61 protein-coding genes and 1 riboswitch (1 of these 62 running past the window's edge) are annotated in these 57671 nt (G+C 28.5%); of the genes, 1 reads left to right on the top strand and 60 read right to left on the bottom strand.

The features are described from left to right. The 20 genes from BM027_RS05785 to flgB form a co-directional block, all read right to left on the bottom strand. A protein-coding gene (locus BM027_RS05785; protein WP_090089543.1) for a fused FliR family export protein/FlhB family type III secretion system protein crosses the window boundary here: on the bottom strand, positions 1-639 show its beginning. Its footprint begins 1203 nt before the window's first position; 639 of the gene's 1842 nt are visible here — the first part of the coding sequence; its start codon is at positions 637-639; its stop codon lies off the left edge, out of view. 14 nt (positions 640-653) lie between these two features. Further along, a complete protein-coding gene (gene fliQ / locus BM027_RS05780; RefSeq protein ID WP_090089542.1) occupies positions 654-923 on the bottom strand; it encodes a flagellar biosynthesis protein FliQ in 270 nt (89 codons plus the stop codon). 10 nt (positions 924-933) lie between these two features. Continuing rightward, positions 934-1713 (bottom strand): flagellar type III secretion system pore protein FliP, encoded by a 780-nt coding sequence (gene fliP / locus BM027_RS05775; protein WP_090089541.1) that lies wholly within the window; start codon positions 1711-1713, stop codon positions 934-936. Further along, entirely contained in the window at positions 1703-2089 is a 387-nt protein-coding gene (locus BM027_RS05770; RefSeq protein WP_090089540.1) for a flagellar biosynthetic protein FliO, read from the bottom strand. Before BM027_RS05770 ends, fliP begins: the two co-directional genes overlap by 11 nt. Positions 2090-2102: 13 nt before the next feature. Then, entirely contained in the window at positions 2103-2594 is a 492-nt protein-coding gene (locus BM027_RS05765) for a flagellar basal body-associated FliL family protein (protein WP_090089539.1), read from the bottom strand. A gap of 5 nt (positions 2595-2599) precedes the next feature. Then, the gene (locus BM027_RS05760; RefSeq protein ID WP_090089538.1) at positions 2600-3340 is read right to left on the bottom strand and encodes a flagellar motor protein MotB; all 741 of its coding nucleotides are present in this window, start codon (positions 3338-3340) and stop codon (positions 2600-2602) included. Positions 3341-3342: 2 nt separating this feature from the next. Further along, the gene (locus tag BM027_RS05755; protein WP_090089537.1) at positions 3343-4158 is read right to left on the bottom strand and encodes a motility protein A; all 816 of its coding nucleotides are present in this window, start codon (positions 4156-4158) and stop codon (positions 3343-3345) included. Between the two features lie 12 nt (positions 4159-4170). Next, positions 4171-4362, bottom strand: a complete 192-nt coding sequence (locus tag BM027_RS05750; protein ID WP_090089536.1) for a flagellar FlbD family protein — start codon at positions 4360-4362, stop codon at positions 4171-4173. Positions 4363-4676: 314 nt separating this feature from the next. Then, positions 4677-5813, bottom strand: coding sequence for a flagellar hook-basal body complex protein (locus tag BM027_RS05745; protein ID WP_090089535.1), 1137 nt, complete (start codon positions 5811-5813; stop codon positions 4677-4679). Positions 5814-5896: 83 nt separating this feature from the next. Continuing rightward, positions 5897-6301: a TIGR02530 family flagellar biosynthesis protein gene (locus BM027_RS05740; RefSeq protein ID WP_090089534.1), complete on the bottom strand. Its 405-nt coding sequence runs from the start codon at positions 6299-6301 to the stop codon at positions 5897-5899. A gap of 1 nt (position 6302) precedes the next feature. Further along, the gene (locus BM027_RS05735) at positions 6303-7205 is read right to left on the bottom strand and encodes a flagellar hook capping FlgD N-terminal domain-containing protein (protein WP_090089533.1); all 903 of its coding nucleotides are present in this window, start codon (positions 7203-7205) and stop codon (positions 6303-6305) included. Between the two features lie 12 nt (positions 7206-7217). Then, positions 7218-8594: a flagellar hook-length control protein FliK gene (locus BM027_RS05730; protein WP_242943291.1), complete on the bottom strand. Its 1377-nt coding sequence runs from the start codon at positions 8592-8594 to the stop codon at positions 7218-7220. Between the two features lie 6 nt (positions 8595-8600). Then, the gene (gene fliJ / locus BM027_RS05725; protein ID WP_090089532.1) at positions 8601-9044 is read right to left on the bottom strand and encodes a flagellar export protein FliJ; all 444 of its coding nucleotides are present in this window, start codon (positions 9042-9044) and stop codon (positions 8601-8603) included. 79 nt (positions 9045-9123) lie between these two features. Then, the gene (gene fliI / locus BM027_RS05720) at positions 9124-10431 is read right to left on the bottom strand and encodes a flagellar protein export ATPase FliI (RefSeq protein ID WP_090089531.1); all 1308 of its coding nucleotides are present in this window, start codon (positions 10429-10431) and stop codon (positions 9124-9126) included. A 16-nt stretch (positions 10432-10447) separates the two neighbouring features. Continuing rightward, the gene (locus BM027_RS05715; protein WP_090089530.1) at positions 10448-11227 is read right to left on the bottom strand and encodes a FliH/SctL family protein; all 780 of its coding nucleotides are present in this window, start codon (positions 11225-11227) and stop codon (positions 10448-10450) included. Further along, entirely contained in the window at positions 11211-12227 is a 1017-nt protein-coding gene (gene fliG / locus BM027_RS05710) for a flagellar motor switch protein FliG (RefSeq protein WP_090089529.1), read from the bottom strand. The genes BM027_RS05715 and fliG overlap by 17 nt, the downstream gene beginning before the upstream one ends. A gap of 2 nt (positions 12228-12229) precedes the next feature. After that, positions 12230-13792, bottom strand: coding sequence for a flagellar basal-body MS-ring/collar protein FliF (fliF, locus tag BM027_RS05705; RefSeq protein WP_090089528.1), 1563 nt, complete (start codon positions 13790-13792; stop codon positions 12230-12232). A gap of 25 nt (positions 13793-13817) precedes the next feature. Next, a complete protein-coding gene (gene fliE / locus BM027_RS05700) occupies positions 13818-14129 on the bottom strand; it encodes a flagellar hook-basal body complex protein FliE (RefSeq protein WP_090089527.1) in 312 nt (103 codons plus the stop codon). A gap of 13 nt (positions 14130-14142) precedes the next feature. Continuing rightward, entirely contained in the window at positions 14143-14550 is a 408-nt protein-coding gene (gene flgC, locus BM027_RS05695) for a flagellar basal body rod protein FlgC (RefSeq protein ID WP_090089526.1), read from the bottom strand. Between the two features lie 17 nt (positions 14551-14567). Beyond that, positions 14568-14969, bottom strand: a complete 402-nt coding sequence (gene flgB, locus BM027_RS05690; RefSeq protein WP_090089525.1) for a flagellar basal body rod protein FlgB — start codon at positions 14967-14969, stop codon at positions 14568-14570. A 584-nt stretch (positions 14970-15553) separates the two neighbouring features. Continuing rightward, a riboswitch (cyclic di-GMP riboswitch) is annotated at positions 15554-15636 on the bottom strand. Between the two features lie 172 nt (positions 15637-15808). Between flgB and BM027_RS05685 the strand changes: the two genes are divergently transcribed. Further along, on the top strand, positions 15809-15988 hold the full coding sequence (locus BM027_RS05685; protein ID WP_090089524.1) for a hypothetical protein: 180 nt from the start codon (positions 15809-15811) through the stop codon (positions 15986-15988). A 139-nt stretch (positions 15989-16127) separates the two neighbouring features. Here the strand turns inward: BM027_RS05685 and BM027_RS05680 are convergent, their stop codons facing one another. From BM027_RS05680 to BM027_RS05485, 40 genes are all read right to left on the bottom strand, one after another. Continuing rightward, positions 16128-16946, bottom strand: coding sequence for a flagellin (locus BM027_RS05680; protein WP_090089523.1), 819 nt, complete (start codon positions 16944-16946; stop codon positions 16128-16130). A 211-nt stretch (positions 16947-17157) separates the two neighbouring features. Then, the gene (locus BM027_RS05675; protein WP_090089522.1) at positions 17158-17505 is read right to left on the bottom strand and encodes a DUF8042 domain-containing protein; all 348 of its coding nucleotides are present in this window, start codon (positions 17503-17505) and stop codon (positions 17158-17160) included. A gap of 149 nt (positions 17506-17654) precedes the next feature. Continuing rightward, the gene (gene pseG / locus BM027_RS05670) at positions 17655-18644 is read right to left on the bottom strand and encodes a UDP-2,4-diacetamido-2,4,6-trideoxy-beta-L-altropyranose hydrolase (RefSeq protein WP_090089755.1); all 990 of its coding nucleotides are present in this window, start codon (positions 18642-18644) and stop codon (positions 17655-17657) included. 14 nt (positions 18645-18658) lie between these two features. Further along, a complete protein-coding gene (gene pseI, locus BM027_RS05665) occupies positions 18659-19711 on the bottom strand; it encodes a pseudaminic acid synthase (RefSeq protein WP_090089521.1) in 1053 nt (350 codons plus the stop codon). A gap of 191 nt (positions 19712-19902) precedes the next feature. Then, a complete protein-coding gene (locus BM027_RS05660; protein ID WP_090089520.1) occupies positions 19903-21024 on the bottom strand; it encodes a DUF2920 family protein in 1122 nt (373 codons plus the stop codon). Positions 21025-21402: 378 nt separating this feature from the next. Next, the gene (locus BM027_RS18800; RefSeq protein ID WP_090089519.1) at positions 21403-22587 is read right to left on the bottom strand and encodes a GNAT family N-acetyltransferase; all 1185 of its coding nucleotides are present in this window, start codon (positions 22585-22587) and stop codon (positions 21403-21405) included. Positions 22588-22738: 151 nt separating this feature from the next. Continuing rightward, entirely contained in the window at positions 22739-23797 is a 1059-nt protein-coding gene (gene pseB, locus BM027_RS05650) for a UDP-N-acetylglucosamine 4,6-dehydratase (inverting) (protein ID WP_090089518.1), read from the bottom strand. 122 nt (positions 23798-23919) lie between these two features. After that, positions 23920-25149 carry a flagellin lysine-N-methylase gene (fliB, locus tag BM027_RS05645; RefSeq protein ID WP_090089517.1) on the bottom strand — a complete coding sequence of 410 codons (1230 nt, stop codon included), beginning with the start codon at positions 25147-25149 and terminating at the stop codon, positions 23920-23922. Positions 25150-25212: 63 nt separating this feature from the next. After that, entirely contained in the window at positions 25213-27033 is a 1821-nt protein-coding gene (locus tag BM027_RS05640) for a motility associated factor glycosyltransferase family protein (protein ID WP_175559946.1), read from the bottom strand. A gap of 150 nt (positions 27034-27183) precedes the next feature. After that, a complete protein-coding gene (locus tag BM027_RS05635; RefSeq protein WP_090089515.1) occupies positions 27184-27996 on the bottom strand; it encodes a flagellin N-terminal helical domain-containing protein in 813 nt (270 codons plus the stop codon). A gap of 253 nt (positions 27997-28249) precedes the next feature. Continuing rightward, positions 28250-28402 (bottom strand): putative motility protein, encoded by a 153-nt coding sequence (locus tag BM027_RS18685; RefSeq protein WP_278320216.1) that lies wholly within the window; start codon positions 28400-28402, stop codon positions 28250-28252. A gap of 214 nt (positions 28403-28616) precedes the next feature. Then, positions 28617-28943 (bottom strand): flagellar protein FliT, encoded by a 327-nt coding sequence (locus BM027_RS05625; RefSeq protein ID WP_090089514.1) that lies wholly within the window; start codon positions 28941-28943, stop codon positions 28617-28619. Positions 28944-28948: 5 nt separating this feature from the next. Then, entirely contained in the window at positions 28949-30511 is a 1563-nt protein-coding gene (fliD, locus tag BM027_RS05620) for a flagellar filament capping protein FliD (RefSeq protein ID WP_090089513.1), read from the bottom strand. A gap of 16 nt (positions 30512-30527) precedes the next feature. After that, a complete protein-coding gene (gene fliS / locus BM027_RS05615) occupies positions 30528-30905 on the bottom strand; it encodes a flagellar export chaperone FliS (protein ID WP_090089512.1) in 378 nt (125 codons plus the stop codon). Positions 30906-30916: 11 nt separating this feature from the next. Then, positions 30917-31204, bottom strand: coding sequence for a hypothetical protein (locus BM027_RS05610; protein ID WP_090089511.1), 288 nt, complete (start codon positions 31202-31204; stop codon positions 30917-30919). Positions 31205-31254: 50 nt separating this feature from the next. After that, complete coding sequence (locus tag BM027_RS05605) at positions 31255-31587, bottom strand: flagellar protein FlaG (RefSeq protein ID WP_090089510.1); 333 nt, start codon at positions 31585-31587, stop codon at positions 31255-31257. Between the two features lie 235 nt (positions 31588-31822). After that, the gene (csrA, locus tag BM027_RS05600; RefSeq protein WP_090089509.1) at positions 31823-32041 is read right to left on the bottom strand and encodes a carbon storage regulator CsrA; all 219 of its coding nucleotides are present in this window, start codon (positions 32039-32041) and stop codon (positions 31823-31825) included. A 4-nt stretch (positions 32042-32045) separates the two neighbouring features. Next, on the bottom strand, positions 32046-32474 hold the full coding sequence (fliW, locus tag BM027_RS05595) for a flagellar assembly protein FliW (RefSeq protein WP_090089508.1): 429 nt from the start codon (positions 32472-32474) through the stop codon (positions 32046-32048). 12 nt (positions 32475-32486) lie between these two features. Continuing rightward, positions 32487-33758: a flagellar hook-associated protein FlgL gene (gene flgL, locus BM027_RS05590; RefSeq protein ID WP_090089507.1), complete on the bottom strand. Its 1272-nt coding sequence runs from the start codon at positions 33756-33758 to the stop codon at positions 32487-32489. Between the two features lie 77 nt (positions 33759-33835). Next, on the bottom strand, positions 33836-35638 hold the full coding sequence (gene flgK, locus BM027_RS05585; protein ID WP_090089506.1) for a flagellar hook-associated protein FlgK: 1803 nt from the start codon (positions 35636-35638) through the stop codon (positions 33836-33838). A 297-nt stretch (positions 35639-35935) separates the two neighbouring features. Continuing rightward, positions 35936-36346, bottom strand: a complete 411-nt coding sequence (gene flgN, locus BM027_RS05580) for a flagellar export chaperone FlgN (protein WP_090089505.1) — start codon at positions 36344-36346, stop codon at positions 35936-35938. Positions 36347-36349: 3 nt separating this feature from the next. Beyond that, positions 36350-36625, bottom strand: a complete 276-nt coding sequence (flgM, locus tag BM027_RS05575; protein ID WP_090089504.1) for a flagellar biosynthesis anti-sigma factor FlgM — start codon at positions 36623-36625, stop codon at positions 36350-36352. 179 nt (positions 36626-36804) lie between these two features. Then, positions 36805-37995 (bottom strand): flagellar motor switch phosphatase FliY, encoded by a 1191-nt coding sequence (fliY, locus tag BM027_RS05570; RefSeq protein ID WP_090089503.1) that lies wholly within the window; start codon positions 37993-37995, stop codon positions 36805-36807. Further along, positions 37988-38983: a flagellar motor switch protein FliM gene (gene fliM / locus BM027_RS05565; RefSeq protein ID WP_090089502.1), complete on the bottom strand. Its 996-nt coding sequence runs from the start codon at positions 38981-38983 to the stop codon at positions 37988-37990. Before fliM ends, fliY begins: the two co-directional genes overlap by 8 nt. Before the next feature lie 24 nt (positions 38984-39007). After that, positions 39008-39403 carry a chemotaxis protein CheW gene (locus tag BM027_RS05560; protein ID WP_090089501.1) on the bottom strand — a complete coding sequence of 132 codons (396 nt, stop codon included), beginning with the start codon at positions 39401-39403 and terminating at the stop codon, positions 39008-39010. A gap of 22 nt (positions 39404-39425) precedes the next feature. After that, positions 39426-39785, bottom strand: a complete 360-nt coding sequence (locus tag BM027_RS05555; protein ID WP_090089500.1) for a response regulator — start codon at positions 39783-39785, stop codon at positions 39426-39428. 18 nt (positions 39786-39803) lie between these two features. Then, the gene (locus tag BM027_RS05550) at positions 39804-40403 is read right to left on the bottom strand and encodes a chemotaxis protein CheC (RefSeq protein WP_090089499.1); all 600 of its coding nucleotides are present in this window, start codon (positions 40401-40403) and stop codon (positions 39804-39806) included. Positions 40404-40427: 24 nt separating this feature from the next. Beyond that, positions 40428-42464: a chemotaxis protein CheA gene (locus tag BM027_RS05545; protein ID WP_090089498.1), complete on the bottom strand. Its 2037-nt coding sequence runs from the start codon at positions 42462-42464 to the stop codon at positions 40428-40430. Between the two features lie 12 nt (positions 42465-42476). Further along, positions 42477-43244, bottom strand: coding sequence for a CheR family methyltransferase (locus BM027_RS05540; RefSeq protein ID WP_090089497.1), 768 nt, complete (start codon positions 43242-43244; stop codon positions 42477-42479). Between the two features lie 10 nt (positions 43245-43254). Further along, positions 43255-44364 (bottom strand): protein-glutamate methylesterase/protein-glutamine glutaminase, encoded by a 1110-nt coding sequence (locus BM027_RS05535; RefSeq protein ID WP_090089496.1) that lies wholly within the window; start codon positions 44362-44364, stop codon positions 43255-43257. 13 nt (positions 44365-44377) lie between these two features. Further along, on the bottom strand, positions 44378-44866 hold the full coding sequence (locus tag BM027_RS05530; protein ID WP_090089495.1) for a chemotaxis protein CheD: 489 nt from the start codon (positions 44864-44866) through the stop codon (positions 44378-44380). A gap of 9 nt (positions 44867-44875) precedes the next feature. Continuing rightward, positions 44876-45325 carry a chemotaxis protein CheW gene (locus BM027_RS05525; RefSeq protein ID WP_090089494.1) on the bottom strand — a complete coding sequence of 150 codons (450 nt, stop codon included), beginning with the start codon at positions 45323-45325 and terminating at the stop codon, positions 44876-44878. Between the two features lie 13 nt (positions 45326-45338). After that, positions 45339-47345: a flagellar assembly protein A gene (locus BM027_RS05520; protein ID WP_090089493.1), complete on the bottom strand. Its 2007-nt coding sequence runs from the start codon at positions 47343-47345 to the stop codon at positions 45339-45341. A gap of 110 nt (positions 47346-47455) precedes the next feature. Beyond that, positions 47456-48262, bottom strand: a complete 807-nt coding sequence (locus BM027_RS05515; RefSeq protein ID WP_423230318.1) for an aminotransferase class IV — start codon at positions 48260-48262, stop codon at positions 47456-47458. Between the two features lie 300 nt (positions 48263-48562). Continuing rightward, positions 48563-49201 (bottom strand): HAD-IB family hydrolase, encoded by a 639-nt coding sequence (locus BM027_RS05510; protein WP_090089492.1) that lies wholly within the window; start codon positions 49199-49201, stop codon positions 48563-48565. A gap of 406 nt (positions 49202-49607) precedes the next feature. Next, positions 49608-50801, bottom strand: coding sequence for a pyridoxal phosphate-dependent aminotransferase (locus tag BM027_RS05505; protein WP_090089491.1), 1194 nt, complete (start codon positions 50799-50801; stop codon positions 49608-49610). Between the two features lie 600 nt (positions 50802-51401). Next, the gene (locus BM027_RS05500; RefSeq protein WP_090089490.1) at positions 51402-51791 is read right to left on the bottom strand and encodes a DUF1292 domain-containing protein; all 390 of its coding nucleotides are present in this window, start codon (positions 51789-51791) and stop codon (positions 51402-51404) included. A gap of 398 nt (positions 51792-52189) precedes the next feature. Next, positions 52190-55699, bottom strand: a complete 3510-nt coding sequence (nifJ, locus tag BM027_RS05495) for a pyruvate:ferredoxin (flavodoxin) oxidoreductase (RefSeq protein WP_090089489.1) — start codon at positions 55697-55699, stop codon at positions 52190-52192. A gap of 106 nt (positions 55700-55805) precedes the next feature. After that, positions 55806-56231, bottom strand: a complete 426-nt coding sequence (locus BM027_RS05490; protein ID WP_090089488.1) for a flavodoxin domain-containing protein — start codon at positions 56229-56231, stop codon at positions 55806-55808. A 154-nt stretch (positions 56232-56385) separates the two neighbouring features. Beyond that, the gene (locus BM027_RS05485) at positions 56386-57459 is read right to left on the bottom strand and encodes an undecaprenyldiphospho-muramoylpentapeptide beta-N-acetylglucosaminyltransferase (RefSeq protein ID WP_090089487.1); all 1074 of its coding nucleotides are present in this window, start codon (positions 57457-57459) and stop codon (positions 56386-56388) included. Positions 57460-57671: the final 212 nt, after the last annotated feature.

Below are 57671 nucleotides of genomic sequence, written 5' to 3'. Positions count from 1 at the left end.
CCCAAATATCATAACTGGTATTGTAGGTACTGTCCTTGAAATTAACCCCAAGCATAAATCTGTTATAACAATTATCAATACCATAGGTATTGCTATTTTCACTCCTAAAACAAAATAATTACTAATAGTGTAAATAACAGCTAGCATAGTTTCTTGATAAACAATAGTTTTACCAATTGGTACTATATTAAAGCTTTCAATTAGTAATTTTATAATTATATGATGTCCATCTACAATAAAAAATATCATCATAGATATCATATACGAAAAATTTCCAAACAATGTAGACTGTGTGTGTGTCGTTGGATCTAATACAGATACCATTGCAAAACCTGCATGTATGTCCATCCAACTTCCTGAAAATTTTACTACTTCAAATATTAGATTTGTAATAATACCCAATATTATTCCTGTCATTATTTCACTCACTGCGAAAAATACCAAATGATATGTACCACTTATACCATTTATAGTTCCATAATCTACTCCGCCTAATACTCCAAAAGAAAGAATTAAGCATAAAGTTCCTTTTAAAATCTGTGGAGTTCCACTAGGAAAAAATGCATTAACTACGACAAAATATGCAGTTAATCTTAAAAATATAAAAAATAAAGCAAGAAAGTAGACTGTATCTATCAAATAATCTACCCCCCTTAACTTGTAACTTTAGTTATTAAATCAAATATTCTTGTTGTAAAAGACATAAGCGTTTGAAGCATCCAGCTACTTAATAATATTCCAACTATTGCTGATGCTATTAACTTTGGAATAAAAGTTAGTGTTTGTTCTTGAACTTGGGTGGTTGCTTGTAAAATACTTATAATTAATCCTACAATTAATATTACAATAAGTATTGGTGCTGATAACTTTACTGCAACTATTATTGTATCTTTAATTATACCATTTAGTAATGCTTGACTCATCCTTTTCACCTCACGAAAAACTCATAACTAAAGATTTTACTAATAAATACCATCCATCTACCATTACAAATAATAATAATTTAAAAGGCAATGATATCATAGACGGTGGTAACATCATCATTCCCATGGACATAAGTATACTTGCTACAACCATATCTATTACAATAAATGGCAAATATATTAAAAATCCTATTTGAAATGCTGTTTTTAATTCACTTATTGCAAATGCTGGAATTAATGTTGTAAATGGAATATTTTCTCTTGTTAATTCTTTTGTATTTGTGTTATTAATTTCAACAAATAAATCTAAATCTTTTTCTCTAGTTTGTTTTAACATAAAATCCTTTAATGGCTTTGATCCTACTTCAATAGCCTGTTCCTGAGTTATGCTCTGTTCTAAATATGGTTGAAGTGCATTAGTGTTAATTTGATTATATATAGGTTGCATAATAAATATTGTCAAAAACAATGCTAATCCTACTAAAATTTGATTTGGAATTGCCTGTTGCACTCCCATAGCAGTTTTTACAAATGAAAAAACAACAATTATTCTAGTAAAAGATGTTAGCATTATTACTATAGATGGTAACACTGAGAGGATTGTAAAAAATATCAATATTTTGATATTACTCACGTAATCTGTTGGAGTAGTTGTCCCATCTCCAATAGATAAATTTACTTTTGGCAAATTTACATTAGTTGGAGCAGCATATGCATCTATTCCACAAAATGCTATAATTCCAAAAGCTATTATTAATATTAATATTGCTTTTTTTCTATTATTTTTCATGCTTGTCTCCTTTTGCCCTTATATTATTAACTATATTTAAAAACTTATCCTTAGGATTTGAGCAAAATTTATTATAAACTTCACTTGTTTCATATAGTAATTTTTTCTTATCTTCTTCAATTATATTAATTTCTTCTTCTGATAACTCTTCTAATTTTTCCATATGAGATGATGAACTAGTCATCACATAACCTCTTTTTCCTACTTTAACAACTATAAGGCTATTTTCTTTTGTTACTTGTAATTTATCTACTATTTTCATATATTTTTTATCATTAATTTGATTAATCTTACTACCTAGTAATCTAAACATTAAAAATATTAGTCCTAAAATTATTGATAAATATATACACATTTTTATAAAATCAAATACCATTGTATTCTCCATCCTATTGAGTTAGAATACTATCAAATCTAACATCAATAATCTTAGACTTTACTAATTGTGCGTTGATTTTTTCTGCAAGTTGTTTTTTCATTTCTTTTTCATTGTTTGGATTATTTATAAAATCAACTTTTAAAGATTTTAAATAAAATAATGTTGCATCTCTTACTGCAACCTTCTTTTTTACTAATTCTTCTGCTGCATCCTTAGATGTAGCATCATATCCTACAGATATTTGTCCTTTAAAAAATCTTTTTCCACCTTCATCTGCTAAATTAACTGTAACTTCTCCAAGATCAACATAAACTGGATCTGGAACTACTTCTTTTATAACCGGCTTGGCATTGGCTTCGGCGCCTCCTTTTTGCATAAACATATAATATGTTGCTCCAAAAGTTCCCCCTCCTACAATTAATAGCAATACTATTATCAATAATACCTTTTTCATTCCACCTGATTTAACCTTTACTTCTTTCTCTTTTTCTTTATCAGCCACTATTATCACTCCTTATTATTACTCGCCTCAATTAAAATATTAACTCTTCTATTTTTCGCTTTATTTTCCTCAGAATTATTCTCTTCTACAGGCCTAAATTCACCATATCCAGCCGCACTAAATTTTAAAGGGTCTTGCTTTTTTTCTTCTACAAAATATCTTACTACTGTTACAGCTCTTTCAGTTGATAATTCCCAGTTACTTGCATATTTGGAATTACTAATAGGGACATTATCTGTATGTCCTTCTATCGTAACTAAATTAGGCAAAGATTCCATTAGGGCATTAACTTTTTCTAATATTTCCTTACTCCCTGGAATTAAATTAGCTTTTCCAGATTCAAATAAAACATTATCCTTAAGTTCCAATATAATGCCACGTCTATCGTTCTTAATATCCATTGCTCCTGTTAACTCATTTTTTTCTACGAAATCTTTTATTTCCTGATACATACTGCCTTTTCCCAAAGCTCCAGAATCAACCATACCTTGAACATCTGATTCACCACCAATTATAGGTACCTTTCCATTATACATATTATACTCTAAAAATGTGTCTCCTGATTTACCTGACATAACAGTTACAAAGGCTTGTGATATTGATTGTACTTTTTGAGCATCAACACTTGACATAGCATAAAGTAAAATAAAAAAAGTTAAAAGGAGTGTAACACAATCAGAATATGTTCCTAGCCATTCATCACCTCTTAATCCACCACTATCATCTGACTTCTTTCTTCTAGCCATATCTATGCAACTCCTGCATTGTCTTCTAAATTACTTTGTGCATAAACTTTTCTCTCTTGTGGTGATAAATATGCTATAAGCTTATCTTCAACAATTCTAGGATTAACTCCAGATTGAATTGAAAGTATTCCTTCAAGCATCATTTCTTTCATAGTACATTCTTTTTGGCTTTTAAGCATTAAATTTTGTGCTATTGGTGAGGCAAATATATTTGCTATAAGCGAACCGTAAAATGTTGTTATGAGCGCTTTGCCCATTCCTGATGCTATTGTACTTGAATCAGTAAGATTTGCAAGCATTTGTATTAATCCTATAAGGGTACCAAGCATACCAAATCCTGGAGCAAAAGCTCCCCAAGCTGAAAATATTCCCGCTCCTGATTTATGTCTAGACTCCATCTCACATATATCAAGTTCTAATATTTCTTTAATAGATTCTGGTTCTATTCCATCTACCACCATTTGTAATCCCTGTTTTAAAAAGTCATCTTCTAATTCAGCTATAGTATCTTCTAAAGATAATAAACCATCTCTTCTTGCTTTTTTAGAAAGATCAGCAAATTGTTTTATTGTTTCCATTCCTGAAGATGCTGGTTCTTTAAATGATTGAGCAAACAATTTACCTGCTTTTTTAATTTCATCTAACGGATACACAATTATTACTGCTGCAATTGATCCTCCTAGTGTTATCGCAATTGATGATAAATCCCAAAATAACTTTAAGTTACTTGCACCTGAACCTCCACTTGCCATACCATAAGTCATTAATCCCATTCCTAACACTAATCCTACAGCAGTCATAACGTCTGTCTTCTTCATTATTAATGCCTCCTATACACCATGAATAAAAATTTCTCTTTTATATTTTATAATTCTAGATCTAACTTCGTTTATACTTTCAGTAACTATGTACTTCTTGCCATTATTCAGTGTAATTATTGTCTCTGGCATCTCTTCTATTTTTTCAATATGATCGTCATTAAGTATGAAAGATTTATTATTCATTCCAGTTACTTCAATCATGAAATCCCTCCTTATCAATATAAAAATTACACTGTACAATTAACAATGTATCAAAAGATTTATCTTAGTTTCTAATAAAATATATTTTTTACCTTAGAGTAAATTTTATCATTAGTTTAGCATTATAAATTGTTATTAAAAGAGGAAGATGAGGTCATCTTCCTCTTTTAACAAAGTGATTCTAAGCTTAATATGGAGTTTTCTTAATATAAATGTTCTCTATCTCAAACTTAGAAGAACTTATCCAAGACCGTGCAGCCGTTATCTCCAACTTATATAAGTTGGAATGTTATGGATGCTATCTATGGGATAAATTATCTCATTAAGCCTGTAATTGTTTGAAGAATTTCATCTCCTGTTGTGATCATCTTAGATGATGCTTGGAAACTTCTTGTTGCTGTAATCATATCTGTAAATTGTTCTGTTAAATCTACATTAGATCCTTCTAAAGCGCCTTGAATTAAATCACCAAAGCCTTTACTATTGTCTGTTGATTTAGTATCACCTTTAATTCTTACAGGTGTTTTTATTATTTCAGGACCTGAATTAGATGAACCTTGTAATAAATTACTTCCTATTGATGTTAATCCCTCTGGATTCTTAAATGTTGCCATAGCAATTTGTCCAAGTGCTGTTCTACTACCATCGCCAAGTACAGCTGTAATAATTCCATCTGTTCCTATTGAAAAACTTTTAACTGGAATATCTATAGTTTTACTAGTATCTGGTTTTCCATCTGCGCCTAAAGGATTTCCTTTTACTGTATCTGGTATCTTTAATGTGTGTAATTGAGCTCCAATACCAACTGCTTGTAATGTCTTAGAATCAGCATCTACATAATTTGCTACTACTTTTCCATCTGCACCTTCAGTTACACTTGCACGTCCTGGTGTACCACCTGAAGCAGTTCCATCCGCAGCAACTGTTGCTCCTACATTATCTTGTAGTAAATATCCCATAATCCTATATCCACCTGCTGTTAATAGATTTCCATCTTTATCTAAAGTTAAATTACCATCTCTTGTGTATAAAATTTCATTGTTTCCTCCGCTCATTAAACTTTCATCAGCATTTATTCCTATACTACCACCTGCTCCAGCACTTCCATCTTCTTTTACATATACTTCTGGTCCTCTACTAACCATGATATATCCAGCTTTATCAACACATACATCTAAACTTCTTCCTGTTGATAGAGCATTACCTTGTCCCATTACTTTGTTAATGCTTGATAATTGTGCTCCAAGTCCTACTTGTTTAGCATTTGTACCACCTAATACTGATGTAGGTGAAGTTGCTTCTCCTGCATTTTGATAAAGCATATCTTTAAATCTTGCACTTGAAGATTTAAACCCTGTTGTACCTACATTTGCTATGTTATTACCTATAACATCTAATTTTGTTTGATTAACCTTCATTCCGCTTATTCCAGAATACATTGATCTTAACATAAACTTTCCTCCAAATCATAGTTTGTTCTAACTTACTTCCGTCGTTCAGTAAGTTGTAGGCATCCATTTAATTAGGTCCAGCCTTATAAAATTACCACACTATCTACATTCGTAAATATATTATCTTTCGCTCTCTCTTTCTCAATCGCTGTTATTAGTGTTTTATTTTCAACACTTGCAATTAAAGCAACATCTTTATATAACATAACAGTATTTTTTGAGCCCTTATCTTTTGCGATTTCAAATCCTTTTTCGATGTTTTTCATATCTTCTTTTGTAAAGTTAATCTCATTTAGTCTTAATTCTGCATGTTTAGATATTGTAAAACTTTGCTCTTTACTTATAGCATTATTTAATACATCCTTAAAACTATTTGTCTTATCTTTTGTATTAACATTTTTGTTTATACTTTTATTAGATTGTACATTCTCAATTAGTCCAAAATTTCCTACAGGATAGGTTTGTCCATTAATAATTCTATAATTCATTTTATTTTCCTAATATTGAAGTTAATGTTTTAAGGTTTTCATCAATATTCGCTAAACTATCTTTTGAACTAGTACTTCCTGTTTGAGATGTAGTTCCTGTACTTTGAGTATTAGTTGATGAATCAGTTTTAGTTGTATCGTCCACCTTAACATTCATATCTTCATCTGTTAAGTTTCCAGCTTTCATTATAGATCCATAAGGATACACCTTAATTTCTCCTGGGTTTCCATCTGCCCCTATAGTTTCAACTCTTACCTTAACTACTCCATTATCTATAAAAGCACTTTTTATAGTTCCTTTTATTATTATTGTTTTACCATCTTTATCAGTGTCAGCAATAACAACCTTATTATCTTTATCATTAGCTAGTGCTGATGCTGCCGAAAAATCCGAATTCACTAGCATATTAGAACTTGTATAATCTGGTATTCCTAAAACTGATTGCAACTTTTTAATATCAAACTTCTTATATACATTTTTTCCATTTTCATTAACCTCTACTGATAAGTAAGTACCACTTGCCTCTTTTGATACTCCTCTTACAATTCCTGTATAGGCCTTTCCATCATTATCTGGAACATCCATTGTTACCCCTTTACCAATTAATTGTTGATATGCAAAGGTAGACATTGTATCATTTAAATTATACATTTGTTCCATAGCTGCAAATTGAGCCATTTGTGTAACATATGCAGTTGAATCTTGATTAGCGCTTGGATCTAAATTAGACAATTGAGCTGATAGAATTTTTAAAAATGAATTCTTATCAAATCCACTGTTCTTTCCATTTATAATTGGAGTTCCTTTATCAGTTGTTGCTTGTGTTGTACTCTTATTACTTCTTGCTATTATACCGCTTGCATCATTTTTTCCAACAGCTGTATTTGCATCTATTACCGCCATATTTTTCACCTCCTATGCAAGAAAATCTACATTGCTATCATTAATAGCTTCCGTTTTCTCATCATCTATTTCAATTGGATTTACATTTGAAGTCTCATTATTTTGTTTATTTTTTCCTTGTTCTTGTGAAAGTTCTCTATTAAATCCTTGATCTTTAAAGAAAGTTGTATCATCCTGATAAAGCTCTATGTTTACATCTGCAATTTTAATATTTTGCTCTCCTAAAGCTTTTTTCATTTCCACTAAATTTTGAGAAAGAAGTTCGTACGTTTCCTTTGAATTAGCTTTTACACTAGCCTTCATTATTCCATTTTCTTGAACTAAACTAATTGTAAGTTCACCTAATTCTCTTGGTGTAATCTTTACTGTTAATTCTTTCATTGCATTTGTAGTCATAAACTTAATGTTTTTAATTAAGTCATCTCCAATTGTTGCTTTATTAACACTAACTTGTTCAGTAGGGCTTACAGCTTCTCCTCTAACATCTACATTTCTTGAAGCAAATAAATTAATTTTACTTAAATTACTATCTTTTTTGCTATCATCTACTAGACTATTTAAAAAATCATCTTCCTTTGATACTGCTGATGTATTTTTAGTAGTATCAGTTAATGTATCTTTAGAAGTTTGCTTACTTAATCCATCATCTTTACTTTGAGAAAAATCTTTAAATAAACTTTGGAAATTTACAACTTTTTCTTCCTTACCTTCTGTCTTACCAATGATGTCGGATATTTGTGATATTAAATCTTTAACTTTATTAGTTGATGTTTTTGTTTCAGTATCTTTCCCAATATTTGCTCCTAATTGATTTAATAAATCTTGTACTAAATTTTTAGTATCCTTATTTAATACATCACTTAAAGAATCTTGCTTTGTATTTTCAAGCATTTTGTTTATAAGATCTGCTAACTCATTATTTCCATTGCTGTTTTGTTTTAAACCCTCAACTACTGAATTTAAAACATCTGAATTTAATGATTCATTATTAACTACATTTAAATCATCTTGATTTGCCTTAGCAAGTAAATTTAATATATTATTTAGCATTTGGGTAACATCATCTTTAGGAAGCTTCTTTATCTCTTCCTTTAATTCTTCAATTTTATCTTGAAGATCAGTATCGTTAACTACATCATTGATCTTATCTTTTTCAGTATCACTACTCTTTAATTGTGTTTTTTCGATTTTAGAGTTAGCTTTTGAATCTAATACATCTTTAAATTTTGAATCATCCTTCTTTTGTATTAAGGTTCTCTTATCTGAAGTTTTAATTAAATTATCATTATTATTTACAAAATCCTTACTAGCACTTGAAGATAGTCTTGCATCATTTTTGGAAGAAATTTTATTACTGTTTGTGTTTAAATTTACATTCATCATTACCATTTATTTTCACCTCCTTTCAATAGAATTTCTCATATATGAATAAAGGGCTATTTCATCAAGGTTAACTTGTTCAACCCTAGCCTCTTCTTTTGTATAAGTTGAGAATTGCTTTTCTTTTAAAGTTTCAACAGTTTTTCTATCAACTTGTTTTTCAATTAAATCTTTTCTCACTTCATCAACTTTTTCAGTTTTTATAACAAGTTCTTTTTCAGTTTGTTCTATTCCATTTTGCACTCCTAAAAGATAATACCTTTTTAACTTTTGATATATTATGTCTTCTTCAGGTTTTATGCCCTTATATTTATCATAACTATCTTTTAAATCATATAACTTTTCTTCAGCATTTTTCTTTTCTTTTTGAACTTCAGTAAATAATCTCTTGCATTCTTCTTCCTTTTCTAGCCTTATCTCAAGAAGTTTTTCTAATCCAAACTTAAACCTTTGAGCCAAAGTTCATGCCTCCACTTCTTTTGAATGAATAATTAGCAATTGTTCATTCATAACATTAACCACTTTAAAATAAATATTATTACTTAAACATAGTTGTCAAGTTATTTATGCTATCATCAAAATTAGCTTTTTCATTAACCGTTTGACGTAAATAATCTTCCAATACATCATTATAATCAATAGCTAAATCAATTTTCTTATTACTTCCTTTAACATAAGCACCTATATTTATTAAGTCCTCTGAATCTTTATAAGTTGCTAAAAGATCCCTTGCCATAGATGCAGCCTGTATATGCTCTTTTGATGCTATGGAAGTCATAAGTCTACTTACACTATTTAATATATCAATTGCAGGGTAATGATTTTTATGAGCAAGTGATCTTGATAATACAATATGACCATCTAATATTCCTCTAACTGCATCTGCTATTGGTTCATTAAAATCATCACCGTCAACTAGCACTGTATAAAATGCAGTTATTGAACCAGTCTGTGATGTTCCTGATCTTTCCATTAGCTTTGGAAGCTTTGCAAATACTGATGGTGTATATCCTTTAGTAGCTGGAGGTTCTCCAATTGCAAGACCTACTTCTCTTTGAGCCATTGCAAATCTTGTAACTGAGTCCATCATCAATATAACTTTTTTACCCTTATCTCTAAAATATTCTGCTATAGCTGTTGCTGTAAGAGCACCTTTAATTCTTATTAGTGCAGGTTTATCAGATGTAGCACAAACTACAACTGACTTCTTCATTCCCTCTGGTCCTAAATCTTTTTCTATAAATTCTAGGACCTCTCTTCCTCTTTCTCCAATTAAAGCAATAACATTGACATCAGCCTTAGCTTCTCTAGCTATCATTCCAAGGGTAGTACTCTTACCAACTCCACTACCAGCAAAAATACCAATTCTTTGTCCATCTCCACAAGTTAAAAAACCATCTATTGCTCTAACTCCAGTTGGCATTATATCCTTTATTCTGCTTCTTTTTAAAGGATCTGGTGGTGAATTTTCAAGTAAATAATCTTCTCCATCAACAAGCGGTTCACCATTTAGTGGATTTCCAAGTCCATCAATAATCTCTCCCAAAAGTTTTTCTGAACATCGAACACATAGAGGTTTACGCATTGGAACTACTCTACACCCCGGAGCAATACCTATTAATTCATCAAGAGGCATTAATACAACAAAATCATTCTTAAATCCAACCACTTCACAATTTATAGGAACATTTTGTTCATTGTATATAATACACAATTCTCCAACAAAAGCCTTAATTCCTTGTACTTCAACAGTAAGTCCAATTACTTTTTTAACTATACCTTCGCTATACATTGGAGATGTATTATTAACATTTTTAATTAATTGATCAAAATCTATGTCTAACACATTAAAGCCTCCAAATCTAACCTAATAGTTCCTTTTTAATTTGCTCCATTCCTATATCAATCCCTACCATTACCTTGCCACTAGGTTTTTCCAAAACAGCATTACCTGGTTCCATAAAGTCATCATTAAGTATAAATATTTGATCTTTTATAGAATATGCTATCTTCCATCTTTGAACTTGAGTCTTAAGCTCTTCTACATGCATAGAATTGCATCTTAATATAATGTTTTCCTCTCCTTTTGAAAGTTCAATAGCTTGTTCAATTATTAAATTCATAGAGTCTTCATGATTTAATTCTTTTTTTAGTATACTTTTAGCTATTTCTAAGGATAGATTTATTACCTCGGATTTTTTATCTTCTAGATATTTTGCATAATTTTCATTAGCAGAACTTAAAAGTTCCTCTGCTGTATTTATAATCTCTTGAGCTTTTGCTTTACCTAATTCTATATTTTCATCAAATGCTTTTTTATATCCATCATCATATCCATTTTTAATCCCTTGGTCATATCCCTTTTGATATCCTTCTTTCTCTAGGTTTTGTGCTTGCATGGTAGCTTTTAAAATAATAGCTTGTTTTTCATTATTCCCGTCTCTAATTATTTTTTGTCCAATTTCCTCGTATCTCTTTAACAATTTTTCCAAATCATCTTTTGATAGATTTTCTTCAGTCTCTTCAATAATCTCTTCATCAATCTTCTCTACTTTATTTACCATACAATATTCAGTAGCTATTTTCTTTTTTTCTCCATCTAAAGTACATTTTTTTTTAATTACACTATACGATGATTGCATCTTCTCCACCTCTTGAAATTATAATTTCATTAGCTTCATCTAACCTTCTAATTATAGAAACAATCTTTTGTTGTGCTTTTTCTACATCCATAAGTCTTACAGGTCCTAAGAATTCCATGTCTTCCTTTAGTGAAGCAGCAGCTCTCTTAGATTGATTTCTGTAGATAGCATTTGCAACATCTTCAGAGCATCCCTTAAGTGCAAGAGCCAATTCATTAACCTCAACTTCTCTAAGAACTCTTTGAATAGATACATCATCAAGAGTAAGAATGTTTTCAAATACAAACATAGAACTTTTAATTTTATCAGCAAGTTCTCCATCTTCTCTTTCTAGTCCTTCAGTAATATTCTTTTCTGTAGTTCTATCAACTTGATTTAATATATCAACCAATGTTTCAACACCACCTAAGCTTGTCATTTCAGTCCTCACAACTGAAGATAACTTACTTTCTAATACTGATTCAATTTCTTTAACAACCATAGGTGATGTAGTATTCATTGTAGCTATTCTGTAAGCAACCTCAGCTTGAGTTTCTTCAGACAATTCTGCCATAACTTGAGCTGCTTTTTCTGCTTGTAAATAACATAATATCAAAGCTATTGTTTGCGGATGTTCATAACTTATTGCATTTAAAAGCTGATGCGCATCAGCCTTTCTTGCAATAGCAAATGGTCTATATTGAGAAGTAGCTTCTGATACTTTTTCTAATATTTCATTAGCTCTTTGTTGACCCAATGCCTTTGATAATAGTGTCTTGGCATAGTCCATTCCGCCTTCTATAATATATTCTCTTGCCTTATTTATTTCTAAAAATTCACTTAATATTTCTTCTCTTTGTTCTGCCGTAACAGATGTTGTATTAGCAATTTCATAAGATATCTTTTGAATATCTTGTTCTGGTAATTTTTTCAATATTCCAGATGAAGCTTCTGGTCCAAGAGTTATAAAAAGTATTGCTGCCTTTTGTACTCCAGTTAATTTAACACCATCTTTTACCATAGCTATCGCCCCTCATTTTCTGTAAGCCAAGACTTAATAATTTCAACAACTTGATCTGGTTTACTTGTAGCATATTTTTTAATTTCACTTTCCATATGAGTCTTCTTACTTTGAGTCTCGAAGTCAATTGGTTCAAACGTTTCAGGCTGTTTAGGCTCTAACTCTTCTCCAATTACAACATCTAAAAGTTGTTCTTCTGCTTTTTGTTTCTTCTTCCTCTTTAAAAGTAAAATTAAAACTATAGCTATAAGAATTCCTAATCCGATTACTCCCATAATAATATACTTAGTCATTTGTGCATTCTTAACTTCTGCATTAAGTGCATCTACGCCACTTTGAGCGTCATCCTTTATTTTAGGATCAAAATTCATACCTAATACAGAAACTTGATCTCCTCTAACAGAATTAAATCCAATAGCATTTGATACTGAATCTTGAATTGCTTTTTGAGTTGCAGCATCTAAATTTCCATCAACAACAACAGATGCAGTCATCCTTTTAACTTCTCCTGGAGCACTTATAACCTTAGTCTCAGTTTTACCAATTTCATAATTATTTTTTTGTTGATCTTTAGTAGATTTTGAACTTGTATTTGCAGTATTATTTACAGTATTGCTAATATTGTTATCAACAGGACTTGAACTATTTGTGCCTCCTGTTCCATCATTGTTCGCTTCTTTTATTGTTTCCTGACTTACAGTAACTTTATTAGGATCAAGGACTGTTTGAGTCTTTTGCTTAGAATCAAAGTCTAAATCCACATTTACTGTTGCATTTATTTTATTTTTTCCAATAACCGGTTCTAATAAATTAATTATTTCTTTTTGCAATTTATCTTCATAAGTTTTTTCTAATGCTTGTTGTTTATCTATTGTTTCTGAACTTGCTCCCGCATTTGCATTATCATTAATTCCCTTTGTAAGCAAATTCATCTTATCATCTATAACTTCTATATTTTCTTTAGGAACATTTTCTGTGCTTCCTGATACAAGAGCAACTATAGACTTAACTTGGTCTTCATTTATTTTACTTCCTGCTGCTATTTTCAAATAAACTGCAGCCTTACCTGGTGTATTTTCCTTAACAAAAACTGAATCTGTAGAAGGAGTAATATGTACCCTTGCACTCTCAACTTGTGAGAAACTTTTTATAGTCTTCTCTAACTCTCCCTCTTGCATTCTTAATTTCTTAATCTTAAATTCTTCATCTGTCATACCAAAAGAACTTCCACTATCCATAAGTTCATAACCCTTGCTTCCAGCCTTCAACTCTGGTGCTAATTGTAACCTTAATTCATCTACTTTGTCTTTTGGTACTGAAATTGTGTCCCCTTGAATCTTCGTTGTAATCTTACTTTCATTTAGCTTAGCTAGTATAACCTGTGCATCACTTGGATCAAGATTTGAAAACAAAACTTGGTACTTATTTGAAGATGTGTAAATTGCTGTACTTGCAACAGCAATCAACACTGCAACACAGGCTACAATTATCGCAATTTTTATCTTTTTACTCTGCGATTTAAATTTATCCCAAACAACTTTAACTCTCTCTAAAAGTTTGTTCATTCTTTTATAGCACTCCTTACTTTAATTACAACTGCATTCTAGTTAATTCTTTATATGCATCAAGCAATTGATCCCTAGTTTTAACTAAAAATTGCAATCCCAAGCTAGCTTCTTCTCCTTTTATCATAACTTCATCAATACTGACATTATCACCTTTAACAAAGCTACTTTTAGCTGAATCAGCTTGAACTTGTTGATTATTAACTTGATTAATGCAGTCTTTTAAAGTATCTGTGAAGCTACTATTTTGATTATCTTGTACCTTGTTATCATTTACCTCTCCAAATTTTTTATTGAACAACACTTGGCTTTGATCAAAATTATTACTAATATTCATATTTCATCACTCCTTACTTTCCAATTTCTAATGCTTTTGAAAACATTCCTTTCAGAGCAGTTAATGTATCAACATTAGCCTCATATGCTCTTTTAGAAACCATCATATCTGCCATCTCATTTAATACATTTACATTAGGCATAGTAACATAACCATCTTTGTCTGCATCAGGATGGTTTGGATCATATACCTTTCTTAGTGGAGAATTATCTTTTACTATCTTAACTGGCTTAACTCCCGCACTGTTTCTGTTTTCATCAAGAGCTTCTTGAAATACAGCTATTTTTCTAACATAAGGACCACTACCATCAGCACTTCTTGTTGTACTTGCATTTGCCATATTAGAAGTTATAGTATCCATCCTTAATCTTTCTGCTGAAATACCTGTTGCACTTATTTGCATAGAACTAAATGCATTCATTTATATTTACCTCCTTTTTATTTCATAACAGTTTTTAAATTATTAAATTGGTTATTTATTTGAGTTATCAAAGCATTATACTTTAATGTATTAGCAGCTTGATTAACCTTCTCAAGATCTAAATTTACATTATTTTCATCAGATCTCATACTAGTGCTATTCTCTTTTTCTATAGATATATTATTACCAATTTTTTCATCATCTTTTAAATGCTTATCATTGGTTGTTTTTAACGAAAATTTCGTTGCATCTGATCCTGCTTTTAAATTTTCTTCAAACACTACATTAAATTTCTTGTATCCTTTAGTATTTATATTAGCTATATTATTTGCGATTGCTTGTCCCCTAAGATCTGAAGCTTTAATTCCATCTTTTAGCAAATCATATGTATTATTTGAATTAACAGATTGTATAATCATTTTTAGCCCTCCAATTAATTAAATTTATAAATAATGTGTGTTTGTTCTTTCTAAATATTTTAACATTATAATTACTTAATTTCATCATTTTTTCATTTATACTTTAATTATAAAATAATTATTAACTTTTCGCCATAAATATTTCGACCTTTTTATAAAATTTATGTAATTTTCTACAAATATTGCATATGGAAACGATTCAATCGCGTTTGTCAATCTATCGGGGATATCTTTTTTATTTATACTTGAATCATAGTATAAATATTGACTTTTTTCTATCAATATTTCGACATTTTATTAAATAATATGTAATTTTTTTATAAATATCGCACATTGAAACCATTTAATTCCATTTATTGATATACTTAGAACATTCTTATTAGCTTTTTAACATATTAATTTCGTAAATTATCGAAAATTAATTTTCTCAAATGAACACTTTCGATTAAATGTATAACCATTGACGAGGCTTATTGCTTTCCCAATTATATAATAAATAGTAAAATAACTACCCTTTTAAAGAGTAGTTATTTTACTAAATCAATTAATTATAATCAATTAAAACAAAAAAGTATATTATACCCTTTGGCAACTGGCGAGCATAGATTAATCCTTAGCCCCTATAGCTTTGCGTCACTAACTTTCATTAGTTTTGCCTATAAAATTGTATGACACTATTGTGGTTATATTATATACCATTTTCCATTATTTTTCAAAACAAAATATTACTATTTTTGTTCTTTTACATATAAATAACATAATTTATTTGTTTTTATTACTAATACAAACATATTTTGAGTTAAATAAGCAAAAAGGGCTGTTGTAAAATAGAAATTGAAGTGTTTTTAGATAATAAAAAACTTGAAGCTAAAATAGAATTTGTAAATTGTAATGAAAAAGGAAAAACTCAGATTCAAAGATTTATAGATAGTGTTGAAGAATTTATTGAAAAGTCACAAGAAAATTCACCTAAAAAGTTTGAAAATATAGTGGCTGATTCTGACTACCAAAGAGAATAATATACCTGGCATAATAATAGAAAATTAAGATAAATTAAAACGGAAATAAGGATTAATATAAAAATATGCTGTTGCTTAAAATGATTTAAAAAATCATTTTAAGCAACAGCCCCTTTGTTTCACTTCTCTAAAACTCAAATTATTTAATATTTTGTAAAACTTTCAATGCATCTTGAGGGAAGTTATTACTTTGTGCCATTAATGCAATTGAAGATTGTATTAAGATTTGACTTTGCGAAAACTTAATCATCTCTTCTGCTATATCTGCATCTGCAATATTACTTTGAGCTTTTTGAAGTGAAATACTGTTTTCATCCATATTCTCACCTGAACTTTCAAATCTAAGTTGTAAAGCTCCATAGTCACCTCTTGCTCCTAACACTTGATTGATTGCGTTATCTACAGAAGTCATTGCTGAATTAATATTTGAAGGATCTGTTATATCCATCCCTTTTATGCCTAAAGCAGTACTTGTAAGATCATATTTAGGAATAGATGTAGACTCTCCTTGCATAATCCCAACAGTGGAAGTTATTGCTCCATTTTCATTAATTAACTTAATTCCATTAAACTCAGTATTATTCGCCATATAATCAATATGTTTATTAAGTCCATCTATTTCTAATTGAATGGCATCTCTATCACTAGTTGTTAATGTCCCACTTGCTGCTTGTGTTGTTAATTCTTTCATTCGTAATAAACTATCATTCATTTCTCCCATTGCACTATCAAAAGTTTGAATCATAGAATTAGTGTCTTCTATATTTCTCTTAACTGCTGCACTACTTAAGATTTGTATTTTAAGCGATTCACTTTGACTTATTTTGTTAGGATTATCTTTAGCTTTATTAAGTTTTATACCCGAACTTATATTTCCAATTGCTTTTGAATTATCTGCAAGTTTATTTTTATAATTCTTATATATGTTTAATGAAAACATATTAGGATTTAATCTCATTTTATCACCATCTCATTCCACTTTAATTTATTTAATTATCGATTAAAAAACTTAAATCTTTATAGTTGTACATAATTATAACAGTTATGGTGTTTTATTGATTTTATAAACATTTATACAGTTAAGTATATTTATTTTTTATTTTACAATATAAAAAGCATCAATAATTATTTATTATAACTGATGCCTTTATATTTGTTCATATTAAATTCTAATTTGTTATAGAATTATTAATTATTTGTTCAGCTTTCTCAATAATAGGAAGTAATTCATATTGAAATAAATCTCCAACTAATACATTATCTTTATCTTCTATAGCTTCGACTATTTCACTTAATTTATTATTAAGCTCACTTAATGAAATTTTACCATTTTGTACATCCCTTGTATTTTCAATTACTATTGATAACCAATTTAAGCCATCTGCAATAGATGCTAACATATTTAATCCTTTTTCATATTCTGAGCTTTGTAGATATTCAACAGTTTTTAATATTGATATTTTTAAGTTTACTATATATTCACTAGCCATCTTAAGTGCTTCTATTTTATCCTCCATGATATACCTCCAAATATTTGTAATTATATAATTTATTAAATAATTTTAATAGTTTCTTAGATATTATCGTTTAAAAAATATATATCTTTAATAATTATCTCAAATGACACCTACATAAAAATTAACTAACTATATAATTCCAATTAATTTTATATACTTTCAATTATGCTTAGTATTCGTCCAATACCTTTATTGTCTATTAGTTCTGAACCTTTTAAACTCATATTTTTTCGTAAATTATAATTATTACTCATATTTTCTATGTGTTCTGTAAAACTATACTTTTCTAATTGATTACATATTCCAGCATTAATAATTATTTCTTTTTCATGCATCCTACAAGCTATAGCTTTTTGATTATCAGCTATTACTATCCCTATAGTAGGAACTCCACAAACTGCTAATTCATATAATGTACTTCCGCATCCAGATATAGCCATATCACATTTTTTCATTATTTGATACATATCAGCATTATAATAAAGTTTTACCTTTTCATTCCTTAGTTTTTCAAGCTTATATTCACTATTAAAAGAAGGACCTATAACTACATGAAATGTATATTCTAAATCTTTAACCCAAGATAAAATTTCCCCTGTAATATTACTAGGATCTGCTCCTCCTACAGTAATCATTATGTTATGTACCTTTTTATGTGTATGTTTTTTTAATACATTCCTAAATTCTTCTCTTAACATTAAATATTTACATCCAAGCATTAATTTAGTATCATTATTTACATTATATTTAAAATCTTCAGCATTTATATTTTGATTAATTATAAAATCAACATCAAAATAATACAAATTCATATCATCAAAATATCCTGTTTTATAAAATAAATGCTTAGTTTGCATAAAGTAATTTTCATCAACATCATAGCTATCAGTTATTAAACAATCCGCATTTATTTTTTCTAACTCTTCTAGTATATTATTTTCATTAATACAAATCACATCAAAGCCTTCTGCTTTAATTTTATCTATTCCAGGCTTATACTTGTCACTTAAAGGATTATTTACTTTGCATATATAAAAAACATCATTGGTTTTAGCTAATTCCTTAGCTAAAACCAATGTTCTCATTATATGTCCCATGCCTATTTTAGATCCACCATCTGCTCTTATTGCAAATTTAATCATATGATCATTCCTTATTTAATATATTTCCATTCTAGTGGAGAACCTTTATATAAATCTTTACCAGCAGTTTTACCTAAAATTTCATTAATATATTTAGGTGGTAGTCCAAATCCCGGTCTTATAGATTTAATATTTTCTTCTGTGAATTTTTCGCCTGCTTTAATATCCCTTACTATAAATAACGACCTAGAATGGTCTTTTGACTTTTTTTGTTTTTCAGTTAATTCATAAGTAACTGTTCCCAAAGCTTTTTCGATATTTCTAATTGATTCAACCATTTGCTTTAATTCATCTGGTTCTAATGAAAATACAGCATCTGGTCCTCCATCTGCTCTTGATAATGTAACATGCTTTTCTATAACTTTTGCTCCAAGTGCTATCGATGCAATAGGAACCTCTATTCCTAATGTGTGATCAGAAAGCCCTGATATAACATTAAAAGTTTCTGCAAGGTTTGGAATTGTTTTTAGATTAACATCTTCAAGTGGTGCAGGATATGCACTTGTACACTTTAAAAGAATTATTTGATCATTCCCTACTCTTTTGCATGCATTAACAGCTTCTTCAATATCAGAAAGTGTTGCAATGCCTGTTGCAATTATCATCGGTTTTCCCTTAGAAGCCATATATTCTATTAATGGTATATCATTAATTTCAAAAGATGCTACTTTATATGCTGGAACATCCATTTCTTCTAAAAAATCTACTGCTGTCTTATCAAAAGGTGAAGAAAAACAAATTAATCCTTCTTGTTCTGCAATTTTTTTCAACTTAGGTTGCCATTCCCATGGAGTATACGCTTCTCTATATAATTTGTGTAATGTTGTCCCATCCCAAATGGTACCTTGTCTTATTTGAAAATATTTATTATCACAATCAAGAGTTATAGTATCCGGTGTATAAGTTTGAAGCTTTATTGCATCTACACCTGCTTTTTTAACTTCTTTTATTAATTTTACTGCATTATCAAAATTTTGAAGATGATTAGCTGACATTTCAGCTATTATAAAAACAGGGCTGTTTTCTGCTATAATTTTATTTTCTATTTTAATTTTATCTTTCATATTATCATCTCCTATTATTTCTATCTCTATTAAACATTTTGGTTTTTCACTAACTATAAAATTTTGATTTTTGTTTTTCTATGCAGTGAATAGTCTTCAAATATTTTTACTCTTTTATCTTTTCTTATATTATCTAAACTGTCTAACTTATTATTACATCTCTTTGATAATTGTTTAATATTACATTATAATTATTTTAATTGTATAAAATAAGGCAAAATATCATCATAATTTATTAAATATTCCCCATTATTAGTTTTTATAATTACATTATTTTGTAAATCTATAAAATTATTTCTTTTAAAGTCCATTTTAACCTTATTATATGCAAAATGGAATAATTTAAGAAAATCCGCATCTAAACCATGATTAGTTGATTTAAATATATATCCATCAATTTTGTCTAAAGATATTTCATTATATTGACAGTTCTCTACCATTTTACAAAAATCTTTTTTTTCAAAATTACTTATAAGATTATCTGTAACACCATGGTAACATATTATTTTACATGTATTTTTAAAATTAGAATATATGTGTTGTAAATTTAAAAGTTCCTTGTCTATATGTAATTTTTTTGCTAAATAATCAAATTTTAAATTTATTTTAAATTTATCTATATTATGTACTAAATATCTATTAGTTTTTAAATACTCAGGATATATCCAAGCAGAATTATCAATAATTAATGAGAAAAGTGTAGGTGCAAAAGCATTACATAGATATGATAAATATGCACCATGAGAATGACCATATATAATAACCTTTTTAGTATTAAACTCATATTTATTATCATATAATATCGCCATTACCCTCAATACAGCAGTAATATTATCTATTGCCTGCATTATGCCCATATCATTAAAATCATTTAATGTTTCATCTGATAAATCTACATTAACTGTAACATCCAAACCATACTTTATTCCTTGATTAACAAACTCATCAAAATCAAGTTTGCCAGATTTATATATCTTTTTCATATCTTCTTCAGTAAAAACTTGATCTCTATAAAAATTTGGAACAATGATTTTATCTGCTTGTTGCATAAATTGCCATCCAAAATAATCACATTGTATTGTAACTAAATTATATTTATCTGCCATCTCATTTCTCATCTTTTTGTAAACATTTGAACTAGCATTTCCACCAAATCCAGCAATAAGTAATAATAAACCTGTATCTGAATTTATACCCTCATTGGGTTCTGAAAAATATATATTAAATTCTCTGTTTTCATAATTATTTTTCTCTTTATTTTCAACATATATACTATTATGTGCAGATTCTGTAATACAATGTTCTTTAGCCATTTTACCTCCTCTTTAACTTTCTATTATTTTATTAATATTCTTTTGAATATATTCAAGTATTGGTGTTAACTCATTAGGTAATCATCGTTACCTAGATTCGATATAGGTATTTTTATAATTTTTTTAAAGTTATTAGATATTTTAATCTCCAATAATATAAATATAAAATATACTTTAAGTAGTTACTAAAGATAAAAAATATTACTGAAAATCAAAATTTCCAGTAATATTTTAATAATAAATTTATTAATCACACAAAATTATCTAGAGTCTTTTGAAAAATATAGTTATGTGTTTTTTCCTATAATAGACTCATTTACAAATTCAATAAATTTACCACTAAACTACTTATATTATTTGTTATACTTAATTACAACATCATTTTCCTATTACTTTTTGTAATTTGATTATATTTTCTTCTCTCTTAATAATTTCATAATTTAATTTATTAAATATTTTGAGAGAAAATATATTTTCACTTTTAACATATGCAGTAAGTTTCATGGTTTTTTGATTTTTTATTAATTCTTTTTCAAGCTCTAATAAAATCTTATATCCATATCCTTTACCCCTACTATTTTTTTCTATATTATAATTAATTGTATTTTCTCCATCTTTTAATTCAAGCCTTACTACACCAATGTTCTTATTACTATTAGCTAACAAATAAATTTTACAATTAGAATCATTTAGTTTTTTAGCGTACCACTCTACATGCTCTTCATAGGAAATTTTTGCAGTATCAAATGAATTTTTTCTTACCTCTTTATCATTTCTCCATTCATAGATTAATTTGCAATGCTCTTTATTTGCATTTATTAGAATTAAATCATCATCTATTTTTTTCTGTTCTATATCTATATTTATTTTTTCTAATTCTGGTTTTTCTTTCATTAATGCAATTATATCTTCCATACAAAAATATTCTTTATCACAAAAATATTTATATATTATAGAAATCAACTTATAATCTTCTTCAGTATCCAAGGTCCATCTCAAATTGGAATAATCCTCTTTATTTTTGTATTGAAAAATATTAAATATTGTATTATTATCCCAAATATATGGAGTTACATGTTCCCTATCTCTAGTACTTATGGCTTCATTGAAAGCTCTTTCTAGTGCATTGAAACTAAAAACTTCTGTATCTAATCCTCTAGGATAAGTCCTTTCAATTGTATTACTTACATAATCATATATTTCCTTATTATCTAGATAAGAATCAATTATCTTTTCACTAACCTTACTATCAGTTAAAGGACAATCGCTTGTAACTCTTACAACAACATCAGCTTTATTTTCTTTTGCCGCATAATAATATCTAGATAATACATCTTGCTCAGATCCTCTGAAATAGCTTACTCCTAACCTTTCACACTCGTCTACAATTGCATTATCTTTTTCTAACAGCGTTGTTGCTATTACTATCTCATCAATATTTCTAACTTTTTTTAATCTTTCAATATCATGTTCTAATACTGTTTTTCCACAAATTTGCTTTAATACTTTTCCCGGAAGCCTAGTCGAACCAACCCTAGCTTGTATAATGCAAACTACCTTCACCTTTTTCACTACCTTTTATAACAATTTTTAAGTGTTTTTAATAATTTAGATAATAGTATATATGTGTTGTACTTATAAATCTACATAGTTTTGAGTGCCCATTGGTAAATTCATGAATAAATCATCCTACAATATATATATATATATATATTTATTTAGTAATTGTAACCTCATTAAAATCTATATTATTAATTTTATATGAATCATATATTTTTAATTTAAGCATCTCTTTTCTTAAATCACCTACTGTAAGCCATTCTGTATTAGTCCCAGAATTATATTCAAATCCATTTTGAATCTTCTTACCACCTGGTGTCATAAATTGTTGAGAATTCCACCAATCAAAATGAGGATATATAATATAATGCTTTTCATATTCATATGTATTCCTAGCATCATCTTTAGTCACCATTACTTCATGCAACTTTTCTCCTTCTCTTATCCCTACTTCTTTCATCTTAACCTCACTTAACATAGCCTTTGCTAAATCAGTAATTTTGAAAGATGGAATTTTAGAAATATACGTTTCTCCTCCCCTTGATTCTTCTAATGCTTTAAAAACTAAATCTACACCTTGTTCTAGCGTAATCCAAAATCTAGTCATTTCAAAATCCGTAATTGGCAGTTCATTTACACCTGATTCTATTAAATCCTTAAAAAATGGAATAACCGATCCTCTGCTTCCAGCAACATTACCATATCTAACTACTGAAAATATAGTTCCATCCCCTCCAGAGTAAGCATTTGCTGAAATAAATAATTTATCTGAAACAAGTTTAGTTCCTCCATATAAATTAATAGGATTAACAGCCTTATCTGTAGATAATGCAACAACTTTCTTTACTTTGCAGTCAATTGCAGCATCTACTATATTTTGAGCGCCATGAATATTTGTTTTTATAGCTTCAAATGGATTATATTCACAAGCTGGCACTTGTTTCATAGCTGCTGCATGAATAACATAGTCTACACCGTTAAATGCCCTATATAATCTGTCTTTATCTCTTACATCTCCTATAAAGAATCTTAATTTATTTGCTTTATTAGGATATCTTATAGAAAAATCCTTTTTCATTAAATCTTGCTTAAATTCATCTCTTGAATATATAATTATTTTTTCAGGATTATATTCCTTCAAAACCATGTCCGTAAACTTCTTTCCAAAAGAGCCTGTTCCACCAGTTATTAATACTACTTTATTATTTAGCATAATTTTTTCTCCTTATCTTATATTCAATTTAAACATCTTATGATTTATTTAAATATATTTTAATTATTATATTTATTTTAAAAAGATTAAAGTTTTTATAAATTTCAACTTTTTTATTAATATTAATTTTTAATTAATAAACTCAAAAAAGCCATATTTAAATTGTTATCTTCCTTAATTGCTTCTAAAATACTATCTATATATCCTTTTGTATGTTCAATATTTCTTGAATATAAATATAATATTTTCATAACTTTATCATCATCAAGACATTTATAGTATTTTCCTATTCCTACTAAAAATATTTTCATTACAGCAAATTTAATTACTAATATACAATATTCTTCAAATATCTTGTCTCCACTTCTTACTGGAAATAAATTTAAAAAAACATCATTAACAAAATAATTTTCTAAAATATATTCTTTATCATCAAAAAAAGGCTTGTATATATCTTCATAACCTGTTTTATAACTTTTTATAATGTACTCTGGATTTTTTTCATCATAATCTATTCCCTCTAAAAACTTTAAGAACAAATTATTATAATCTTCAAGGACATTTTTATCTTTGATTTTGGTATTGCATATTGAATTAATTAAATCAAACTTAACTGTATATTTAAATTTTATATTATCAATATATTCTTTTATATATTGATTACAATATTTTTTTAAACTCTCATCTACTATACTATTAATTTTGGTTGATTCTCCATTATCTATAGCTTTTTGTACCTTATCTAAAATAAGTCCTAAAATAAAAATTCTCTCATGCAATTTAAAATTTTTATTTTGAAGCATGTCTATACTTACTTCTCTTAGTTTCCAAAAATTTTTATTTATTTCATTTTTACAATTTGTATCTAATTTCATACAAACAGAATATGTGTCTATATCTATCTCATCTTCAAATTGATCGAAGCTTATAGCTTGTTCGTTAAATAATAGTTTTGTTACTTCTGGACAAGATATATGACATGATTTTTCAATCATATTATCAACAATATTTATAATCCTTGGATATTGATTGCAAGTTTTAGATAAGTAATTTTCTCCATATTCCATATGTATTGTACACAATCCGTCTTTATCTAAAAATGGACATATTTTATTATTATCTAAAATTATTTTTGCATATTGATCATTCCCTATACCATCTTTATTTATTATAACATTCTTATTTATTACCTTCTTAATAGCTTGGGTATTACTGATTTTCCTATAATTTTTAAATGTTTTCTTATCTATATCAATCTTCCATCCGTGACAACAATGATATTCGCAATCATTTCCAGTACACTTAAATCTTTTTACATAATTTGGTTGTAAAACTAAAATTTTCTTTTTCATATGCATTTTCCCTCAACTAATATCTTAAATTTATAATAATGTAAATCAAAGTTTATTTATATATTATGAAGTATATTCTATATCCTTCTTTTCAAATGCAAATTTTACTATTTTTAAGCATTTATGAACATATTCATATTGTAATATCAATCCATTTATAATTGCTTTGTTTTTATCATCAATATTATTTAATTTATCTAATTTACGATCTGTACTAATTGTAACAGTATCTATATAAAGTCTTCCTGTAGGTCCAATAAACACGTTAAAAGTTTCAAAATTTTCAATTTCATCACATAATTCAAAAATTTTTCTTAATTCACTAGAAAAATTTTCGTTTTTAGATTTTCGCTTTAAATTATATGTTTTATCTAATCTTTTTTTTGATAATTTAATTAATTCTTCTATCTCGTCCTTATATCTTGATATCAAATCATTAAATTTATCTTTTTCAATAGAGTTACCTTTATTTGATAATGATACTAATTTTTCATATATATCAAATTCATTAGTACAGAATTTATTTATAGCCTCTTTAAAACTAATATTTGGCACACCTTCTATACCAAGACCTGCCTCACTGCAATTACAAACATCTATGTCTTTATCAAATATCTTTATGTAATCATCAAACCAATTTTTTATACCTATTAAATCATGTTTAGTATAAACTTCATTTCCATATATATCTATTTTCTTTTCATATCCTTTTTTTTCACCAAGTTTTTCATCTATAATATTATGATTATGAATTCCACCATCAGCATATCTATTATTATCGGTATAAGCTAAATCTTGCCCTATAAGTAGTATATGAGGTGATTGTAAGTAATGAGCAAGGACTAAAGCAATATTAGATACTGAAGGTCCACTTGAAAATGTATCAATTCCTAATCCTAGCCTTTTATACAATTCAATCATTGTAATATCATTATTTAAAACTAAAGACATTTTTAAACCTTTATAACACTCAACAGCTTTATAATGAACTGAAGATCCAAATACAAATATAGAATCATTATTTTTTAAACTTTGAAAAAGTTTAGCTTCCATTTCTTGTCCATCTAGTCCCATTATAATATGTGGAGTTATACCCTTTTTCTCTAATATATTAACTGCAGATCCTACTGCTATTATTAAAGCTTTGTTATATATTTCTTTTAAATATTCAGCATTTTTATTTAATGATGGACCTGCTGAAACAATTACTACTGGAATGTTTTTAAATTCTTCTTTCATAACATTAACATTAGGTATTTCCTTAATACAATCTAAAAGCCTTACTGTATTATTTAACCACATCTCTGAAAATGCTATTTCTGTTGCTATATTTGCTTTTAAATTAAATAATCCCTTATCTATTTCTTCATACATTTCTTTTATATATTGATTATTTATTTTTTTATAAATAGACATCTCTGCAATATGCACTTTTTTAATTTTGTTTTCACTTAAATAATCTGAAATTAACATTCTAATAATATATGGAGATATACCTACTATAAAAACAATATTCTCTGATTTTAAATATTCCGTAATATTCTTAAATTTTAACATTTTTTTAAATATATCTATATTAGGTTCTATGATTATCAATTTTTTTTCTTTATATTTTTCTACTAAATTATCTAAATAATATGCTAAACCTAATCCAACAACTAAAATTGTATCTTCATCTTTAACATTAATATTATTAATCCATTTTAAAGCTTCATTTTCAGGATTGTATCTACTATGAAGCCAAATTTCATCATCAACTAGCAAGTTTATCATTCCATTTTTACTTTTAACTTCTTGCAAATTATTTTGATTTTCTTGTTTTGAAATTTTTTCATATAAATCTTGATAATACTCTTTTAAAATTATCAAATTCTTATTTAACATAAATACATTCTCCTTAAATTTATATTTATATTTATATTTATATTTATATTTATATTTATATTTATAATTATAATATAATGTCTTAACTAAAACCATAGTTTATAAAAAAAAAGCCGACATAAGTCGACTTTTTTCACTAACCTACTAATATTATCTTAATAATTGAAGTACACCTTGTGGTTGTTGGTTAGCTTGAGCTAACATTGCTTGAGCAGCTTGTTGAAGAATATTATTCTTAGAGAATGACATCATTTCTTTTGCCATATCTACATCTCTAACTCTGCTTTCAGCTCCTTGAATGTTTTCAGAAGCATTGTTTAAGTTATTTATAGTATGTTCTAATCTGTTTTGGTTTGCTCCAAGTTTTGATCTTTCAGCAGATACTGTTTTAATAGCAGCATCTACTTTTGCAACAGCAGAAGCAGCCTTAGTGAATGTATCTACAGCAAGTGCATTTACTGATAATGCTCCAGATTTCATAGTTGCAATTTTTAAAGTCATGCTAGTACCTTTATCAGCACCAATTTGGAATTTTAAACTCTTTGCAGTACCATCAAGTAATTTTTGTTCATTGAATGTAGTTTTGTCTCCAATTCTATCAACTTCCTTAACTAATTCATCCATTTCTGTTTTGATAGCAGTTCTATCAGCAGTTACGTTAGTATCATTAGCTGCTTGTACTGATAATTCTCTCATTCTTTGAAGAATTGAGTGAGTTTCAGTTAAAGCACCTTCTGCAGTTTGAATAAGTGAAATACCATCTTGAGAATTTCTTGACGCTTGATCTAATCCTCTGATTTGTCCTCTCATTTTTTCAGAAATTGATAATCCTGCTGCATCGTCTCCAGCTCTGTTTATTCTTAAACCTGAGCTTAATTTTTCCATTGACTTTCCAGCTGTTCCAATGTTAGTAGCCATGTTTCTTTGTGCATTCATTGCGTTCATATTGTGATTGATAATCATAATAAATTCCTCCCTGATTTTAAACGGACATCCATGTCCTTATTTTTTATTTATCTAAAACTTAAAGCTTATAACTTTAAGGTTTAAAACTTTTTAAAATGTTTTTATTTATTGTTTATATTTATATTTCGTATTATATTTTTAATACTTTAGAGTTTTTTGATTATTTTTTTATTTATATTTAAATTATTTTACTAATCAATAAACTCTCATATTACATATTTCGATTAATTTATATATAACTTTAGCGTTTTTAAACAAATATATCTAAATTTATACTTTTTCCTGATTCAACCGACATATTATCTATCATTTTTGTCATTTGAGCTGACATTTTCTCTTCTGAATTCATTCCAAGCTTCATAACTGATAATTGGGTCGCTACTTTAAGTGAACTTTGAGCTATTCATATTGACATAGCACCTATATCCATAATCTTATCTCCTTTTTTCCTATAGCTAATAGCCGTTATCTCCACTTCTACAAGTAGAAATAACGGCTGCTGTACGCTACTGCATAAGTTCTTCTAAGCTTCAGATCAATATGGTATTTCTATTAAGAAAACTCCATCTAAAGATAATAATCGCTTTATCTTATACTAGTTATAAAACTAATATATTTTAAATTTTAGTTGAAAAGAAATTCAAATTTCTATTTATATTTATATATCCCTTATTAGCTTCTTTTCCAGCTTTTAATTTTTTTATATCATTTTTAACAGATATCATTTTTTCTTTTAAAGCATTTTCTAATTCCCTATCAAGCTCTCTTAAACCCATATCTTCATATATTTTTCTAAACTTACTTTTTTCCATATCTAAAAAAATAAATTTCTTTATAGTTTCTTCACGTTTTTCTAATAAAGCAACATCCTCTTTATCTTCTTTTATTAAATTTATAATTTTCAAATTTATTTCTTTGTATTCATTAAAAACATTAAAATTCATAACTATTATTTTCCAAGTAGTGAGGCTAAAGATGATTGTTGTGAATTAAATTTATTCATCATAGTTTCAAGAGTAGAATATTTAGAATACAAAGCTTGTTCTCTTGTTGCTAAATCTTTTTGCATATCTTTTATTTTATTTTCGTAATCAGATATACTTTTTGTAAGAGTATTATTTGTAAATGTAGATGTCCCTTCAATACCTACTTTCATAGCAAGTGCTGAATCGCTTCTCATTATTTCTTGATTCATAGTATCTTTTAATTTAGACAATATACCTGTTTGATTTTTTCTTTTTGTTCTCGCTTCGTCACTTGGCAAAGCATCTAATTCTTCTTTTGTAGGAGAACTTGTAGTAAATAATTTCGCCACGTTCTCAGTATTATCTCCTAATGCTTTAGTAAGTTTCTCTTCATCTATAGTAAATGTTCCATTATTGACTCCTGAATAATCTTTTACAGGTTTTATCCCAATTTGTTCAAGACTTAATCCGCTATCACTTATTAAAGTTCTCATTGATTGTTTTAAACTATCAGTAATACGTGAAATATCAGAATCCTTGTATAATTGTCCTGCTTTAACTTTTCCCTCCCATAACGTTATTTCAGTGTCTTTCATGTCCTTCTTTTGATCTGCAGTTAAAGGATCATAGCTTCTATCATGCTTAGTATTTATAGTGGTATTTAAATTTTTTATAAGAGTATTATAATCATTTACGAATTTAACAATCTTATCTTTTATTTCAGTAACATCTCTTTTACCTGTTAATGTAGCATCTGTTGTTGTTATATTATTAAATGTAAAAGTAACTCCATCAATAGTTGCTGTGTTACTAGTAAGTTTATTATCATTTGTAATATTATAAGAAGGATCACCTTTGCTATTTGTTATTGTTGCATTAAGATATTTATCTGTTGCTTTAAGAGTAGTATAAGGTGTTCCTGCACCGTCTTTACCATCAATTGTAAAATCGCCTTGTCCAAAATCATTAGCTGTAAAAACTATACCTTTACTAAAGTCACTGTATTTACCAGTTATATTTAAAGATTTTAATTGATCAGCACTTAAGCTACCTTTTTTAGCATTCTCTATTGCTTTATTAAAATTGTCTATTGTTGCTGTAGCATTATCTTTTGCTGTACTAAGATTATTTACAACATTAAATGTAATAGGAACTCCTGCACTAGTTGTTAATGTTTGTTGTCCAACTCCAACAGTATCTTTTAAAGTAGTTGATGCTTTAGCTGCCAATTGTGTTACCTTAACATTATAATTATCAAGAATTGCTTCACTGCTTGACGTTGCAGTTACTGCACTGTCGTTACTAGATGTAAATGCAACTGATTTATAGTTACCTGATAATAATAAACTATCTGATTTTGATATATCTAGATATTTATTAAAAAAATCACTTGATTGGGTCATTACATCCCTATATAATTGTTGTTTAATTTTAGTAACATCCTGTTTTTGTATTGTTTGATCCACTTTCATTTGATAAGGCTTCATTGTGTCTTTTACCATTGTATCTATATCTAGTCCTGATCCACTAAGTCCTGTAATTCTCATTTTAATTCACTCCTTATTATGCTTTTTTCGCTTTTTTTTCTGCGGCATACCATATATCTCTTATTTCTTCAATAAGTGGTATAACCTCATTTAATACTTTTACATCTTTTTTCATGTTTGCTTCAAAAAGTTTTTCATTTATAAAACCATAAACATTAAACATTTGCAGTGCCCAATCTCCTACTTTAGTATCAAGCGATGCTCTAAGTTCAGTAAATATGTCTTCTGTCTTAACTATATTTTCATGTGCCATTTTTATATTTTTATCTAGCATAGCTTGTCTTGCTATTTTAGCAAATTTAACTGCTCCATCAACTAACATTAATAATAACTGATCTTTTGATGCATAATTAACACTATTACTTTTATAAACATTATAACCATTAGGATACATTGTTCATCCTCCTATTTCTTTATATCTAAAACTCTTCCTTTAACTTTTAACTCAAAAGTTGCTTCTAATTTTTCAGCCTCAATATTTAATTGTCTATTTTCACTCTTAATAGCATCTATTGTAAGATACCTATTTTTATTTTGATTATTTTTAGACTGTTCTTTTTCTTTCTTTTTTTTATTATTCGTTAAATCCTTTGCTACGCTTACTCCATTGCTATTATGCACTTTATCATCTTTGGTTTCTTCTTTTAATTTGTTTCTAATATCAGTATCAATTTTGTTTAATATAAACTCCACTTATATATCCCCCTTAGGCATCTGAAATAGAAAAGTAAATTGAAGATTCCTTAAGCTTTCTTGTCAAATATTCCACATTGTTTACACATACTAGCAACCATATCTAGGATCTTTTCAGACGGAACCTCCATAATAATATCTTTAGTATTATCATCTACTATTTTTATCATTATTGTTCCTAAGTCCTTGTGTACAGAATATTCAGTATGTACTTTTTCATCATCAAGAAACTTATTTAGCTTTAACAATGCCTTATCTAAATCTTCTTTATTTATTGACTCACTCTTATCAACTTCTTTTATAATTACATCCCTATTCGAATTAACATCTACTGTATAAGGCATATTATGTGTATTCCCTTGGCTTACAACATTAATATCCATATTAATTCCTCCTAAATTTAAAATTACTATATTAACAATTAATAATATTGTTGTTCTTCTTATTTTTAAATAATTTAGCTATTTTCGATTTTATCCTTTGTGAAATATTGTTATTTATAAAATTATTTTTTACATGTATATGTTGTATTAATTATTCTACAATTAAATTCTTTTTGCACACTTAGTCCAAAAGGCGTTTTCATGTAAAAACTTAATTTCAACATATATATTAATTTTATTTTTTCTTTATATTCTTTAATAAATCCATATTAATTTTCATAGCTTCCTTATTTTCCTGTTTTACTTCTTCATATAATTCTTTTCTTAATATTGTTATATCTTTAGGTGCATTTATTCCAAGTTTTACACTTCCATCATCCAACTTAGCTATAGTTATTTCTATATCATCACCTATCATTAGTGATTCACCTTTTTTTCTAGTAATAATCAACATAATATCACTCCTTCATTAAAGGATGCTTAATTGCATAATCTGCATTATCTAATATTATTTGTTCCCCTAATTTATTAGAAATATTTATAACGATTGGTGCCTGCAAATTAGTAGTAATTTTCTTAGGATCTGAATTTAGCGTTACTGTTGTTAGTACCATAACCTCTTTTGAATCTTTTACTTCTAATCTTTTAATTAAATTCTCTTTTAAATCAATTTCATAGTTTTTAGAATACTCAAATGGTGAGATTACTATAAGCCCTACTTCATTATCATCTAATGATTGAAGTAATTTAAATGGTTCACATTCTTTTAAATCCAAAAGTATAAAGTTCTTAAGCTTCTCATCAAAGCCTAGGATACTTTTTTTAAAATTAATTATACTCTCTTCTCCGTATTCGATTTTTCCATGAATCTTTGAAACAAATACCACAGTTATCCTCTCCTATCTTAAGTAGTCTAATATGGTTGTTGGAAGTACTTTAGCACTGGTTTGAAGTGATGCCATATATATAGTTTGCATTACTGAATATTCCATCATCTTTTGTGTAAAATCAATATCTTCAGTTTTTGATAAGATATCTGTCATATTTAAATTTTCTGCTTCATTATTAGATTGTGCTGACTCCATTCTATTTGTCATAGCTCCAACTTGAGATCTTTTTTCTAGTAAATTATTTGTTATATCATCTACTTCTTTTATACATTCTCCAGTTATTTTTGATATATCAGGAGCTTCTGTATGTGGTGGTACAATAGGAGTAGTTGAAGGATTTAAATTATAAATTATCTTATTTAAAGTATCCATAATATTTGTTCCATTCCCCTGCATTACATCTGTTGCAGTCTTATTGTAGTTAATTAAAACACCTTGGGATACTTCAACATTTAAATTGGCATTAATTTGATCTAATGAATTATAAGAAGATAGTGCCTTTTTAACATCATCTGTTGTAAATTCTGCTCCTGCTGTTGGTGCTAAAGTATTCTCAAATAATGATTCTACAGTTGCAGGAGGAGTTCCAGTACCTACATCACTAAGATTGATAACCTTATTAGTAGGTGGTGCAGGTGGCGTAGACGTAGAATCATTAATTGTTATTGTTACTTTATTAGTAACCTTATCCTTAACAATTTCTCCAATACTCTTATTATTTTTAGGTACAATGCTACTATTAATTGGATTTTTTGATAAATCAATTTTCATTCCATCATCAGCGTTAGTTATTGCATTTCCGTCTTTATCTGCATAACAAAGTTCTCCATTATCATTTACCATAACCGGTTTAGATGTACTCTTAGTTCCACCAAATATATAAGCTCCATCAAAGTTAGTATTTAAGATTTCAGATACTTGATTTACCTTTTGTTTTATTTCAGCTTGAATTGCTTTTTTTTCATTAACTCCGTAAGCTCCATTACCAGCTAATACTAATAATTCTCTTACTCTACCAAACACATTTCCTGCTTGACCTAATGCTGTATCTGTTGTATCTAACCAATTAGTTGTATCTTTTATATTCTCATTGTATTGTTTATTCGCTGTAATTTCACTATGCAATTGCATACTTCTTGATGCCTTATATGGGTTATCTGAAGGTTTATTTATTTCCTTACCTGAAGATAATTGTGATTGAAGAGTTTGCATATTATTTAAATTCATCTTCATATTACTCAGATAATTTGAAGACAACATGCTTGTTGTTATTCTTTGCATATTATTCACGCTCCTAATTTTTATCTAAACATTTTTATCTAATAGTTCATACTAAATCATAAATTTTAATTCTCAATCTACTTCTTTAAACCATTTATTACTACATCTAACAGTTCATCTACTGTTGAAATCACCTTAGCATTTGCTTGATATGCATGTTGAAATTGAATTAGATTTGTTGTTTCTTCATCTAATGAAACTCCTGAAGTTGATAGTCTTTGCATTTGCAAATCTTGAAGTTGCTTACCTACAGTATCAACATCTCTAATTGCAGCTTCTGCATTTACACCAAGTGTATTTGTTATGTCTCTAAAATAAGCATCTATGGTTGTTCCTTCTTTACTTGCTTGTAAACTTATATTTTCAGCACTTGAAAAACTAATTCCAGAACAATCTGATTTAAAAAACTTTTCTCTATTATCAATATCTTTAATGCTAGCCATATTAATTTTTAAATCTCTAAGCTTTGCAATTGCTAAAGCTCTTTCTCCTGCTCTTTCTCCTTTTTCAGAAGTTGCTCCACAATTTAATTTAGATACATCTTCTAATAATGCTTTATTAAGAGTTATGTTTTTTGCACTAATTCCATTTTCATCTGTTCCATTAGTAAATACAAGTATATCTGTAATCTGTTTAGTTCCATCTGAACTTCCTGTTTGAATTGCATTAACTGAATATGCAAGTGCTGCCGCTATTTGATCTAATTTTTTCATATAATCTTTTACATTATTTTGTACGCCTTGATTTCCTGCAATTTCACCTTTTATTTGGTTAGCATCAATACTAACACTATTAGTAGCAGGATCACATTTATATGTTTGAAATACTTTCTTATTTATATCATCAAATGATGTCATAGATGTAATTTCATTTTCATCTTTATCTGAAACTATTCCATTTTTATTTGCTATTAGAATTCTGTTTTGAATTAAATTATCTGCAGTTTCTTGTGCTTTTTTAGGATCTCCTGTAATTGTAATAGTTTTAGGTTCTACTTGTAAATTTCCTAATGGATAATATTTTAATATTACCTCTCCTGTTGGGTTCCCATCTTTATCTTTTGTAACATCAGCACTCTTAACATAAGAAAATCTAGTATACTTGTCATCAGTTGGACTTGAATTCACTAAATTATTTATTGGATTCTTTGAATTTTGAAATCCATCTGCTTTAAGATCTATTGCTTCCCTGTCTTTTCTATCAATAGTTATACCAAATTTGCTACTTAATTGATCTAATAAATTATCTCTGCTATCCATTAAATCATTAGGTTTTTGTCCTACTGCACATACACTTGAGATTTGCTTATTTAATTCATTAATTTGATTTAAATAACTATTAACATCTTTAATATTAATTTGTAATAATTGTTGATCATTAGAAATTGAATTTTCTAATTGTGTGTATATGTTGTTCAACCCATCTGCTAAAGTTGAAGCTTTTTGAAGTGCTACCGTTCTTGCTGCTGATTTTTCAGGTGTTTTCTCTAATTCTTGAAATGAATCATAAAATTCTCCTAATATCTGTTGTATCCCAGAGTCAGATGGTTCTCCAAATATACCTTGAACTTCATTTAAGGATTTATCTTTAACTTGAGAAATTCCAAGCTTTCCATTTTGCTCTCTCACTTGGTAATCCATAAATGAATCTCTGATTCTTTCTATTGATGATATTTCAGCTCCTGTACCAACTTGTCCTACTGAACAGGTATCGAATTTTGACATGCCTCCAAAAGGTCTTGTTGTTGTCGCTACTGCTCTTTGTCTTGAAAATCCTACAGTATTTGCATTTGCAATATTATGAGACGTTGTATTAATTGCACCCTGTTGTACATTTAAGCCTCTTTTTGCTACTGTAAAAGTATCAAATAATCCTGCCATTTAAAATCTCCCTTTCACGCTCCATAACATCCTTGTTATCTATAATTTCCCCATCCTTGTTTTTATATTTATTTTTTTAATCTTTTATAATATATATGTTCTAATTAAGTTAATACATTTATAATCTTTTATATGATTTTTATAGAAAATTATATCTTTAATTAACAATATCTAATTAGAAGCATATATATCATAAATTTTCTATATAAGTTCCTCACTATACTGATGAGTTATAACATTTACAAATATTCTAAGATTTATATTAATAAACAAACTTTATTGGAACTTATATATTATTTATTTTCTTAAATTCCCATATGAATTATAAGTTTTTATATCTCTACTCGGATTCATTAAAGCTAACATTTTTGTATTAAATATTATTTCTTGCTTTAATAAAACTTCGTTTGTTTCTTTTCTAATTGTTATCTTATCTAATGTATCTTTTATCTCATCATAATTTTTCTTTAGATCTTCATTTTCACTATCAGTTACAATTTTTATCATGCTTTCTTTGCCAATCAGTTTTCTTCTATTTATCTCTTCCGCAGCAATCTTTTTATTGCATTCATTTAATTTATCAACTAAACCTTCTAATCCAAATGCATCCTTATCCATTATCATCTTATATTGTGTATCTAATAGTAATAACAATTCTTTTAATGCATCATTTTCAATTTTTACTATTTGGGTAATATTACTTATCATACTTTAGCTTTTCCCCTCCTTTATAGAATCTAATATACTTCTAGCAGTTAACTTCGCATCTACTGAATATGTTCCATTAACAATCTTTTCTCTTATCTCTTCTACTTTCTTTGTATTATCTATATTATTATCTAAAGAATAATCTTTAAGAGATTTTCCAAGTGAAGATATTTCAATTCTGTCTGTTTCTTCTTTTTTATTTACTTTACTTATCACTTTATTTGAATTTGTATTATATATATTAGCCACTGTTTGTGCATTAATTCTGTTAATACTCATTTATTTCTCCTCCATTTTTTATTATCTAATTTTATTATCGTACATTTATATATTAAGTTTAGGCATTTACAAGAAAATAATACCTTATCTTTATTAAAAAGCACCCATATGGTGCAATAATTTAGCACTACATGGGTGAAAAATTTAAAAATAAAAGCACCCAGCTTGTGGGTACTTAATTATTTTAGTGATCTTATTCTTTCTGCACTACTTACTATATTAGTTATTCTTACTCCAAAATTTTCATCAACTACAACTACTTCTCCAAATGCTATTTTCTTTCCATTAACTAATATTTCAACTGGCTCTTCTGCAAGTTTTTCTAATTCTATTAATGAACCAGTACTTAAAGTTAATATGTCTTTAATATTTTTTTTAGTTCTACCTAAAACTACTGAAATATCTAATGGAACATCTAATATTAAGTCTATGTTTTTAGGTACAGAAGAAGCTGATCCTTGAACTAATGGTTCAAAAGCTGCTGCATGTACTTCAACTGGTTGTTGCCTTACCTGTGGAGTCTCAATAATTGGCTTTTCATACATAGAACTTGTAGTTTGTTGCATTTGTGGTTGCTCATAATGAACTGGCTCTTGTGCTGAAACTACTTGTGGTTGTTCAACATATGTAGATTGTGTAGACTGTGAAGATTGACTTTGTACACTTGGTTCATCACTATCTTCTTTGCCCATCATTATTGATACAATTTTCTTTGCAGTTTCCATTGGTAATATTTGCATTATATTACTATCTACAAGGTCACCTATAATCATTCTAAATGAAACTCTTACTATTTTTTCTTCTTCTTGTAATGTTTCTGTAATAGGTTCATCTCTTTCCTGCCATAATTTTGATGATGGTGGAGATATATCAATTTTTCTTGAAAACATTGTAGCCATTGAAGTAGCTGCCGAACCTATCATTTGATTCATAGCTTCTTGTACTGCACTAATTTCAATTTCTGATAATTCTACATTTTCTGCTACTTCTCCAGTTCCACCCATCATAAGATTTGCAATAACTGCTGCATCTACTGTTTTTATAACTAGTATATTTCTACCTACTATTCCAGCTGTATACTCAACATCTAAAACAATATTTGGAGTTTCAAAAGAATCCTTTAATTCTCTTAATGTTGTTAATGAAACTACAGGGGTTGTTATTGTTACATTTTGATTAATAATTTGATAAAGAGCTGTTGACGCTGACCCCATTGATATATTTCCTATTTCTCCTAGCAGATCTCTTTCAATGTCAGTCAATTGGCCTTCCTCATTCACCTCTTCAGTTTCTTTCACTTCTTTATCTTTATCATCATCTCCATTTAGGAGTGAATCTATTTCTTCTTGTGATAGAAAACTATTACTCATACTCTTTCACTTCCTTGTCTATTATATCTAAAATAGCAACACCAATATTTTTCCCTGTTATACCAGGTTTAGCATAATAGCACTCTTTATTTCCTACATATACCTTTATTGGAGATGAGCTCTTATTATCAAGTTTAATAACATCACCTTCTGTAAGCTTTAAGAAATCATCTACTATTAAATGTGTACTTCCTAGTTCTGCTACAACATCGATATCAACTTTTTGAATGCCTTCTTCTATTTTAGTTCTTGATTCAGCCATTAACAGTTCATCATCATTTTGGAACCAATATTGTACTACTAATTTATCTAGTACTTTTTCTATACTTAAATAGGGAATACATATGTTCATAAATGTACTATGTTCTCCAAACTCTACTGAAAATGTAATTAATGCCACCGGCTCATTAGGTGCCAGAGTTTGGTTTATTGCTGGGTTAGTTTCTATTCCTTCAACCTCTGGATTAACAGTTAAAATATCCTCCCAAGCTAATTTCAAATTGCTTATCATTCCACTTGTAATTTGCTTAATTATATTTTTATCTATATCTGAAAATTCCTTGCTCTCAACTTTTCTATCCCCACTACCGCCAAGCAAAATATCTATTATTTGAAATGACAGTTGAGGATTTGTTTCAAATATTATTGTACCCGTTAAAGGATGCATCCTAAACATTGTTATGATAGTAGGATTTTGTACAGAATGTATAAATTCCTCATAGGTTATCTGTTCTACAGTTTCTATCCTAACCTTAACATTTTTTCTTATTTGTCCTGTTAAGTAATTAGAAATTATTCTAGCAAAATTATCATGAATTAATTCAAGAGTCCTTATATGATCTTTTGAGAACTTTTGAGGACTCTTAAAATCATAAAGTTTTATTTTATGTCTTTCTTCATCTTTAGGCACAGCCTCTGATTCTAATTCTCCTGTAGATAAGGCAGATAACAAGGCATCTATTTCACTTTGTGATAAAACATCTGCCATTTTCTTTACCCCTCATTTCATCTTTTAATTTAATAATTTATCAATGTTTATTATTGTCAAAAGTTTATCTTCATAATTTATTATGCCCTTTATATAATCAAGTGCATTATTATCATCTAATTTTTGGATGTTTTTTTCATCTATATCTAAAACTTCATCAACTTCATCAACTGATATTCCAATTTCTTCATCTTTAACAGTCAAAATTATTATGTTGTTTTGTTCAGTACTAGAATTAACATTTAAAAGTAAATTTATATCTACAAGTGATTTTATGCTTCCTCTTAAATTTATTAATCCTTTAATATAACTAGGAGCCTTTGGTACTCTAGTGATTCCCATTATGTCATTAATACTTTGAACTCTTTCAGTTTCAACTGCAAAGTGTTCATTTCCTAACTTAAATACTACTATTTGCATTTAATACACCCCCATACTTGTTTTAGGCAAGTACTTTTTTGATTGCTTCTAATACTCTATCTGCTTGAAATGGTTTCACTATAAAATCTTTTGCCCCTGCTCTTATTGCATCCATAACCATTGATTGTTGACCCATTGCTGAGCACATAATTATCTTTGCATTAGGATCAAATGCTCTTATTTGTTTAACGGCTTCAATACCATCTACATCCGGCATTGTGATATCCATTGTAACAACATCTGGTTTCTCTTTTTTATACATCTCTACAGCAATTGCTCCATTACTAGCTTCACCTACTATTTCAAAATCATTCTTCTCAAGTATGTCCTTTATCATCATTCTCATGAATGCTGCATCATCTACGATTAAAACTTTAGCCATATAATCTTACCTCCAAAATTAATTTACTCCAATTGATTTTAATATTTTTTCTAAAGAACCTGGCATTGGAACATAATAAAAATGTGCTCCAATCTCCTCTTGTGTATCATCTAAGAAAACAGTCTCGATGTCAAGTATATTTTCAGCATATTGACAAGATTCTGCAAAAGTTGTGGTTAATATAGCACTAAGCATATCATATGCAACTGCTGGAACGGATGGAATAATATGAAGATTAGTAAACTGTGCTATTGCGTTCATATATGAAGCTGAAATTATATTTGTTATTTCACATAACACAGAATTTCCAAGTTCACCAATAACTTCTTCTCTCATTCCTGTTAATTTTTCTATGATATCCTTAGCTCTATTGCCATCAAAGACTAAAAGGATATTACCTGTAATATCTCCAAGTACTCTAATAACAATACCAGCAACTTCTTCTTCACTATTTAATTCAATAATATCTTCAAGTTGTACTATATTTACTGCTGGCACTGTCATATCAATTTTTTCAGATATCATTATAGAAAGAGCGGTTGCAGCATTTCCTGCTCCAATATTAGACACTTCTTTTAATGCATCTAATTGCATACTATTAAAATTAGTTTCTTCCATTTTTTACCTCCTATAACATTATAGTTATAATAATGCACCTACATCTAATATCAATGTAACAAGTCCATTCCCTAAAATTGTAGCTCCAATGTATTGATCTAATCCTTTTAATGTTTCTCCCAATGGTTTTATTACTATTTCTTGTTGTCCGAGTAATGAATCTACTAGTAATCCTATTGTTTTGTCTCCTACATTGACTATTATAACAAATTTCTTCTCAGTTTCGCCAGCCTCTATATCTAATGTTTCATTTAATCTTACTAATGGAATTACATTATCTCTATAAATAATAACTTCCTTACCATTACTTGTCTTTATATTTTCTTCTTTATAGTCGATTACTCTATCTATAAAACCTAGTGAAATGGCAAGTGTTTCTTCTCCAATTTTTACAAGTAAAGCTTGTATAATTTGTAGTGTTAGTGGAAGTTTAATTACAAAAGTTGAACCTTCACCTTGTTTGCTAAATAAGTCTACAGTACCTCCTAGTGCCGAAATTTTTGTTTTAACAACATCCATTCCAACTCCTCTACCTGAGATGTCTGTTACTACTTCATTAGTACTAAATCCTTGAGCAAAAATTAAATTTTTAATATCATTATCTGATAATCCATCTGTATTTATACCTTTTTGCTCAGCTTTTGCTTTTACTCTAGCAACATCTATTCCTGCACCATCATCTATTACTTTAATTAATGCTTTTGTTCCCTCTTGATATGCAACTAGTTTAACTGTTCCAACTGGATTCTTTCCTGCTGCAATTCTTTCTTCTTTTGATTCAACGCCATGATCTGCTGCATTTCTCAAGAGATGTATTAGTGGTTCTCCAATTTCATCTATAACTGTTCTATCTAATTCTGTTTCTGCACCTTCTATAATAAAATTAATTTCTTTATCTAATTCTATTGAAACATCTCTTATCATTCTTGGGAACCTATTAAATACAGTATCTAAAGGTAACATTCTAATTTTCATTACTAAGTCTTGAAGATCAGATGTTGTTCTTCCAACTTGTTCTAGTGTTTCATTTAATTCTTGTGACTTATGATCAATTACTATTTGTTCAAGTCTTGTCCTATAAATTACAAGTTCTGAAACCATATTCATTAAATTATCAATTCTTACTAAATCAACTCTTACTGACTGATGAGCTTTTTTGGATTCTTTTTTTACAGCATTTGACTTATTTACTTTATTTTCTGCTGCAGGTTTATGTACCTCAGCTTCTTTAAGTGCAGTAGTTTTAGAATCTTCTATAACTTTTTCTTGAACTTCTTTTGGTGTGATTTCATCAATATTAATTTCTATCATAGACACTTCAGCTTTAACAACTTCTGAAATTCCATTTACTAAGTCAATTATTTCATCAACAGTATCATTAGTTATTAGTATAAAGCTTAACTTTAAATCAAAGTCTTCATTTTCAATCTCTTCTGTTGAAGGTTCTGATTTCAAAATTTCACCGTGATCTTCAAGATCTTTAACTATTAAAAAAGCTCTTGCTGATTTAAGCAATGTATTTTCACTTAAATAAACTTTTATTTCCATAACATTAAAGGACTTTTCTTTAGCTTGCTTTATTACAGATATATCATATTCATTTAATTTAAGTTCACAATCTCCAGATTGCTCTTCTTTATCTTGAATCTCTACTAAAGGCTCTTCATTATTATCTGTTTTCCCTTCTAGTGCTATATTTTCTAAAGAATTAATTATACTTTCTATATCAATTTTATCATCTACTCCAGATTGTATATTATCAATCATCTTTTCTAATGTATCTAGACAATCAAATAAAACAGTTACAACCTTTTGTGTTACTTTTAATTCTCCATCTCTAAATTTAGCTAATACATCCTCCATTTTATGGGTTAATTCTGCAACATTAGTAAATCCCATAGTTGCAGCCATACCTTTAATTGTATGTGCCACTCTAAAAATCGCATTAACTTTATCAGTATCATCTGGATTTTGTTCTAAATCTAAAAGTGACTCATTTAATGTTTGAAGATTATCTAAAGATTCCTCTAAAAACATGGTCATATATTGAGATGTATCCATTATTACCCCTCCTTAAAGCTTTTTATAAATAAATGTAGCTGCTTTTTCGAAACCATAGTCTTTATAATTATAAATACTTTCTGTAGCTCCTACAAATAAAAAACCACCTTTTTTTAATGAATTACTAAACCTTTTATAAATTTCTGCTTTAGTATCATTATTAAAATAAATAACAACATTTCTACAAATAATAAGATCGAAATTATTTTCATATCTATCCAAAATCAAATCATGTTTTTTAAATGTAACCATAGATTTAATTTTATTACTTATATAATATTTATCATCTTTAATCTCAAAATACTTATTTAAATCATTACTTTTTATGTTTTTCATTTCATTATTTGTGTATTCTCCAAGCTTAGCTTTAGATAAAATTGTATTATCAATATCAGTTGCTATTATAGTATGTCTTCCGTTAGGTGATATCCTATTTAGAATCATACCTATAGTATATGGTTCACAGCCTATCGAACATGCTGCACTCCAAATTTTTAAATTTGGGTTATTATGTAATAACTCTGTGCTGATTTTCTTTTCTAAATCATCAAATAACTCAGGGTTTCTAAAAAATTCAGTAACATTTATTGTAATGAAATCTAAGAATTTTTGTCTTTGTTCGCTATCACACTTTATCACCTTTGTATATTCATCTAGTGATTTTATACCAACTCTGCTCATCAAACTATCTATTCTTCTATTAAGTTGATCAGGCTTATAAGCAGATAAATTTATTCCTAATTCTCTGTGAACCCACTTATGAAAATCATTAAAATCCATATTTTCCCTCCTAATGTTTTTTTACAATCTTTGTTATTTCTTGTGCTATATTATTAAGGGGCAAAACTAAATCTACTTTTCCAGTTTCAAATGCTGCTTTTGGCATTCCATAAATTGTACAAGTTGATTCATGTTCAGATATTGTGACCCCACCATAATCTTTTATGTGCTTAGTTCCATCTGCTCCATCTCTTCCCATACCTGTTAAAACAGCTGATACTAAATTACCCCCATATACTTTTATTGCAGAATCAAAAAGCTTATCTACTGCTGGTCTAACTCCCCAAATAGCTGGCTCTTCATTTAAATGTATTTTGCCATCTTTTCCAACAGTCATATGATATCCACCCTTTGCAATATATATTGTATTATTTAAAATTTTCATTCCTTCTTCCGCTTCAAAAACTCTAACATTGCAAAGTCTATCTAACCTTTCAGCAAAAGCTTTGGTAAATCCTTGTGGCATATGTTGTACTACAAATATAGGTACTTCAATATCATTTGGAAACTTAGTTAATACTTGTTGAAGTGCCTTAGGCCCTCCAGTAGATGCTCCAATAACTACAGCATCAATTTTTTTATTTTTAACGTTAGTTACATTAATATGTTCATGTTTCTTTATTTCTTTAGATTTTGTATCATATGTTAAACTGCTTGTTGAAGCTACGCTTGCTGTAGCTACACTTGAAATTCTTCTTGTTTTGTTACTAATATTTCTTCTTGTAGCTATACTTCTGATTTTTTGTATTAAGTCTTCTTGTATTTTCTTTATATCAAGTGATATGCTTCCTGAAGGTTTTTGTATAAAATCAATTGCTCCATTTTCCAAACATTCCATGGTTTGTTCTGAACCTTTTGATGTCACACTGCTTAGCATAATTACAGAATAATTTTTACCCATCTTATTTAATTCTTTAAGCGTTGTTAATCCATCCATCTCAGGCATTTCTAAATCTAAGGTAATAATATCTGGATTATATTGATCTACTTTTTGAACAAGTTCTTTCCCATTCCTAAACTTTGCTATAACTTCAAAATCTATTTCTTCATCTATCATCTCCGATATTAGCTTTCTCATAAATGCTGAATCATCAGTAACAACAACTTTTATTTTACTCAAATCTATCACCTCTTTACAATTCCACAATTCCAATTCCAACAATTTTCAGTGTAACCTTACCATCTAAAGCCTCTACAATCATTGTTCTTCCTTTATTCCCACCTACTTGTTCTGCTATAATAGGAATTCTTAAATCACCTAATGATTTTTTTACAGCTATAGCATTTCTCTTGCCTATATCACCTACCATGCTTTTATCAGAAAAGTTAAACATAGAAGCTCCTCCAGCAATTTTTGCTATTAAATTTCTTCTCCTGCAACCTTTTTCTTCCATCTTCTTAATCAAAATAGGAATAGCAAGATCTGCAAATTTCATTGGATTAATTACACTTTTAAATTGAGTGCTATCTGGAAGCATTATATGTGATAATCCAGCTAATTTTAGAGTTTTATCATACAGTGCTATACCTATACACGATCCTAAACCTATAGTCATGATTTTTCCTGGTGATAATACTAAATTCAAATCTGCTATTCCAACTTTTACGTCTGTATTCTCCATTTTTCCCCCCTAAAATATACTTTGCTCTTCCTCTAAAGACAAGATCTTATCTAAATCTAAAAGAATCACTATATTATTTCCTAATCTTATCAGACCCTTAATATATGTTCTTGATATTGAAGCTGTAATTGGCGGAGAGACTTCTATTAAGTCATTATCAATATCTTTAACTTCATAAACATTTTCTACAATAATTCCAAACTTTTTATCGTCTCTTTTTACAACTATAATTTTTCTATTTTCGGTATCTTTATCTTCTCCAAAGTTAAACTTTTTTGATAAACTTATTATTGGAAGAATACTTTCTTGATAGTTTATCACTCCTTTTACAAATGAAGGTGCTTCTGGAAGAACTGTTGGTTCTTCGTATCCTAAAATTCTTTCTACATCCTTTATATCCGTTGCGTAGTGTTCATCATTTAAGCTGAAAATTAATATCTTCATTTCATTACTTGCCATAATCTTTTTCCTCCTATAATAAAAACTTGTCAATAGTTATCATTCCATCTTTACCCAAATATGCTTTTACATCACGGGATGCTACATCTAATACAACTTGCTTTTCTCCAAAACAAAAAGTAGTATTTTGGTAAGCTACATCAGCTGTAATAATTCCTTTCTTAGAAACCTCTAATCTAGTAACTACCCCTGCTATACTCCCTACTGTTCTTACTTTTATTTCATTTCCAGCACATAATATGCCACCTCTAGATACTGCTCCGCTTTGTGTAAATTCTATATTATTCAAAGCTGTTACTTGAGAAACATATTGACCTTTACCGGTTATAAATACATTTCCTGAAGCATTTATTTTGGAATCTTGAGAATAACTTACATATATGTCTGTAGGAATAGTTGTTTCTTCTCCTAATGTATTCATTTCTTTTTTTATTAACTGCTGAAAGTCATGTAATTCAAAGAAACTTTTTATTTTAATTGGTCCAAGACCTAATAGTTTATCTCTAATAAAATATAATATTTCATTTTCACTTATTCCATTACTTAAATTGTGACTTATAATAAGCATGGACAAACGAGGAATACTTTTAAATTTGTTTTCTATTAATAGCTTAATAACTTCTCCATCAGTTTTCTTTACGCCTAAAAGTTTTTTATCTTTTATCTGTTTTACAGAATCAATTAATTCCTCTATTGTATTATCGTACTGTTTTAATATTTCTAAATACTTTTTCTTATTAATATCTTCAGCTCCTGATGTTATTGTAGAATTTAATGCATTAGCTAAAATGGTAACCTGCCCACCAGCTATTACATTTGCATCTTCTACATTGTGCTTAACAATAACTGAATTTCCTACTTTAACTTCTGTTCCACTTTTTACACTACCATTTATTTCTACATCTCCTATAAAATGTATATTTCCACTTTTTATATCAACATCATCTATGCTATAAATTTTATTAACACAAAAAACACCTGCTTTAGATGAAGGTCTACCTTCTATGGTTGCTAATATCTTATTTTCTCTAAGAATACATCCTTCTCCTGTTTTTATAGGTATTTTTTTTGCATGAATCCTGTGTATTTCTTTTCCAAATATATCTTTTCCATCTTTTCCATCTTTACCTGTGATTTTTTCCGCTAAAACTTCATTTATCTTTATAGTTGAAATTGAATACATATTTCTGTAATCTATTTTTTCATCATCATCTTTTAATATTCTTTTCTTATTTGTTTCAAAAAATACGTTAATAGTATCAGGAATATCTTCTACAACTGAATCCCCTTTAGCAATTAACACCTTTTCTTCATTGTTTTTTGCACATACCTCTTCTAAATTTTCTTTTATTATTCCATGGACAATTTTATTATCCTTTAATAGTAATTGTAATTCACCTAAAGTATATTTAGGTGGATATTTCCCTGCAACTTTTTTTGCTTCAAGAACAAGATTGTCACAGCATGGCTTGTCTTTTAATTCATAATGATATTCTGGAGTATATTGTATTATTATATACGCCTCCATACCATCTTCAGAAGTAGATATATGAACTTTTCTAGTTGCCTCTTCTTTTATAGATTTACTCTCAATATTATCAATACCTCTTACTACTACTGTTCCCTTGCATTCTTGTTCATTAACAAAAAGAGTAATTCCAAAACAAGACTCTAACGTTACATAATTATTATTTACATAGTCACAATCAGAAATTATTATTTCTCCATTTTGTACCTTAATTCCACTTTGTAATTTTTCTTCTTTAATATCTATTGTATTAGTACATATATCATTTTCTATTGTTTCTTGCATTTCATCTGTATTTTTTTCAGTAACTATTGTATCAATACTTTTATTAATTACATCACATTGCGAAACTTCTATTTTAACTTGTTTTCTAAAAAACGTATTTTTTCGTTCAATAATAGTATATTTTAAGCATTCTTTTGAAACCTGTAACTCACTAGACGCCTTCTCAAGGCATTTGTCTAATGTAGTAGCAGAAAATAAGAGACTCATAAAAATTCAACTCCTATAAAAAATAATTGTTTTTCTTAGTATACCATATGGTAAAATAATTTTATATATCCTATTTTGTCAATATTCCTTATTAATTGGGTATTTTCTATCTAATTTAGTCGAATATAGTCGTCTATTTCATTATTATAACATTCCATTAACTTCCTGATAATTTTATTGTCTTTATTCATATCCATATCATTTACTTTATTTATTGGAAGTATTTTAGGAGATGTCCCGCATATAAACATTCCTTGTAATTTATTAATATCTGAATATTTATACTCTATTTCTCTAACTTCAATATTATTATCATTAGCTATTTTAATTATTTCCCCTCTTGTAACTCCAGGGAGTACTGATTTAACAGGAGATGTTAAAATGATGTTATTTTTCACCATAAATATATTGGATTTGCTTCCTTCTGTTATATATCCGTTTCTGTCAACTAAAATAGCTTCATAAGCATAATTTTGTTTTATTTTATTATTAACTTTGTCTCTAAAACTTTGATTAATTATTTTTGCATTAGGATTATCTCTTTCTCCAAAATACAAAATGGTTTTAACTCCATTTTCATACATTAATTCACTTGGGTATGAATGTTTTATGAAAAAAATTCTTAATAACTTCTCACTTACATTATAAGTTATCTTTATATTTCCTTCTATTTTATTGTTTTTTTCTATTAATGTATTTATATCTTTTACTATTTCATCATCATTTAAGCAATACTCTATATTTATTAAATTAAAAGAATTTTTCATCCTAGCTAAGTGATTTTCTAAAAAAAGTGGCTTTCTATCTATTATTCTTAAAACTTCATAAACAACCTTACTATCTTTATTTATTTCATTTATTGTTCTTACTTCTTTAGCCATAGAATTTTCAATTAAAAATTCACCAATAACATCCAAAAATAACATCTCCTATTTTTAAATTTAAATTATTTTATTTTTTTGCTATGTTTTAACAGAGTGTTGATATTGTTATATAATAGCGAACTGGCATTGAAATTTGCTTTGTAGAACTCTTAATGAATATTTGTACTATTAATTGCTTGTCACAATCTTTGATTGGGAGCATGCATTAATAGGACTAATATTAATTTTAGAGTTCTTAAAGTAAATTTCACCGTCCATGAGCTTTATATAACAATATCAACACGGTTTTAAAACAAAGCGTATTTTTTTAATCTTTGAAATCAAATTACATAATTACTTCCACTTCAGAATTTCAATTTCGTGGTTTTTTTTATAGTTTATTAAATAAGGCTTTCCAACTAAGTCTAATAAAGGTTTATCTGATAAAGAATCTGAAAACATATATGATTCTTTAAAATCAACATCTATATTTTCTTTTTCAAGAAATTCTTTAAGTCTTCTTACTTTCTCTTCACCCTTGCAATTTTCTCCGTCCATTTTCCTTATGAATTTTCCATCTTCAAAACTAAATTTAGTTCCTATTACTTTATCAACTTCTTTAATATCATAAAATTTATTTATATAAAATTCTGGTGAAGCAGATATTAAATAAATATCAAATCCTTCATTCTTTAACTTCTTAATCATTTTAAGAGCATCTTTATATAATATATTACTTAGGCTTTCTTTATAAAAATTCTCCACAATATAGCCTAATTCCTTTTCTTCTGTCCCATCTATGAATTTTAAAAATTTTTCTTTCACCTTTTTTTCATCATATCTTTTTATCCCATACATTATTCCACAATATAAAGCTCTAGGTAAAAATTTTATATTCTTAAAATCTTTCTTTATAGAATATTTAAAGAATTCCATGAGAGTTTCTCTTTTTGTGATTGTGTAATCTATATCAAATATTGCAATTTTCTTCATAATTATTTTCTTTCTCCTTAAATTAAGGCACATGAAAGAAAATAATAGACCAAATTACGTCGTATATTTGGTGTCATACAATGAGGCAAATTCGGTTAATGACCGGCTATTAGCTAAATTTGCTGACGTGAGTAGAAAGCCAAAAGTGAGAATCGAAATTTTATATTTCGTTCTTCGAACTTTCACACCGTGCAACCTATGATTTTGTGTGATCACTTACTCAGCGAGTGTATACGAGTCGAACTTCCTTATTACGTAAAATAGACAATCATACTGGTCTATTATTTTTTAAAATGTGCCCAAGTATCTTTCAATCCTTAAAATATCAATAAAATTTGTTCAAAAAAACCTCATGTTCAAAACAAGAGGTTTTTATTTTTATGAACATATCAACACATAACATTATCTATTTAATTTTACTTAAAAATATAGATAATCTATCAATTCCCTTTTCTATTATATCCATTGATGTTGCATATGATAATCTTATATAATTGTCTAATCCAAATCCGGCTCCTGGTATTACTGCAACTTTCTCTTCTTCTAGTAATACTTTAGTAAAATCAAGCGAATTATTAATACTTTCTCCTTTAAACGTTGTGTTTAAATATTTTTCTATATTAACCATTACATAAAAAGCACCACTTGGTTTTATAATAGATATTTCATTTACTTTGCTTAACTTATCTATCATAAAGTTTCTTCTACTTTCAAATTCTCTTACCATTTTTTCAAGTTCTTCTTCTGGTCCTGTTAATGCTTCCAAAGCTGCATATTGAGCTATTGAATTAACATTTGATGTCATATGACTTTGAATGCTAGTCATAAGCTTAGTAATTTTTTCACTAGCTGCTACATAACCTATTCTCCAACCTGTCATTGAATAAGTTTTTGATAATCCATTTATAACTATTGTTCTATTATAAGCATCTTCATTTAAGCTTGCTATGCTTATATGTTTTTCTTCGTCATATATTAATTTTTCATATATCTCATCTGAAATTATATACAAATCATGTTTTTTAGCGAAATGCGCTATTTCTAAAAGTTCTTCTTCATGATATATAGTTCCTGTTGGATTATTAGGACTATTTATTAATATCGCTTTTGTCTTATCAGTAACAATGCTTTCTAGATGTTCAACTGTATATTTATAATTGTTTTCTTTAGAAGTTTCTACGAAGACAGGTACTCCATCAGCTAATTTCACCAATTCAGGATAACTCACCCAATATGGCACTGGAATTAAAACCTCATCTCCCGGATTTAATATAGACATAAAAGTATTTGCTAAGCATTGCTTTGCTCCTGTTGATATTGTTATTTGATTTAGCTTATAGTCTAAGTTGTTATCTTTTTTAAACTTATCACATATGGTTTTTTTTAATTCTACTATTCCTCCCGCTGGAGTATATTTTGTCTTTCCTTCTTCCATTGCTTTTATTGCAGCATTAATAATATTTTGTGGAGTATTAAAATCGGGCTCTCCAGCTCCAAAACTTACTACATCTACTCCCATTTTTTTTAATTCCTTTGCTTTGGCTGTAATCTCCAAAGTAATTGATGGGTTAATATTTTCAGCTTTTTTACATAATTGCATGTCATTCTCCTCCATCGTTTTATAAATTATTATAACTTCTTTATTATTTCATTGTTCCAAATTAAAATTCCTTAATTGTTTATATAATTTTATAAGATATCTCTTCATTAAATATATAAGTTCCAATAAAGTTTGTTCATTAATATAAATCTTAGAATATTTACAAATGTTATGACTCACCAGTATCGTTAGTAACTTATATAGAACATATATATATAATAATAATTTATCTTACTTTTATATTTAAATTATCATATCCTACTTGAGTTTATTGACAATTCTTGTTGTCAATTTAGGCACATTAAATAAACTAATAGTTCAAATATGTACATTTATCACTTCCATATACAATAAAATATAACATTAATACATGAGCTTGTAAATAAGGCATATTCAAAAAAATAACAAGTCAGTATGTTAGTCTATTTTGTGTCATACTGTGTCGGTAAAATCAGTTAATAGTCACAGCTATTAACTAATCTTACCTCCTTGTCTGTCACAAAATATACGTTGCATCTTCGACTTGTTATTTTCTTGCATATGCCTAACAATAGGCTTTAGCAAACTGCTAAAGCCTAAAGGAATTATATAAATATTATATTATTCTTGTCCTGCTACATCTTCTTGATAATAAGCTGATACTCTATCAAACTCTTCTTCTTCTGGGACTACAAGTTCTTCTCCTTCTGTTCTAAAAAGATAAACTGAATCCTCTTCTGGATTTTGAGCTAAGATGTATTCTTTTTCTTCAAATTCAAAAACATCAATTATAGGGCATGAAACGATGTTTCCATTATCATCTTCCAAATCTACAACGAAAGATTCTTCATCTTCGCATCCACAACCACATTCATGGTCATGATCTCCACAGCCACATTCGTGATCATGATTGTGTTCATGTTCACCACATCCACAGCTATTTTCTTCGCATCCACAACTATTTTCATTTTCTGCGCATCCACATCCGCATTTTTCTAAATCTTTATCCATAATTTAATTTATACCTCCTTATTAAATACATATACAACTGCATTTGTTTATGTATAACACTTGCCTAGAATTATATATGTGTTAATCTCCATATTAATTCTACCCTTAAATGACTAAAATTAAAACCCTTAAAATAAATTTTTTTTAAATTTCATACATCTGAGTAGAAGTTAGATATATAAAAGAAAATAATAGATTAAAAATGCGTAGTATATTTGATGTCAGACAAGCAAACAAGTTTAGCCAACACATTATATCTTAATATACAGACATATTAGTCTATTATTTTTTGAATGTTCCTTATTAAATAAATTAATGAGTTCCATTCAGATATATAAAAAAGGATGATCATTTCTGATCATCCTTTATATTTATATCTCTAATTTAATTAAATACTATTATTGATTAGCTAACTTTTTGTATCCTTCTAATCTTTCCATAGCATCTTGATGAGTCTTTTCAAATAAAGCATCAGCAGCTTCTGGGAATGCCTTAGCAAGTGAAGCATATCTTACTTCTCCCATTAAGAATTCTTTAAAATCAGCTGTTGGTTCTTTAGAATCTAATGAGAATGGATTCTTAGTTCCTTTTAATTCTGGATTGAATCTATACATAGACCAGTATCCACAATCAGTAGCTCTCTTAGCTTCTAATTGGCTATTACCCATACCTATTCTTATACCATGGTTGATACATGGAGCATAACCTATGATTAATGATGGTCCCTTATAAGCTTCTGCTTCTGCAATAGCTTTAAGCGTTTGGTTCTTATCAGCTCCCATATTAATTTGAGCTACATATACATAACCATAAGTCATAGCCATCATACCAAGGTCTTTCTTCTTAGTCTTCTTACCACTTGCAGCAAATTTAGCTATTGCAGCAGTTGGAGTAGATTTAGATGATTGACCACCAGTGTTTGAGTAAACTTCTGTATCAAATACAAATATATTTACATCTTCTCCAGTAGCTAATACATGGTCAACTCCACCGTATCCGATGTCGTAAGCCCATCCATCTCCTCCGAAGATCCATTGTGATCTCTTAACTAAGTATTCTTTATCTTTTAAGATAACCTTAGCTAATTCGTTGTTAGATTTTTCTAAAGCAGTAACTACTTTATTAGCTCTATCTCTAGTGCCAGCTCCTTCTTGAGCATTATCTAACCAATCTTGAAGAGCAGCTTTTGCTTCATCTTCGATTCCAGCAGCTATTGCTTTTTCAGCATTTTCAGCTATTCTTTGTCTTATAGCCTTAACTCCTAGGTACATACCTAATCCATATTCAGCATTATCTTCGAATAATGAATTAGCCCATGCTGGACCATGTCCATTGTGGTTAGTTGTGTATGGAGTTGAAGGTGCTGATCCACCCCAGATTGATGAACATCCTGTTGCATTAGCGATCATCATTCTATCTCCAAATAATTGAGTTATAAGCTTAGCATATGGAGTTTCTCCACAACCTGCACAAGCTCCTGAGAACTCAAGTAATGGTTGTTCAAATTGGCTACCCTTAACTGTATTCTTGTTCATTGGGTTAGCTTTTGGAGCTACTACGTCCATTGAATAATCCCAAGCTTCTATTTTATTATGTTGACTTTCTTGTGGTTTCATAATTAATGCCTTGCCTGGTGCTGGACATATTTGAGCACAGTTTCCACATCCTGAGCAGTCTAAAGGTGCTACTGCCATTGAGTAGAATAAAGGTGTTTCTGTCTTTAATCCCTTAGCAGCTACAGCTGTTAATGATTCTGGTGCAGCATTCTTTTCAGCTTCTGTTAAAAGAACAGGTCTGATTACAGCATGTGGACATACCATTGCACATTGGTTACATTGGATACATTTTTCTGAATCCCATTCTGGAACATTTACAGCAATTCCTCTCTTTTCGAAAGCTGCTGTACCTGCTTCAAATGTACCATCTTCCATTCCAATGAATGTTGAAACTGGAAGGCTATCTCCTTCTTGTCTGTTCATTGGAATAACTATATCTTTAACGAAGTCTGACTTCTTCTTAGTATCAGTTGTTTCTGCATCCTTAGCTGTCTTCCAAGCTTCTGGAATTTTTATAGCAACTATTGATTCAACGCCCTTATCGATAGCAGCATTGTTCATATTAACAACTTTTTCACCCTTCTTACCATAAGAAGTTATAACTGCATCTTTTAAGTACTTAATAGCATCTTCAACAGGGATGATTTTTGCTAGCTTAAAGAAAGCTGATTGCATTATCATGTTGATTCTTCCGCCAAGACCTATTTCTTGAGCTATAGCTACAGCATTTAAAGTATAGAACTTAATATTATTGTTTGCTATAAATCTCTTGTATGATGCTGGTAATTTTTCTTCTAAATCTTCTGGGCTCCAGATAGTATTTAATAAGAAAGTACAACCTGGCTTTAATCCATCAACTACATTGTATTTGTGGATATATGATTGGTTCGAACAAGAAACAAAATCTGCTTTATTAATTAAGTATGGTGACTTAATTGCTTTCTTACCAAATCTTAAGTGAGATACTGTAATTCCGCCTGATTTCTTTGAATCATAGAAGAAGTATCCTTGAGCATACATGTCTGTATGATCTCCAATAATCTTGATTGCACTCTTGTTTGCTCCAACAGTACCATCTGATCCTAATCCCCAGAACTTACAAGCTGTAGTTCCTTCTGGAGTAGCATCTATATCTTCAGTAACTTCTAATGATTTATTTGTAACGTCATCAACTATACCTATAGTAAATCCATTCTTTGGTTGTTCTTTTGCTAAGTTTGCATAAACTGCAGCAATATGTCCTGGATTTGGATCTTTAGATCCTAAACCAAATCTACCACCAACAATAATTGGTGCATTTTCTTTACCATAGAATGCATCTCTAACGTCTAAGTATAATGGTTCTCCAGCAGCACCTGGTTCTTTAGTTCTATCAAGAACAGCAATCTTCTTAACAGTGTTTGGAATAGCTGCTATTAATTTTTCTATTGAGAATGGTCTGTAAAGTCTTACCTTAACAACACCAACTTTTTGTCCATTAGCATTTAAGTAATCTATAGTTTCTTCACATACATCAGTTGCTGAACCCATTGCTATGATTATTCTGTCTGCATCTGGTGCACCATAATAATCGAAACAGTGGTATTCTCTGCCAGTTAACTTAGTTATTTCAGCCATGTATCCTTCAACTACGTCTGGAAGTTCGTCATAGAACTTATTTACAGATTCTCTTTCTTGGAAATAGATATCTGCGTTTTGTGCAGTTCCTCTAGTTACTGGATGATCTGGATTTAATGATCTAGCTCTGAAAGCTTCGATTGAATCCCAATCAACCAATTTTGCTAATTCGTCATATTCAAGAACTTCAATTTTTTGTATTTCATGAGAAGTTCTAAAACCATCAAAGAAATTACAGAAAGGAATTCTTGTCTTAATAGCTGTTAAATGAGCTACTGGAGCTAAATCCATAACTTCTTGAACTGATCCTTCTGCAAGCATTGCAAAACCAGTTTGTCTTGCTGCCATAACGTCTTGGTGATCTCCAAAAATGTTTAATGATGAAGTAGCTAATGCTCTTGCTGATACATGGAATACTCCAGGTAACATTTCACCTGATATTTTGTACATATTTGGTATCATTAATAATAAACCTTGTGAAGCTGTATAAGTAGTTGTTAAAGCTCCAGCTTGTAATGAACCATGAACTGCACCAGCTGCTCCTGCCTCTGATTGCATTTCCATAACTCTTACTGGTTGTCCGAATATGTTCTTTCTTCCTTGTGCAACCCATTCATCAACATGTTCTGCCATTGGTGATGATGGTGTGATTGGGTATATTGCAGTAACTTCTGTAAAAGCATAAGATATGTGAGCTGCTGCAGTATTACCATCCATAGTTTTCATTTTTCTCATCGCGTGACCCCTTCTTTCTATTATTTAAAAATTTAAATTTAGAAACTAAATTTAAAATTATATTATAAAAGTAAGTCTTAATGACTACCTTAATAAACAAACTTTATCATTGTGCAAGTTTTTTACCTAAAATTGTTGCATATTCCAATTGTTCCTTTGTTGGCGTCTCTTTTACTATTAATTCTCCAAGCAAATTAAGCCCATATGATTTCATTGTATGCGCCCATAATTTCATAAACGTATCCTGAATCCATCCATGAGTTCCGAATAAAACACAATTTTTGTTCTTAATAGGTAAATCTCTTAAACTTTCAAGAAATGGCTGCATATCTTGTTGTTCTATATTATCTTCATCCATTGCAGGACTTCCAAATGCTACAGAATCTGCATCTAAAACATCTTGAATTGTTGCATCAGTAACATGTTTTAAAGTTACATCTGCACCTGCCTCTTCAGCGCTATCTGCCATCATATTAGCAAGAATTTCTATATTCCCACCACAACTCCAATAAATGATTGACACCTTTTTCATAAAATAGCACCTCATCCTTTCGTTAAATAATTAACTTTCTTCATAAAATAAAATGAACCTACATACTTTATTATATATCACATATTTTTTTTTGCAAGGTTTGATTGTTCAATCTCTAAGTAAATATACAAATTTTTCTTATATAAGTGTAATATTATTTTTTTATACTATTTAATATAACATCTATTATTGAATCTATACTATCTTTTGCCTTTTCGCTATTCATAGCATTAATAAGTTCATCCTTTCTGTTCTTTAATTCTATAATTTTATTATATAAAACATCCTCTTTAATTTCTTCTTCTTCTAACATTAATGCATACCCTTCTTTTTTAAAAGAATTAGCATTTAAAATTTGATCTCCTCTACTTGCTTTTTTTGAAAGTGGTATCAATAATGTTGGTTTTTTTAATGCTAAAAATTCAAAAATTGAATTTGCTCCTGCTCTTGATATTATATAATCAGCAGTTTTCATAAAATCTGGAAGTTCCTCTGTAACATATTCAAATTGTTTATACCCTACTACCTTTAAGAGATCATTATCTATATTTCCTTTTCCGCAAATATGAATTACATTAAAATCCTTTAATAATAATTTTAGATTTCTTCTTATTTCTTCATTTATTATTTTAGAACCTAAGCTTCCACCCATTATTAATAAAATCTCTTTATCATCTTTAAATCCGCAAATCTCTCTTCCTCTATTTCTATTACCACTTAGTATTTCTTGTCTTATAGGGCTTCCAGTTAAAACTCCTTTATTGTTTTTTATAAATTTTAAGCTTTCTCTAAATGTTACACATAATTTATTACAAAAAGGTGCTGATAATTTATTAGCTAATCCTGGTGTCATATCTGACTCATGAGCTACTACTGGTATCTTTTTTAAGTATGCTGCAATAACAACAGGAACTGCTACAAATCCGCCTTTAGAAAATATAACATCTGGTTTTTCTTTAGTTAAAATTTTATTAGCATCAACAACCCCTTTTAATACTTTAAATGGATCCGAGAAATTTTTAATATCAAAATACCTTCTTAATTTTCCTGATGATATTTCAAAATAAGGTATATGATTTTTTTTAATTATCTCTTTTTCTATTCCATCCTTGCTTCCAATATATTTTATTTCAAATCCATTTTCCTTTAATGCTGGTACTAATGCTAAATTAGGTGTTACATGTCCGGCTGTTCCTCCACCTGTCATTATTAATTTATATTTGTACAAAACTAATTCATCCTCTCATTTATTATTTTTGCTACAAAGTTGAACTAAGTCATTAAATTTTTGCAATTTTTAAAACATTTTATTTTTTTGAAAATGCCTTCATATTATTTTATTTAATAGGTTGTTGAATAACTAATTTTTACAAATATTTATTTAAAAAATATTCTTAGGAATCATAAATTCCAAGGATATTTTCTCGTTTTGATTCCTTG

It is taken from the genome of Clostridium uliginosum (assembly GCF_900112485.1).
Lineage (GTDB): Bacteria > Bacillota > Clostridia > Clostridiales > Clostridiaceae > Clostridium > Clostridium uliginosum.
Note: the sequence above shows the minus strand (reverse complement) of the source record. Positions and strands in the feature narration are given on the sequence as shown.

Bases quoted from the DNA above. Each gene is read 5' to 3' on its own strand.
- fliQ (WP_090089542.1), bottom strand. From the start codon at position 923: ATGAGTCAAGCATTACTAAATGGTATAATTAAAGATACAATAATAGTT.
- fliP (WP_090089541.1), bottom strand. From the start codon at position 1,713: ATGAAAAATAATAGAAAAAAAGCAATATTAATATTAATAATAGCTTTT.
- BM027_RS05770 (WP_090089540.1), bottom strand. From the start codon at position 2,089: ATGGTATTTGATTTTATAAAAATGTGTATATATTTATCAATAATTTTA.
- BM027_RS05760 (WP_090089538.1), bottom strand. From the start codon at position 3,340: ATGGCTAGAAGAAAGAAGTCAGATGATAGTGGTGGATTAAGAGGTGAT.
- BM027_RS05755 (WP_090089537.1), bottom strand. From the start codon at position 4,158: ATGAAGAAGACAGACGTTATGACTGCTGTAGGATTAGTGTTAGGAATG.
- BM027_RS05750 (WP_090089536.1), bottom strand. From the start codon at position 4,362: ATGATTGAAGTAACTGGAATGAATAATAAATCTTTCATACTTAATGAC.
- BM027_RS05745 (WP_090089535.1), bottom strand. From the start codon at position 5,813: ATGTTAAGATCAATGTATTCTGGAATAAGCGGAATGAAGGTTAATCAA.
- BM027_RS05740 (WP_090089534.1), bottom strand. From the start codon at position 6,301: ATGAATTATAGAATTATTAATGGACAAACCTATCCTGTAGGAAATTTT.
- BM027_RS05735 (WP_090089533.1), bottom strand. From the start codon at position 7,205: ATGGCGGTAATAGATGCAAATACAGCTGTTGGAAAAAATGATGCAAGC.
- BM027_RS05730 (WP_242943291.1), bottom strand. From the start codon at position 8,594: ATGGTAATGATGAATGTAAATTTAAACACAAACAGTAATAAAATTTCT.
- BM027_RS05715 (WP_090089530.1), bottom strand. From the start codon at position 11,227: ATGCAATCATCGTATAGTGTAATTAAAAAAAAATGTACTTTAGATGGA.
- fliG (WP_090089529.1), bottom strand. From the start codon at position 12,227: ATGGTAAAAGATGGTGTTAAATTAACTGGAGTACAAAAGGCAGCAATA.
- fliF (WP_090089528.1), bottom strand. From the start codon at position 13,792: ATGAACAAACTTTTAGAGAGAGTTAAAGTTGTTTGGGATAAATTTAAA.
- fliE (WP_090089527.1), bottom strand. From the start codon at position 14,129: ATGAATATTAGTAATAATTTTGATCAAAGCCAAGTGTTGTTCAATAAA.
- flgC (WP_090089526.1), bottom strand. From the start codon at position 14,550: ATGAATGCATTTAGTTCTATGCAAATAAGTGCAACAGGTATTTCAGCA.
- flgB (WP_090089525.1), bottom strand. From the start codon at position 14,969: ATGATTATACAATCTGTTAATTCAAATAATACATATGATTTGCTAAAA.
- BM027_RS05680 (WP_090089523.1), bottom strand. From the start codon at position 16,946: ATGAGATTAAATCCTAATATGTTTTCATTAAACATATATAAGAATTAT.
- BM027_RS05675 (WP_090089522.1), bottom strand. From the start codon at position 17,505: ATGGAGGATAAAATAGAAGCACTTAAGATGGCTAGTGAATATATAGTA.
- pseI (WP_090089521.1), bottom strand. From the start codon at position 19,711: ATGAAAGATAAAATTAAAATAGAAAATAAAATTATAGCAGAAAACAGC.
- BM027_RS05660 (WP_090089520.1), bottom strand. From the start codon at position 21,024: ATGGCTAAAGAACATTGTATTACAGAATCTGCACATAATAGTATATAT.
- pseB (WP_090089518.1), bottom strand. From the start codon at position 23,797: ATGCTAAATAATAAAGTAGTATTAATAACTGGTGGAACAGGCTCTTTT.
- fliB (WP_090089517.1), bottom strand. From the start codon at position 25,149: ATGAAAAAGAAAATTTTAGTTTTACAACCAAATTATGTAAAAAGATTT.
- BM027_RS05640 (WP_175559946.1), bottom strand. From the start codon at position 27,033: ATGTTAAATAAGAATTTGATAATTTTAAAAGAGTATTATCAAGATTTA.
- BM027_RS05635 (WP_090089515.1), bottom strand. From the start codon at position 27,996: ATGATTATCAATCACAATATGAACGCAATGAATGCACAAAGAAACATG.
- BM027_RS05625 (WP_090089514.1), bottom strand. From the start codon at position 28,943: ATGAATTTTAATGTTTTTAATGAATACAAAGAAATAAATTTGAAAATT.
- fliD (WP_090089513.1), bottom strand. From the start codon at position 30,511: ATGAGAATTACAGGACTTAGTGGATCAGGACTAGATATAGATACAATG.
- fliS (WP_090089512.1), bottom strand. From the start codon at position 30,905: ATGTATCCTAATGGTTATAATGTTTATAAAAGTAATAGTGTTAATTAT.
- BM027_RS05605 (WP_090089510.1), bottom strand. From the start codon at position 31,587: ATGGATATTAATGTTGTAAGCCAAGGGAATACACATAATATGCCTTAT.
- csrA (WP_090089509.1), bottom strand. From the start codon at position 32,041: ATGTTGATTATTACTAGAAAAAAAGGTGAATCACTAATGATAGGTGAT.
- flgL (WP_090089507.1), bottom strand. From the start codon at position 33,758: ATGCAAAGAATAACAACAAGCATGTTGTCTTCAAATTATCTGAGTAAT.
- flgK (WP_090089506.1), bottom strand. From the start codon at position 35,638: ATGGCAGGATTATTTGATACTTTTACAGTAGCAAAAAGAGGCTTAAAT.
- flgN (WP_090089505.1), bottom strand. From the start codon at position 36,346: ATGATAAGTAATATTACCCAAATAGTAAAAATTGAAAATGATGCATTA.
- flgM (WP_090089504.1), bottom strand. From the start codon at position 36,625: ATGAGTATTAACAGAATTAATGCACAAACAGTGGCTAATATATATAAT.
- fliY (WP_090089503.1), bottom strand. From the start codon at position 37,995: ATGAGTAATAGTTTTCTATCACAAGAAGAAATAGATTCACTCCTAAAT.
- fliM (WP_090089502.1), bottom strand. From the start codon at position 38,983: ATGGCAGATGTTTTATCACAAAGTGAAATAGATGCCTTGTTATCTGCC.
- BM027_RS05560 (WP_090089501.1), bottom strand. From the start codon at position 39,403: ATGCAAATAGTAGTATTTAAGTTAGGAAATGAACACTTTGCAGTTGAA.
- BM027_RS05555 (WP_090089500.1), bottom strand. From the start codon at position 39,785: ATGGCTAAAGTTTTAATCGTAGATGATGCAGCATTCATGAGAATGATG.
- BM027_RS05550 (WP_090089499.1), bottom strand. From the start codon at position 40,403: ATGGAAGAAACTAATTTTAATAGTATGCAATTAGATGCATTAAAAGAA.
- BM027_RS05545 (WP_090089498.1), bottom strand. From the start codon at position 42,464: ATGGATACATCTCAATATATGACCATGTTTTTAGAGGAATCTTTAGAT.
- BM027_RS05540 (WP_090089497.1), bottom strand. From the start codon at position 43,244: ATGGATTTTAATGATTTTCATAAGTGGGTTCACAGAGAATTAGGAATA.
- BM027_RS05530 (WP_090089495.1), bottom strand. From the start codon at position 44,866: ATGGAGAATACAGACGTAAAAGTTGGAATAGCAGATTTGAATTTAGTA.
- BM027_RS05525 (WP_090089494.1), bottom strand. From the start codon at position 45,325: ATGGCAAGTAATGAAATGAAGATATTAATTTTCAGCTTAAATGATGAA.
- BM027_RS05520 (WP_090089493.1), bottom strand. From the start codon at position 47,345: ATGAGTCTCTTATTTTCTGCTACTACATTAGACAAATGCCTTGAGAAG.
- BM027_RS05510 (WP_090089492.1), bottom strand. From the start codon at position 49,201: ATGAAGAAAATTGCAATATTTGATATAGATTACACAATCACAAAAAGA.
- BM027_RS05505 (WP_090089491.1), bottom strand. From the start codon at position 50,801: ATGCAATTATGTAAAAAAGCTGAAAATATTAACCCATCAATTACTTTG.
- BM027_RS05500 (WP_090089490.1), bottom strand. From the start codon at position 51,791: ATGGATAAAGATTTAGAAAAATGCGGATGTGGATGCGCAGAAAATGAA.
- nifJ (WP_090089489.1), bottom strand. From the start codon at position 55,699: ATGAGAAAAATGAAAACTATGGATGGTAATACTGCAGCAGCTCACATA.
- BM027_RS05490 (WP_090089488.1), bottom strand. From the start codon at position 56,231: ATGAAAAAGGTGTCAATCATTTATTGGAGTTGTGGTGGGAATATAGAA.